This window comes from Pseudobacter ginsenosidimutans, assembly GCF_007970185.1.
GTDB lineage: Bacteria > Bacteroidota > Bacteroidia > Chitinophagales > Chitinophagaceae > Pseudobacter > Pseudobacter ginsenosidimutans.
The window spans coordinates 4,902,077-4,959,747 of record NZ_CP042431.1; the positions used below are offsets into that span (position 1 = coordinate 4,902,077).

At 46.7% G+C, this 57,671-nt stretch carries 47 protein-coding genes and 1 pseudogene (2 of these 48 running past the window's edge); 39 read left to right on the forward strand and 9 right to left on the reverse strand.

Annotated features, from left to right (window positions below; translation table 11 throughout):
* Together FSB84_RS19255 and FSB84_RS19260 are read left to right on the forward strand one after the other, a co-directional pair.
* On the forward strand, nt 1-3,165 hold the 3' portion of the coding sequence (locus FSB84_RS19255; RefSeq protein WP_130539521.1) for a T9SS type A sorting domain-containing protein. The gene continues 2,070 nt to the left of window position 1, outside the view; the window shows 3,165 of its 5,235 coding nt (coding positions 2,071-5,235); the start codon falls outside the window, past its left edge; it ends in the stop codon at nt 3,163-3,165.
* A 139-nt stretch (nt 3,166-3,304) separates the two neighbouring features.
* Nucleotides 3,305-4,078 carry a MerR family transcriptional regulator gene (locus tag FSB84_RS19260; protein WP_130539522.1) on the forward strand — a complete coding sequence of 258 codons (774 nt, stop codon included), beginning with the start codon at nt 3,305-3,307 and terminating at the stop codon, nt 4,076-4,078.
* A gap of 34 nt (nt 4,079-4,112) precedes the next feature.
* Here FSB84_RS19260 and FSB84_RS19265 read toward each other — a convergent pair whose 3' ends face one another.
* Nucleotides 4,113-4,874 carry a LytR/AlgR family response regulator transcription factor gene (locus tag FSB84_RS19265; protein WP_130539523.1) on the reverse strand — a complete coding sequence of 254 codons (762 nt, stop codon included), beginning with the start codon at nt 4,872-4,874 and terminating at the stop codon, nt 4,113-4,115.
* Between the two features lie 161 nt (nt 4,875-5,035).
* Nucleotides 5,036-8,146, reverse strand: coding sequence for a sensor histidine kinase (locus FSB84_RS19270; protein WP_130539524.1), 3,111 nt, complete (start codon nt 8,144-8,146; stop codon nt 5,036-5,038).
* 162 nt (nt 8,147-8,308) lie between these two features.
* Between FSB84_RS19270 and FSB84_RS19275 the strand changes: the two genes are divergently transcribed.
* Genes FSB84_RS19275 through FSB84_RS31150 form a run of 6 tightly spaced genes read left to right on the forward strand, consistent with a single transcriptional unit; the run spans nt 8,309 to nt 12,006 of the window.
* Nucleotides 8,309-9,010 carry a hypothetical protein gene (locus tag FSB84_RS19275; RefSeq protein ID WP_130539525.1) on the forward strand — a complete coding sequence of 234 codons (702 nt, stop codon included), beginning with the start codon at nt 8,309-8,311 and terminating at the stop codon, nt 9,008-9,010.
* Between the two features lie 16 nt (nt 9,011-9,026).
* Nucleotides 9,027-9,782 carry a hypothetical protein gene (locus FSB84_RS19280; RefSeq protein WP_130539526.1) on the forward strand — a complete coding sequence of 252 codons (756 nt, stop codon included), beginning with the start codon at nt 9,027-9,029 and terminating at the stop codon, nt 9,780-9,782.
* A 17-nt stretch (nt 9,783-9,799) separates the two neighbouring features.
* Nucleotides 9,800-10,150: a hypothetical protein gene (locus FSB84_RS19285; RefSeq protein ID WP_130539527.1), complete on the forward strand. Its 351-nt coding sequence runs from the start codon at nt 9,800-9,802 to the stop codon at nt 10,148-10,150.
* Between the two features lie 24 nt (nt 10,151-10,174).
* Entirely contained in the window at nt 10,175-11,194 is a 1,020-nt protein-coding gene (locus FSB84_RS19290; protein WP_130539528.1) for a hypothetical protein, read from the forward strand.
* Nucleotides 11,195-11,232: 38 nt separating this feature from the next.
* On the forward strand, nt 11,233-11,613 hold the full coding sequence (locus tag FSB84_RS19295; protein ID WP_130539529.1) for a hypothetical protein: 381 nt from the start codon (nt 11,233-11,235) through the stop codon (nt 11,611-11,613).
* 15 nt (nt 11,614-11,628) lie between these two features.
* The gene (locus tag FSB84_RS31150) at nt 11,629-12,006 is read left to right on the forward strand and encodes a hypothetical protein (RefSeq protein WP_147122280.1); all 378 of its coding nucleotides are present in this window, start codon (nt 11,629-11,631) and stop codon (nt 12,004-12,006) included.
* An 88-nt stretch (nt 12,007-12,094) separates the two neighbouring features.
* Here the strand turns inward: FSB84_RS31150 and FSB84_RS19305 are convergent, their stop codons facing one another.
* The 3 genes from FSB84_RS19305 to accD form a co-directional block, all read right to left on the reverse strand.
* Complete coding sequence (locus FSB84_RS19305) at nt 12,095-13,345, reverse strand: hypothetical protein (RefSeq protein WP_130539531.1); 1,251 nt, start codon at nt 13,343-13,345, stop codon at nt 12,095-12,097.
* Nucleotides 13,346-13,434: 89 nt separating this feature from the next.
* Nucleotides 13,435-13,923 (reverse strand): SsrA-binding protein SmpB, encoded by a 489-nt coding sequence (gene smpB / locus FSB84_RS19310; protein ID WP_278045132.1) that lies wholly within the window; start codon nt 13,921-13,923, stop codon nt 13,435-13,437.
* Nucleotides 13,924-13,949: 26 nt separating this feature from the next.
* Nucleotides 13,950-14,861 (reverse strand): acetyl-CoA carboxylase, carboxyltransferase subunit beta, encoded by a 912-nt coding sequence (gene accD / locus FSB84_RS19315; RefSeq protein WP_130539533.1) that lies wholly within the window; start codon nt 14,859-14,861, stop codon nt 13,950-13,952.
* An 81-nt stretch (nt 14,862-14,942) separates the two neighbouring features.
* Between accD and FSB84_RS30695 the strand changes: the two genes are divergently transcribed.
* The 10 genes from FSB84_RS30695 to FSB84_RS19360 all read left to right on the forward strand — a co-directional run bounded on the left by FSB84_RS30695 (nt 14,943) and on the right by FSB84_RS19360 (nt 28,732).
* Nucleotides 14,943-15,119 carry a hypothetical protein gene (locus FSB84_RS30695; protein WP_158644010.1) on the forward strand — a complete coding sequence of 59 codons (177 nt, stop codon included), beginning with the start codon at nt 14,943-14,945 and terminating at the stop codon, nt 15,117-15,119.
* An 88-nt stretch (nt 15,120-15,207) separates the two neighbouring features.
* Nucleotides 15,208-15,912, forward strand: a complete 705-nt coding sequence (locus FSB84_RS19320; protein WP_130539534.1) for a succinate dehydrogenase cytochrome b subunit — start codon at nt 15,208-15,210, stop codon at nt 15,910-15,912.
* Nucleotides 15,913-15,963: 51 nt separating this feature from the next.
* Nucleotides 15,964-17,937 (forward strand): fumarate reductase/succinate dehydrogenase flavoprotein subunit, encoded by a 1,974-nt coding sequence (locus tag FSB84_RS19325; RefSeq protein WP_130539535.1) that lies wholly within the window; start codon nt 15,964-15,966, stop codon nt 17,935-17,937.
* 18 nt (nt 17,938-17,955) lie between these two features.
* Nucleotides 17,956-18,717 carry a succinate dehydrogenase/fumarate reductase iron-sulfur subunit gene (locus FSB84_RS19330; protein WP_127124460.1) on the forward strand — a complete coding sequence of 254 codons (762 nt, stop codon included), beginning with the start codon at nt 17,956-17,958 and terminating at the stop codon, nt 18,715-18,717.
* Nucleotides 18,718-18,832: 115 nt separating this feature from the next.
* On the forward strand, nt 18,833-19,324 hold the full coding sequence (locus FSB84_RS19335) for a VOC family protein (RefSeq protein ID WP_130539536.1): 492 nt from the start codon (nt 18,833-18,835) through the stop codon (nt 19,322-19,324).
* A 94-nt stretch (nt 19,325-19,418) separates the two neighbouring features.
* Complete coding sequence (locus tag FSB84_RS19340) at nt 19,419-21,569, forward strand: S9 family peptidase (RefSeq protein ID WP_225979828.1); 2,151 nt, start codon at nt 19,419-19,421, stop codon at nt 21,567-21,569.
* 57 nt (nt 21,570-21,626) lie between these two features.
* Complete coding sequence (locus FSB84_RS19345) at nt 21,627-23,243, forward strand: ABC-F family ATP-binding cassette domain-containing protein (protein WP_130539537.1); 1,617 nt, start codon at nt 21,627-21,629, stop codon at nt 23,241-23,243.
* A 301-nt stretch (nt 23,244-23,544) separates the two neighbouring features.
* Nucleotides 23,545-24,156: an outer membrane beta-barrel protein gene (locus FSB84_RS19350; protein WP_130539538.1), complete on the forward strand. Its 612-nt coding sequence runs from the start codon at nt 23,545-23,547 to the stop codon at nt 24,154-24,156.
* 224 nt (nt 24,157-24,380) lie between these two features.
* A complete protein-coding gene (locus FSB84_RS19355; RefSeq protein ID WP_225979829.1) occupies nt 24,381-27,869 on the forward strand; it encodes a hypothetical protein in 3,489 nt (1,162 codons plus the stop codon).
* A 461-nt stretch (nt 27,870-28,330) separates the two neighbouring features.
* Complete coding sequence (locus FSB84_RS19360) at nt 28,331-28,732, forward strand: hypothetical protein (RefSeq protein ID WP_130539539.1); 402 nt, start codon at nt 28,331-28,333, stop codon at nt 28,730-28,732.
* A 280-nt stretch (nt 28,733-29,012) separates the two neighbouring features.
* Here FSB84_RS19360 and FSB84_RS19365 read toward each other — a convergent pair whose 3' ends face one another.
* The gene (locus FSB84_RS19365; protein ID WP_130539540.1) at nt 29,013-29,990 is read right to left on the reverse strand and encodes a hypothetical protein; all 978 of its coding nucleotides are present in this window, start codon (nt 29,988-29,990) and stop codon (nt 29,013-29,015) included.
* A 228-nt stretch (nt 29,991-30,218) separates the two neighbouring features.
* Between FSB84_RS19365 and holA the strand changes: the two genes are divergently transcribed.
* Nucleotides 30,219-31,217, forward strand: a complete 999-nt coding sequence (gene holA / locus FSB84_RS19370; protein WP_130539541.1) for a DNA polymerase III subunit delta — start codon at nt 30,219-30,221, stop codon at nt 31,215-31,217.
* Here holA and FSB84_RS19375 read toward each other — a convergent pair.
* Nucleotides 31,201-32,139, reverse strand: a complete 939-nt coding sequence (locus tag FSB84_RS19375; RefSeq protein ID WP_130539542.1) for a bifunctional riboflavin kinase/FAD synthetase — start codon at nt 32,137-32,139, stop codon at nt 31,201-31,203. The genes holA and FSB84_RS19375 overlap by 17 nt on opposite strands.
* A 103-nt stretch (nt 32,140-32,242) precedes the next feature.
* On the opposite strand from FSB84_RS19375, the gene FSB84_RS19380 reads away from it, so the two are divergent.
* The 11 genes from FSB84_RS19380 to FSB84_RS19430 all read left to right on the forward strand — a co-directional run bounded on the left by FSB84_RS19380 (nt 32,243) and on the right by FSB84_RS19430 (nt 46,343).
* Entirely contained in the window at nt 32,243-33,427 is a 1,185-nt protein-coding gene (locus FSB84_RS19380; RefSeq protein WP_130539543.1) for an AIR synthase related protein, read from the forward strand.
* A 394-nt stretch (nt 33,428-33,821) separates the two neighbouring features.
* Complete coding sequence (locus FSB84_RS19385; protein ID WP_014217201.1) at nt 33,822-34,679, forward strand: sigma-70 family RNA polymerase sigma factor; 858 nt, start codon at nt 33,822-33,824, stop codon at nt 34,677-34,679.
* A 90-nt stretch (nt 34,680-34,769) separates the two neighbouring features.
* The gene (locus FSB84_RS19390; RefSeq protein WP_130539544.1) at nt 34,770-35,624 is read left to right on the forward strand and encodes an alpha/beta hydrolase; all 855 of its coding nucleotides are present in this window, start codon (nt 34,770-34,772) and stop codon (nt 35,622-35,624) included.
* Nucleotides 35,625-35,632: 8 nt separating this feature from the next.
* Complete coding sequence (locus FSB84_RS19395; protein ID WP_225979830.1) at nt 35,633-36,535, forward strand: DUF4249 domain-containing protein; 903 nt, start codon at nt 35,633-35,635, stop codon at nt 36,533-36,535.
* A 122-nt stretch (nt 36,536-36,657) separates the two neighbouring features.
* Nucleotides 36,658-37,596, forward strand: coding sequence for a thioredoxin-disulfide reductase (gene trxB, locus FSB84_RS19400; RefSeq protein WP_130539545.1), 939 nt, complete (start codon nt 36,658-36,660; stop codon nt 37,594-37,596).
* Between the two features lie 85 nt (nt 37,597-37,681).
* Nucleotides 37,682-38,041, forward strand: a complete 360-nt coding sequence (locus FSB84_RS19405) for a dihydroneopterin aldolase (RefSeq protein WP_130539546.1) — start codon at nt 37,682-37,684, stop codon at nt 38,039-38,041.
* Nucleotides 38,042-38,090: 49 nt separating this feature from the next.
* Entirely contained in the window at nt 38,091-38,699 is a 609-nt protein-coding gene (locus FSB84_RS19410) for an RNA polymerase sigma factor (protein WP_130539547.1), read from the forward strand.
* Nucleotides 38,700-38,790: 91 nt separating this feature from the next.
* Nucleotides 38,791-40,008 carry a FecR family protein gene (locus tag FSB84_RS19415; protein WP_158644011.1) on the forward strand — a complete coding sequence of 406 codons (1,218 nt, stop codon included), beginning with the start codon at nt 38,791-38,793 and terminating at the stop codon, nt 40,006-40,008.
* Nucleotides 40,009-40,219: 211 nt separating this feature from the next.
* Nucleotides 40,220-43,768, forward strand: coding sequence for a SusC/RagA family TonB-linked outer membrane protein (locus FSB84_RS19420; RefSeq protein ID WP_158644012.1), 3,549 nt, complete (start codon nt 40,220-40,222; stop codon nt 43,766-43,768).
* A 29-nt stretch (nt 43,769-43,797) separates the two neighbouring features.
* The gene (locus tag FSB84_RS19425) at nt 43,798-45,168 is read left to right on the forward strand and encodes a RagB/SusD family nutrient uptake outer membrane protein (protein WP_130539550.1); all 1,371 of its coding nucleotides are present in this window, start codon (nt 43,798-43,800) and stop codon (nt 45,166-45,168) included.
* A gap of 20 nt (nt 45,169-45,188) precedes the next feature.
* A complete protein-coding gene (locus FSB84_RS19430; RefSeq protein WP_130539551.1) occupies nt 45,189-46,343 on the forward strand; it encodes a TlpA disulfide reductase family protein in 1,155 nt (384 codons plus the stop codon).
* A 508-nt stretch (nt 46,344-46,851) separates the two neighbouring features.
* Here FSB84_RS19430 and FSB84_RS19435 read toward each other — a convergent pair.
* Together FSB84_RS19435 and FSB84_RS19440 are read right to left on the reverse strand one after the other, a co-directional pair.
* Nucleotides 46,852-47,352, reverse strand: a complete 501-nt coding sequence (locus FSB84_RS19435; protein ID WP_130539552.1) for a hypothetical protein — start codon at nt 47,350-47,352, stop codon at nt 46,852-46,854.
* Between the two features lie 161 nt (nt 47,353-47,513).
* Nucleotides 47,514-48,887 (reverse strand): MATE family efflux transporter, encoded by a 1,374-nt coding sequence (locus FSB84_RS19440; RefSeq protein WP_130539553.1) that lies wholly within the window; start codon nt 48,885-48,887, stop codon nt 47,514-47,516.
* A 605-nt stretch (nt 48,888-49,492) separates the two neighbouring features.
* Between FSB84_RS19440 and FSB84_RS19445 the strand changes: the two genes are divergently transcribed.
* The 9 genes and pseudogenes from FSB84_RS19445 to FSB84_RS19480 form a co-directional block, all read left to right on the forward strand.
* The gene (locus FSB84_RS19445) at nt 49,493-50,341 is read left to right on the forward strand and encodes a DUF3822 family protein (protein WP_130539554.1); all 849 of its coding nucleotides are present in this window, start codon (nt 49,493-49,495) and stop codon (nt 50,339-50,341) included.
* Nucleotides 50,332-50,880 (forward strand): RsmD family RNA methyltransferase, encoded by a 549-nt coding sequence (locus FSB84_RS19450; protein ID WP_127124445.1) that lies wholly within the window; start codon nt 50,332-50,334, stop codon nt 50,878-50,880. Before FSB84_RS19445 ends, FSB84_RS19450 begins: the two co-directional genes overlap by 10 nt.
* A gap of 10 nt (nt 50,881-50,890) precedes the next feature.
* A complete protein-coding gene (gene bioD / locus FSB84_RS19455) occupies nt 50,891-51,517 on the forward strand; it encodes a dethiobiotin synthase (RefSeq protein WP_130539555.1) in 627 nt (208 codons plus the stop codon).
* Nucleotides 51,514-52,083 (forward strand): 5-formyltetrahydrofolate cyclo-ligase, encoded by a 570-nt coding sequence (locus FSB84_RS19460; protein ID WP_130539556.1) that lies wholly within the window; start codon nt 51,514-51,516, stop codon nt 52,081-52,083. The genes bioD and FSB84_RS19460 overlap by 4 nt, the downstream gene beginning before the upstream one ends.
* Complete coding sequence (lpxK, locus tag FSB84_RS19465) at nt 52,073-53,149, forward strand: tetraacyldisaccharide 4'-kinase (protein ID WP_130539557.1); 1,077 nt, start codon at nt 52,073-52,075, stop codon at nt 53,147-53,149. Before FSB84_RS19460 ends, lpxK begins: the two co-directional genes overlap by 11 nt.
* A gap of 69 nt (nt 53,150-53,218) precedes the next feature.
* Nucleotides 53,219-53,392 (forward strand): annotated as a pseudogene (locus FSB84_RS31155) (hypothetical protein); the annotation flags it as partial.
* A gap of 95 nt (nt 53,393-53,487) precedes the next feature.
* Nucleotides 53,488-55,362 carry a ribonuclease R gene (gene rnr / locus FSB84_RS19470; protein ID WP_225979831.1) on the forward strand — a complete coding sequence of 625 codons (1,875 nt, stop codon included), beginning with the start codon at nt 53,488-53,490 and terminating at the stop codon, nt 55,360-55,362.
* Between the two features lie 84 nt (nt 55,363-55,446).
* Nucleotides 55,447-56,412: a polyprenyl synthetase family protein gene (locus FSB84_RS19475; RefSeq protein ID WP_130539559.1), complete on the forward strand. Its 966-nt coding sequence runs from the start codon at nt 55,447-55,449 to the stop codon at nt 56,410-56,412.
* Nucleotides 56,413-56,476: 64 nt separating this feature from the next.
* Nucleotides 56,477-57,671, forward strand: the 5' portion of a protein-coding gene (locus tag FSB84_RS19480) for an amino acid permease (protein ID WP_130539560.1). The gene runs 506 nt beyond the window's last position; 1,195 of the gene's 1,701 nt are visible here — the first part of the coding sequence; the start codon lies at nt 56,477-56,479; its stop codon lies beyond the right edge, outside the window.

Below are 57,671 nucleotides of genomic sequence, written 5' to 3' on the forward strand. Positions count from 1 at the left end.
GGGACGCAGACTGTGTTTCAGTATGCAGGTGGCGGCGCAGTATTATGGAATGTAAGCAATGATGGAAAACTGCAATTCAGGAATTGTAATTTCAATAACAACACCGCAAATGGAGGAGGCGGAGCGATCATCAGTCAAAACGCCAGGGCGGGTTTTCAGCAAGTGAGTTTCTACAACAATATTTCGCGTGAAGATAATGGAGGTGCGATATACAACGCGCAAAGCGCGTCTGAGCTGAAATTCAAGCAATGCCGTTTCGGTTTCAATATTTCCAGGAACAACTATGGTGGGGCCATCTCCAATCATACCAGTGCGGCGGTGGTACTGGAACGGGCATTCTTTCTGGGCAATATGTCGTCGAGAAGCGGCGGCGCTATTTACAATAGTGCGGGCACCCGCGCTGAGGTAACCAATGGTCTTTTTTATCAGAACAGGAGCAATACACTTAACAGTAATTTTGGTGGAGCAGCGGTGTATGTGAACAGTTCAGTATTCATTGGCGTCAATTGTACTTTTGTTGGTCAGAGTTCCGGAAGCAATATGTATGGTTTTCTGTCCGGGGCCGGTGGCGGCAGTGTTACCCTGAGTAATTCCATTGCTACCAATAACCCTTCCGGCGGCGTGGCCGTAGGTAGTGGCACAGCGTACATTCAAAACTTTTCATTGATACAGGATCAGAATTATTCAACTGATCAGAATCTCAATTACAGTACCACTTCTTTAACGGATCTCTATGTGAACATCAATGATCCTGATGGGCCGGATGATATCTGGCTTACTGCTGATGATGGCCTGCGCCCCACCGCCACTTCACCTGTTCGTGAAGAAGGCAATACTGCACTTGCGCCGGGCAATAGCCTCGATATTTCCGGTAGTCCGCGCATCAGGGGATGCAATGTGGATTTGGGCGCCTATGAATCTGATGCAACCAGGATGGTGTTGCATGTGGATGCCGTGAATGGTAACGATATCAACAGCGGCAATTCATGGCAGGCTGCATTCAAAACCATGAAGAAAGCCCTGGATATTGCCAATGCATCCGCCTGTGTGGATTCTATACTTGTTGCCAAAGGAAAATATTACCCTGTGGGAGAACAGCTTTCCGATATGCCAGGTTATTATGAAAGGCATACCACCTTTGCGATCAACAGACCGGGAATCAGGATCTATGGCGGATTTCAGCCCGGCGGCGCAGGCGGATGGCCTGCCAGGGAAATGCCCACCGATGCGGGAACCGGTACAATACTGAGCGGTGATATCGGAGCGAACCACGACAGTACTTTTAACAGCTTTTGGGTAATGGTGATTGCAAATGTGCAATCTGTATCCGACAGTATCGTGATCGATGGTATTGGCGTTACTGAAGGGTTTGCCAGTTTCAACCTGGGTAATTCCGTGAATGGAATACCGGTGGATGGAACAAAGGGAGGAGGAGCCACCATCATCCAAAGTTCTGTTGCCATAGGGATCAGGAATTGTGTGTTCTATCGCAACAGTGCAATAGGCTATGGTGGCGGACTGGCGATAATGGGGGCAAGTCCGCGCTTTACCAATACCAGGGTCACTTCTAATTATACCACCAGGGGAGGAGGTATGTACCTGGTGAATTCTAATGCTGTTTTCTCCAATTGCATTATTGCAGGAAATCAGGCAAGCTCCTTTGTTAGCGGTGGTGTAACTGCCGGAGGTGAAGGCGGCGCGATCTATACCATTGGTGGATCACCTGTTTTTGTGAACTGCAATATTGTAACCAATCTTGCCGCAGTGCGTGGCGGTGTAGTGCATCTTACCACTTCCTCTGCTGTACAATTCCGCAACAGTATTCTCTGGGGAAATAATGCGCCTGCTTCACCCGCAATTTCGGTGCTGAGCGGAACTGCAAATACTTCATACAGCATCGTGGAAGGTGGCTATACAGGAGAAGGCAACCTGAATGCCAACCCGATGTTCAATAATATTTCCACGGGAGATTATACGCTGCAAAACTGCAGCCCTGCTATCAATGCAGGAAACAATTCACTTGTTCCCGCAGAAATGGTATCGGATATCGCAGGAGCAGCCCGTATACAATTAGGAAAAGTGGACATAGGCGTTTATGAAAGCAATGCCAATGAAATTACTGCAGGCATGGCCCTGGGTAATGCCGAAGTGTCGAATATCCAGTCGGCAACCGGCCTGACATCTTATGCCAGCAATTGTAACCTGCTGGTGGCGCAGGTTACAGGCGATAATTCCCCTACTTCCATAAGCGGAAATGTAAAAGTGAAAGTTTGGACTGAATTTTTCCAACCTGCCAATTTCGTAAGACGTCATTATGAAATTACACCGGATAACAATGCTGCCACTGCAACGGGCAGGGTGACGCTGTTCTTCACGCAGCAGGATTTTGTGCAATTCAATAATGTGAATGCTGTAAAGTTACCTGTTACATTCCTGGATGATGCGCTCAAGCCCAACCTGCTGATCGAAAAGTTTGCAGGCACCAGCAGCAATGGTACGGGTCTTCCGGAGTCCTATGCCGGAAGAGGCGTAACCATCGATCCGTCTGATGTGGACATTGTATGGAATTCAAACCGCAGCAGATGGGAAGTTAGTTTCGATATAACAGGATTCAGCGGCTTCTTTGTGAAAACACAAATACAGACCCTGCCGCTGACATTGATTTCGTTCACAGGTATACGTGAGAGTGGCGTCAGCGAGTTAAAATGGGAAACCGCCAACGAAAACCAGGTGGCATATTTTGAACTGGAAAGAAGCGCTGGTGGAAATGTATACTCAGTTGTTACGAGGATCCCTGCAAAAAATGGAACTTCGCAGCATTACAGCTATTATGATAACTACATCTTCACTGGACTGATGAGTTACCGTTTGAAGATGGTGGATATAGATGGAACGGTAACCTACAGCAAGATCGTGCTGTTGTCCGATAAAGGAACTACATTGGTTTCGCTGAATCCGAATCCCGCGAAGAACAGGATCTGGATTGAAACAGGTGATAATTCGCTGAAAGGATCGGAAGTTGTGTTGTTGAATGCAGCAGGGGCAGTGCAGTTGAAGTTCGGATTGCAGGATTCCCGTCAGGAGATTGATATCAGTATGTTGAAAACCGGCATGTATTTTATCAGACTTGCCAATGACAAGACCATCAAATTCGTAAAAGAGTAGTATTCTGAAATAATGTAAACGAAGGGCGCATCTGTTGGTGCGCCCTTTGTTTTGAAACTTTCATAAAAAAAACTTCCCATTTCTCTTGACCCTTCCGTAACGTGAGGCCCTACCTTTGTTTTCAACAACAACAGACCAGATGAAATACACAGTCAAAAAGCTGGCTGAACTGGCCGGTGTAAGCGTGCGCACCTTGCATCATTATGACCAGTTAGGATTACTCACGCCATCCGGGCGTACAGAAGCCGGTTATCGCCTGTATGGCGAACAGGAATTGCTGCGGCTGCAACAGATCCTCTTGTATAAAGAGATGGACCTGCCATTACCTGCTATCGCCAGTATCCTGGATGATCCTGCTTTTGATATGGTTGCTGCTCTCCAACAGCATCGCGCAATGCTGGAGGAGCGCAGGCGCCGCACAGATCTGTTGTTGGAAACCGTCAACAAAACCATTCAAAAATTAACAGGAGGATCTGAAATGATAACGAATGAAGAGCTCTATGCAGGGTTTCCAAAAGAAGCCGCGGAAACATGGCGATCGGAAGCCATGGAAAGATGGGGCAAACAGAAAGTGGAACAGAGTGAACAGGCATTGCGCCAGATGAGCAAAGAGGATCTTGAAAAGCTCAGGGAAGAAGGCAGCGCCATCACGGCGGGATTGATTTCACATATGCATCGCGATATTGGCGATCCGGAAGTACAACAACTGGTCCACCGGCACTATCTGCATATCCTGCAATGGTGGGGAAAGAAAACGGAAGAAGGATCGCTGGATGCCTACAAGGGACTGAGCAATCTCTATCTCATGGATGAACGTTATACCTATGTAGAAGGGAAACCAAACCTGGCATTCACGGCATTCCTGACCAAAGCGATGTTGTTCTATGTAGATTCCCTTTCAGAAAAACGATAAAAAAAAGAGGAAATGCTGCAGCGCTTCCTCTTTTCTAGTATTTATAAAACTGTTTCATCCTGCTCAGGAAAAAATCCTTCTTTCTCCTGCTGACTTCGATCTCTTTTTGATTCGAGAGTATCACCGATCCGCCTTCACCCCGAATATATTCTTTTACGTGAGAGATATTCACCAGATAAGATTTGTGAATGCGTATGAAATGGGAATCCGACAAGATCTCTTCATATTCATGGATCGGTTTTGCCGAACAGATATTCGGTTGACCGGCAAAGTGAAAGTTGGTATAGCTGCCGCTTGCTTCGCAGAACAGAATATCTTTCAGCTCCACCACCCGGAATCCTTTCAGGGAAGGAATGCAGAGTTTCATTTCCTGATGATTGGCGGGCCTTTGCAGGTTGTGCAGGAGTGTGTTGATATTGAGCCCGATATTGCTGCTGGCGATCTTCCTGATGGCCCTGTTCACAGCACCGGTGAGAAGGTCTTCATCGATGGGTTTCATCAGGTAATCTACAGCACAGTACCTGAATGCCTGCATGGCGTACTGGTGATGCGCGGTAACGAAAATGATCTCGAACGCGATGCTGTCGATCTCCTTCAACAGATCGAAACTGGTCTTGCCCGGGAGGGAAATATCCATGAACACAAGATCAGGACTGAGTCTGGCAATTTGCTCTTTGGCATCATCTGCGTCCATACTTTCGGCAACCACATCCAGTTCAGGACAATATTCCTGCAAGAGATTACGCAGGGTGCTCAATCCCCTTTGTTCGTCTTCCACAAGGATAGTTCGTATCATGCAGAATGTTTTTGATTACATGAGTATAAAGTTACACACTGTAATCGTTCAAAAACAGCGCTTTGAGAGCCTTCGGAAATGCCAGCTCCGATTGCTGACCGGGTTCTGCCAACGGCGCACCGTAAACCACCGGATACTCAATCTGGGCATCAAAAAAAATATTAATAGATGTTATGATGCAATATGGTCAGCTCCAATCTTACCAATGTGCCGTTTTCCATTTCACCGGAGATGCTTCTTTTATCGATGATGGAGAGTGAGCTGTGCATCTTATATTTTTCGTTGAGAATATTGAGCCTCTCCCGCACATTGGAAATACCGAAGGATTGGTGATTGGGACGATGCCTCATCTTGTTCTGTCGCGACTGAACGATGCCGATCCCATTGTCTTCCACTTCGCAGATCAGGTTGGGGCCTGAACTGAAGAACCTGATCGATAATTTTTTTTCGCCTTGTTTGGGATGGAGTCCGTGCCAGATGGCATTTTCAACCAGCGGTTGCATCAGCATGGGCGCCATCTGGATATTATCAGTATCCAGCTCGTCTTCTATTTGTATATCATATTCGAATTGATGGAGCCTGATCCTTTCCAGCTCAAGGTATTGTTGCAGTTGATCGATACATTCTCTCACGGTGATGAACGTACGCGTGGATTGTTCCAGGTTGGTCCTGATCAATTGTGCGAATTTGCTGAGATAGCGGCTGGCATTCTGTCTTTCGTTGAGCAATATCATTTCCTTGATACTGTTGAGGCAATTGAAAATGAAATGGGGATTCATTTGTGCGTGAAGCCCTTTCATTTCAAGATCGGCCAGTTGTGCATTGATGGCGGCTTTCTGGCGTATATGCCTGATCCTGGCGCGAAGGCCCAGCCATATTGCTGTGATCAGCAAAGCAGCGCAGAGGAGAATGAACCAGGCATGCTGCCAGAACGGAGGTTTGATCACGATCAGGATCTCCTGCACCTGTTCAGGCCAGTTATTGTTCTTGATATACACTTTCACCTGCAAACGGTGTTTGCCGGGAGGAAGATTATTGAAGATGATACTTCGCTGTGCACTGGTTTCCTGCCATGCCTCATTATTGTTTTGCAATATCCTGTAGGCGAATTGCTGGCGGTGGGCATCCTCAAAATTCACGGCCGCCAAATTCACCACCAGGCTGTTCTGGTTGTAAGGGATCTCTATCTGACCAGAAGGCTGGTGTATTGTATTGGCGCCGTTCACCTGTATATTTTCGATGAAGAATGCGGGAGGCAGGTTGCTCTTCTCCAGACTGTCCGGATTGAATTGAATGATATGATCGAGGATCCCGCCGTACAGTTTTCCATAAACGGAATCATAGAAAAAATGATAGGCTGTGAAAGGCCCTTCAGGCAAACCGTCGGCCATACCAAAAGAGGATACTTTATTGTTTTGGATATCGTAACCTGCCAGTCCGCTTTCTGTGCCCAGCCAGAGTTTGTTGTTGCAAAGCTGCATAGCCCTGATCAGGTTGTCGGGCAGTCCATCGCTGCGTGTAATATGGAGGAATCCTTTGGTGGTGGTATCATAAATGGCAAGCCCGTTCTCTGCTATGGCGAAACAGATCTTTCCATTTTTATCGAATGCGATCCCGTTGATCTCCTTCCTTGCAATCCTGATATGCGGAAATGAATCGATCAGTTTATCGAAACGATGGGTGCTGGTATTGTAGCGGCTGGCGCCATGTCCGCCAAACCAGATATTGCCCTGTTTGTCTTCCTGTATATACATGGGCGACCTGATATTGAAGAGCGGCTCCCTGGTATGATCCGCCAGGTTGAAGCCTTTATCGGTCTTCCTTCGATAGAAGAATATATTGTTCATGTTGGTGGCAATATATAAGGTTGTGTCGCTGCTCTTCAACAGCCAGCTGATCCAGTTATGGTCATTATCCCAGTTCTGCAAACGGACTGCATTGTGTGCATAGTTCTTTGTACTGATGGCGATCAGGGGGCCGAAAGTGCCTGCATAGATACTGTCGTTATTCCAGGCGATGAGCGAGTACACATTGTTGGCGGTGCCGGAAGGCCTGACCTTTGAAAGATCGATATGATGAAGGAATTCCAGAGTGGACCTGTTGAACACATAGATGCCTGCTCCGAATGTACCGACAAACAATTTATTACCGGCTGCTTCGAAACAACTGACAGCAGTCTTTCCTTTGCCGGCGGGCAATGTCAGTTTCACCAGTTGGCTTGCATTCTTCTGTTGTTTGAATAATCCCCTGTCTGTACCGATCCAGATCCGATCCTGTTTATCCTTTAAAATGCCTGAGCAAAGATAATCGGGTAAATACAGTTCGGGATGGATAACATAATTGTCTTCATTGCGATGGTAACGCAGCAGGTAGAACCCTTTCTGGCTGGCGGTAATGGTAAAAGTGGAATCATCCAGGCGGGTGATCTTGCTTCGCCATCCGAATAATTTATCCAGTCCGGTTAAGGATGTTTGAAGTAAATATTTTTTCTTTTTCCTGTTATCGAACCAGGCCATTTCTGTAGCGCCTTCTGCAATCACGCTGAATGATCCTTCGTTGCAATGCATGAAATGTACCCAGCCTTTTCCTGAGCCGATCTGCGCATACAGGGAGCCGTCATGCTTACTCACAGGGCTAAACGTTTTTGAAGCAATATGGTACCTGTATGGCCCTGCGGTGGTGGCCAGTAAGAGAATTCCGGGTTCTGGCATGATCACGCCGTCGCTTCTGCCGAAAGGCACATCCGTTTTGCCGGCATCTTCTTTTTTATAATGATCGTACCTGAATTCCAGTTCATCTTTTTTGTTGAAATGGTAAAAGCCGGTTGAGCTAAGCAGGAAGAGATTACCCTTTTCATCGCCTGCCATTCCCTGGATATTGTTCTCAACATAGGGCTGGCCCAATGGCCCGGGTGGAATGATGATATTCCGTTGTTGTAAAGTGGCGGGTTGAATAATATGGAAGCCTGTGGCAGTGGATGCACCCAATTGCTCCGGGTTGATCCATTTCAGTTTTTTGATGAAGTCGTTGGCCAGACTGTTGCGGCTGGTGTCTGCATAGAAGCGTAAAAAACTATTGCCATCAAAGCGATTGAGGCCTTTCCTGGTAGCGATCCAGATATACCCGGCTTCATCCTGCACGATGCTGTTGACCCGGTTGTCAGACATGCCATCTTTGGATGTATAGACAGTAAAATCCTTTTCGTTGAATATTTGCGCCTGCAAACTCGGAGTAAGCAGCAGTGATAAAAATATGGAAAAGAGAAATCGCAAATGAATGGTAAAGGTTTGTTTAAAGATAATCACTAAATGATTATAGTGGTTGCCGTTGGTAAAAGCAGTACGGCCGTTACTGAGATCACGGTTTTTTCCCGCCTGTATTCAATCTAATTTTCCTTCCGGTTCAATTTATTCTTTAACCTTACAATCAGTGCCGTGAATACAAAACTCTTTTGGATCGTTGTCTGCCTTCTGGCCTTTGCCGCCTGCAGCAAAAGCAAGGATAGCGCTCCTCCCTGCAATATCATCACTGTAAATTCAACGGGCGATGATCCCACCACTTTTACTTACAATAAGGATGGCAAGCCGGTTTCGATCAACTATGGGACCTATAAAACTGAATTCACCTATTCAGGCAATACTATCAATATACTACAAACGAATAACGGAGTATTCCGCACCAGGTGGATAGTGGAGGTCAACAGCAAAGGGCTTGCGGAAAAAATACGCAACGAACATAATGCCGCGGGCACAGATTGGACGGATATGCTGCACACATATAACGGTGATCAGCTGCAGAAGATCGCTACAGTCAATAAGAGCGGAGTGGTCACCAGGATCTCGAGTTTCACCTGGGAGGATGGAAACCCGGTGCTGATCAGCTACAATAACGGTGATCCTGCAATCAGGTATGAGTATTACAAAGACAAGCCCTTCGATCCCAAAGTATTCCTGGTGGAAGGTAATTACTGGGATGTAGCCAGGCCAAAGAATCTCCTGAAGAATATGTACTATGGTGACGACCTGAACTGGCAAAAGACCTACGAGTTTGACAGTAAAGGGAGGGTGATTGCACAAACGGAAAAAACAGGATCAAGCCCTACCACCTATCTGTACACTTATGATTGCGATAGATAAACCCAACCAATCTGTTATGAAACAACTATTCATTCTGCTCATAATTACATTCGCGCTTTCCGTGGCGGGATGTAAAAAAGACAAGGATACGAAACCTGTATGCCTGTTAACAGTTATGACCCCGGGATCGGGAAGCGTTGTCAATCTTTATTACGATGATCAGGAAAGATTAAGCATGATGAGATATGAAAACCAGCAGTTCAAATATGAATACAGGGCTGATTCAGTCATTGCAACTGAAACAAATGGTTCGGCTTTTGTTCAACGAGCGATCTATAAGCTGAATGCGCAGGGCTTGCCTGTTTTGATGAGACTGGAGGTCAATACTTCCGGTACGCAGTGGTTTCAATATGCCTATGAATATAATGGAACTGAAGTGGTGAAGTCAGTGAATACGAATTATGCCAATTCCACTACAGAAACTTATTTGTATACCTGGAGTAATGGCAATCTTGTAAAGGCAGTAGAGGGGCCAAATGAGCGCAAGTTCGAATATTACACAGACAAGCCCCGGTTGCAGGGAGATGGCTTCCTGATCGAAATGTTATCGCTAAGCGGGAGTATTGGCATGTATTCACTGAACGGCGCCGTTGAAATTGTACGCAACAAGAACCTGCTGAAGAAAATGGAGCATACACTGCTGAGCGTTGGTTCTTATTCCATCACGTATGAATATGATTCCGATAAGGAAGGCAGGATAAAAAAGACCAGTATCCTGAACAGCAATACCAATTCCAGAGGCCAGTTGGATTATCAATATCGTTGCAACTAATATCTAAAACTATTACTATGAAAGTTTCCTTACAACAGGATGAAGTTACCATCGATACCTGGGCCATCATGTACCATCCTCCCGGCGGCGGTAAATTCAATGGCAAGCTAACTGTTACCAATAAGCGGTTATTGTACGATGCCAAATATGATGTGTCTGCCAGGGGACTGCTCAGCGAAGCGATGTTTGTGAAGTGGGGGAGTGAAGGCTATCTCGAGATCAGGAAGCAGGAGATCGTGAATGTGGAAGTGGAAAAAGGATTCCTGGCAAAGAAAGCCATCCTTACACTGGCAGATGGTTCAAAGCATGTATTCAATTACGGTATGCTGAACATCGATAAGCTGGTGGCGGCCATCAATAAGAACTGACTTTAACCAACTCAATTTTCAGTCATGAAACCATCATGGATCCTTAAAATATTCATCATCATCATGAGCACAGGTATTTCACCGGAGGATGCCCTGGCCCAGGGGCAAAAAGGGAAAATGTATTTTTCTACACAGCCCTTCAGTAATGGTAACGAAAACAGTAAGAACAGTTTTACTTCTGCCGAATTCATTTACGGCCGTATAGAAACCGGCCAGCTCCCATTGAAAGAGGCGTTCAATATGGCCAGCATCAAAACAAAACCATTGTATCTGCTGACCACTTACCGCATTACGCGTGATGATGGCCGTGAGAAATACATGCAGGGCAGTATCTTCCTGCGAATGGACAATGGCGCTGAAAACAAGACCTTCTTCAATTTCGATATCACGCCCAGGGCGGACCAGGCAAAAACCACAGTGAGCATGGTGGAAGAGTTCAATACCGGATTCAAAGCAGGTTTTTTTCTTCCATATGCAGACAATTCAGATTATTTCTGGAAAAATGGAAAATACAAAGTGGAGCTTTCCATCTACCTGAAATCCTATGATGCCTGGGGAAGGCTGGATGATACAGAAAAATGGCCGGATATAACGGGCATCTTCACACTGCAATTTGATGCTCAGGATGTGGCGGCACAAATGAAGAACAGTGAAGACGGAAGACTGGCCATGAATGAGAACAGGATGAAGATCGATGGGCTGCCTGATTTTTTCAGCAAGCCTGCAAAGATCACTGATCCCAATCTCACATCTGCAAAGATCATGGCCATTCTGAAGCGGGATCTTCCATCTGTGAATATCGTGAAGGCGGTTATTCCTCCCTTCGATGGAACCCTGAAAGATATTGCGAAGAATGATCTCGGCCTGATCCTTTTCCGGTATGTGCGTCCATACGTGAGGGTCATATACAAGGAAGATGGCAAGTGTTATCTCGGTTCTGTAACGCTCAAAGAAGATTACCTGGGTGGCGGGAAGTATGGTCCCCTGAAATACCACAAGTTCTGGGGAGAGGAAGGGCTGCTGGATTGCGCGCTTGTTAAATAAGAACTGACTCCAATCATATATCTTAAATCTCTTCAATCATGAGAACACTCTTTATTGTTTTGCTTATGAGTACAATCATAGCAACAGGATGCAACAGCAGTCCGAAGGATCCGCAGTCTGACCCGAAAGCCCTGGCGGAAGCTATCTTCGCGGCAGCTAAAAGCGGGAATTATTCAACCTTGCCGGCGCTGATTGCCGCCGATGCGGATGGCGACAGTAAGATGATCGCGCAGGCTGCTTCGGACCAGAATATTCAAACGGAATTCAAGAAGCATTTTGAAAAGGGAAAAGTATCAGGTGAGCCTGTGGTGAACGGCGATGCAGCTTCCGTGAATATTCTCTTTGGACCAGATGGCACAAAGGAAGAGACATTTGAAATGGTGAAGAAAGATGGAAAATGGTATTTGCATTCATTCTAGCGCAACGATAGCCTTATGAGTTTCCTGAAAGCATGCATGTACTGCTTATTGTGTTACATCGGTTGTATCGCTGTAATCGATCTTGCGGCAGTTTTGTTGGTAACTTTGCTTCCCGGGCCCGGTGGCAGACGATTAAATGGTCAGGCCGGGTTCGGCAGCAAAATATTGTACTATGCGGTCTGGCTGGTGGCTGGTTGCATCGCCGGTACTGTTTACAGTGCAGGCAGCCTCGCACTGACCGGATCCAACGGGTTGATCCGGAAACAACCGGTATGGATATTCATCCTGGCGCTTGTATTTTCGATCCTGCTGATAGCGTTCTTCTATTCGATGGGGAGATGCTGGTGCCGCAATACAATAATGATTACTATGTACCGGGCCATGCATACATGACCTGGACATTCTTTATTTCCTTCCTCGTTATCTGTTTGCTGAATTGTATGCTTTCGAAAAAAGAAGAACAGGTAATTTAAGGGTTTCTCTATTTCAATTTCAACCGGTGTGGATCATCCTGGCGTTTCTTTCTGACCAATCTTACGGTGGCATTCTGGGAAAGGCTGCTGCTCAGGTACACTTCATATCTTGTGCTGCCATCGGTTACCACCATCAAAGCTGTATTGGGCGGGTATTTACCGAGGTTCTGTGCAAACATGCTGATCTCATTCACCGTTTTCATGCTATCTAATTTCACATAGATATTGGTGCCCCTGTCTGTGATCATCTGGTTGGCAAGTACGGGTGCGCCATTGAGGAATACGGAGATGGTATCTCCATCGATATCGCCGTTATCATAGAACGTGATGCGGATGGAATCGCTTTCCACTTCCAGGTCTTTACTGTATATATTCTTCCTTTTTTTGAAAGCTTCCGTGAGGGATTCTTCCAGCCTGGGGGAGATGGTGATCTTTGTGGCATTGTTCTCGGCAGGGGAGAGCGTTCTGGTAACGGGAACGTCTACCCGCGGAGTGGATACTGAGGGAACAACGGGTTTGCGTTCAGTTATTGTTTCTTTCACTGCAGCTTCCGCTTCTTTTTTGGCGAGCTCGCCATCTTTTACCAGCTCAGCTTGTTTTTGTGCAGCTTCTTCAGCTTTGGTCAATGGTTTCTTTACTTCTGTTCTGGCTGTTTCTTCCGCTTTCTTTGCCACCAGTGTATTCACTGAGTCTTGTTTTTTCTCTGCGGCAGCCATTACAGGTTCTTCCTTTTTCGTTTCCACCACTACATCTTCTTCCTGTGGTTTCCAGAATCGTTGTCCAACGGCCATATTGCGGAGCACGGCGGTGGCAGTGCCTTCTGTACGGTCCATGGTGAAAGTGACTTTCAGTTCCGGACAGGTGTATTTGTATTTATCGCTGGCATAGAAGGAACCGTTCATGGTGCTTCTGGCCTGGCTCACCATCAGTTTGCCCACGAAGCTCATGGGGCATTCGATGCCGTTGCGTGAGGTGGAGGCATAGAGTAGCATGGGAAGATTGGGAATGGTTACTTCACGGGTTTCCTTATTGTATTTGCCGCGCACGAAGAAGCTCTGGTAAGTGTCTTTGAAATAATAACCGAATACGCCTTCCACTTCATTTCCTTTCTGCTGGAGTACCAGTTCTGTGAGGTAGTTGCTGTAAGAGCCCTGTGCCGCCACATCGGCCTTACCGTACCAGGAGCCGGATGCAGACTGCGCCTGTGATTGATGGGTGAGGATCAACGCGCTTGTCCAGAAGAATAGTTTTTTGAACATACGTGAAGATAGGCAGAAAAAATCAAGCCAAACTACCCAATGGCCTGTTTTAATGCACAGTATGTGCGTATGTTGTGAGAGGGGAGGCGCTATTTCATATGACGTTTCATCTCGCGTTCTGTGTCGCGTTGTTTGATGGTCTCGCGTTTGTCGTACAGTTTTTTACCCTTGCCAAGACCTATCTCCATTTTTGCGATGCTTTTTTCATTGAAGTAAATGCGGAGTGGAACGATGGTGTATCCTTTCTCTTTGATCTTTGCTTCGAGCTTGCGCAATTCTTTTTTATGGAGCAGGAGTTTGCGTTCCTGCGTGGGTACGTGATTGTTGTAGGTACCGTGACTGTATTCGGTGATGTGAAGGCTTTTGATCCAGAGCTCTCCTTTATGGAAGAAGCAATAGGCATCATTGAAGGAGGCGCGGCCTTCGCGGAGTGATTTCACTTCAGTTCCGGCCAGTACGATGCCGGCATCGTAGCGGTCTTCGATGAAATAGTCGTGATAAGCTGATCTGTTGCGGATCTCTGTCATTTGTTCTTTATAACACAATACGAAATGCGAAGTTCGGAAATCCTTGTTCACATTTCGTATTGCGGTGTATGGCGCTGTTAGTTCCTGAAAAGATTCAGTACTGTAGCCAGTTTGTCTTTCAATTCTTTACGCGGCACAATGAAATCGAGGAAGCCATGTTCGAGGAGGAATTCACTGCGCTGGAATCCTTCGGGCAGGTCTTTCTTGATGGTTTCCTTGATCACGCGTGGTCCGGCAAAACCGATGAGGGCTCCGGGTTCGGCAATATTGAGGTCGCCCAGCATACCGAAGGAAGCTGAGATACCGCCGAAGGAAGGATCTGTCAGGAATGATATATATGGTACCTGTGCATCGGTGAGCTGTGATAATTTACCTGATACCTTGGCCAGCTGCATGAGAGAGAAAGCGGATTCCATCATACGTGCGCCACCTGATTTACAGATGATCATGAGGGGTATCTTCTTTTCTATGCAGATGTCTGCGGCCCTGGCGATCCTTTCACCCATTACACTTCCCAGAGAGCCTCCGATGAATTCGAAATCCATACAGGCTATCATGAAGTCGAGTGATTTGATCTTACCCTGAGCAACACGGATAGAATCGGTAAGGTCCGTTTTGCCCCAGGTTTCCTGAAGTCTTTTACCGTAGGGTTTAAGGTCAGTGAAATGAAGAAAGTCTTTCGAGCGGATATTTTCAAACAATACATCGTATTGGTTGTCGTCAAACAGGATCTCAAAATACTCTGCGCTTCCGATGCGGTGATGGTAGGCGCATTTAGGGCAAACGAAAAGATTTTCCCTCAGTTCGGTTACGGTACAGATATATCCGCATTCGGGACATTTGCTCCAGAGACCTTCAGGGGTTTCTTTCTTTTCAGCTGTACTGGTCAGAATACCTTTCTTAATCCTCTTGAACCAACTGCTCTTTGACTCTTCGCTCCGGCCATCTTCGCCTGCCAGGTTGGCGTCAAAGTCCTCTTCTTGTTTCATTCGGTTGGTTTTAGGCGGCTAAGATATGCATTTTAATAAATTAATAATTTCAAGAGTCAGGCAGAAAATTTTTACAATAATATGATATTTGGCCTCGCTGCGTTACTTTTGCACCTGAGCGGCAAAACGCAACCCTATCTCATGACTGCTTTCTATAGTGTTGACCATGAGACGGTGATAAAGACAGGCAAGGCTTTTGGCCGGATGAGCATCATCGGGAAATTGATACATATCACTTATTCCACATTCAGAGCTTAACGCTCATCCTTCCAGGCTGGAACCTTCTCAGACGCCAGGTTGTGCACTCATTCAGTTCAGTGCGCTTTTATAACAAAATCTTTTTCAGATGAAATGGTCTGAACTTTTTACGTCTTCCATCGGTAAGAAACTCGTCATGGGCTTCACCGGAATTTTCCTGATTCTTTTTCTCATTATTCACGTCAGTATCAATGCCTGCATCTTTGCCGATCTTTTCGATCCCACAGATAATGGTGAAATTTTCAACAGGGCTGCCCACTTCATGGGAGCGATGATCCTGATCCGAATTGCAGAAGTGGGCCTCTTTGCCGGTATCATACTCCATATCGTACAGGGGTATATGCTTACTGCGCAGAACAATTCAAAACGCGGTGTTGCGTATGCAGTACCCATGGGTAACAAAGGTTCCAAATGGTACAGCCGCAGCATGGGCCTTCTCGGCACCCTGCTCCTGATGTTCCTGGTGCTGCACGTATCACAGTTCTGGTGGGATTCCCGTATCTCACACAACCTGCCGCCTGCAGCATATGATGCAGAGCAGCATGATCTCTTCGCCCGTATGATCGAAGTATTCCAGAACCCGGTGATGGTTGTATTATATATTATCGCCTGTATCTCCCTGGCATATCACCTGATGCACGGTTTCCAGAGTGCATTCAGAACAATCGGGGTACATAATAATAAATACCTGAAGATGGTGAAGAGTATCGGGATCGGTTTCTCTATCATCGTTCCCATCGTATTCGCCCTGATGCCCATCGCCTGCTATTTCGGATGGGTGCGTATCGACTAATATTCATCTTGTATCAGTGACTTCATAAACTGCAAACCATAAATTGGTTATATGTTAGATGCAAAAATTCCTGCCGGCCCCTTAGACCAGAAATGGACATGGTATAAAGGCCATTGCAATCTGGTGAATCCGGCAAACAAGCGCAAACTGGAGGTGATCGTTATTGGAACTGGTCTTGCCGGAGCTTCGGCTGCGGCTGCACTGGGTGAGCTCGGTTATAAAGTGAAAGCTTTCTGTTTCCAGGACTCTCCACGCCGTGCACACAGTATCGCAGCACAAGGTGGTATCAATGCCGCCAAGAATTATCAGAATGACGGGGACTCGGTCTTCCGTCTTTTTTATGATACTATCAAAGGTGGTGACTACCGCGCACGCGAAGGCAATGTGCATCGTCTGGCCGAAGTGAGTGGTAATATCATCGACCAGTGTGTGGCGCAGGGTGTTCCTTTTGCCCGCGAATACGGCGGCCTGCTCAGCAACCGCTCATTCGGTGGTACACAGGTTCAAAGAACTTTTTATGCTGCAGGTCAGACCGGGCAGCAGCTTCTCATAGGCGCTTACCAGAGCCTGGAACGCCAGATCGCTCTCGGTAACGTGAAAATGTATAACCGTCATGAGATGCTGGAGATCGTTATGATCGATGGCAAAGCACGCGGCATCATCGCCCGTGATCTCGTTAATGGTAAACTCGAGCGTCATTTCGGTCATGCCGTACTGTTATGCTCCGGTGGTTATGGCAACGTATTCTATCTTTCCACCAACGCCATGGGCAGCAATGTTACCGCAGCCTGGAAAGCGCACAGGAAAGGTGCATACTTCGCCAATCCCTGCTTCACGCAGATCCACCCCACCTGTATCCCTGTGAGCGGCGACCATCAGAGTAAGCTCACCCTCATGTCTGAAAGCTTGCGTAACGACGGCCGGATCTGGGTTCCAAAGAAACAGAACGACGATCGCAAAGCCGCAGACATCCCTGAAGATGAAAGGGATTATTACCTGGAAAGAAGATACCCCGCATTCGGTAACCTCGTTCCCCGGGACGTGGCCAGCCGCGCCGCCAAGGAACGTTGCGATGCCGGTTACGGAGTAGGTACTTCCAAACAGGCCGTGTACCTGGATTACGCCAATGCCATCCAGCGTTACGGAGAGATCGAAGTTGGTAAACATGGACTGTCCAATGTTTCTCCCGAAGAGATCACCAAATTGGGTAAAGCAGTAGTAAAAGAGAAATACGGTAACCTTTTCGATATGTACGAAAAGATCACCGGCGAGAACCCATACGAAACCCCGATGCGTATCTATCCCGCGGTGCACTACACCATGGGCGGCCTCTGGGTGGATTATGAACTGATGACCACGGTGCCCGGACTGTATTGTCTTGGTGAAGCCAATTTCAGCGATCACGGCGCCAACCGTCTCGGAGCTTCTGCACTGATGCAGGGCCTGGCAGATGGTTATTTCGTGATCCCTTATACAATCGGTAACTATCTCGCAAAAGATATCGCCACCAAGAGCATTCCTACCAATCACCCCGCATTTGATGCGGCTGAAAAGGAAGTGGCTGACAGGATCAACCAGCTGATGAATATCAAGGGCTCCAAAACAGTGGAAAGCTTCCACAAACGCCTTGGTAAGATCATGTGGGATAAATGTGGTATGGCCCGCAATGCGAAAGGATTGCAGGAAGCCATCACAGAGATCCGGCAACTGAAAAAAGAATTCTGGAGCGATCTGCGCATTCCCGGAGCCATCAATGAAATGAACCCTGAGCTGGATAAAGCCAACCGCGTGGCTGACTTCCTGGAACTGGGTGAACTGATGTGCATCGATGCCCTCAACCGCAATGAAAGCTGCGGCGGTCACTTCCGTGAAGAGTCACAAACTGAGGAAGGCGAAGCAAAACGCGACGATGCCAACTTCGCTTATGTGGCAGCGTGGGAATACCAGGGTGATCACAAATGGAATATGCACAGGGAAGACCTAAACTTTGAAGTAGCTAAACCAACTCAGCGTAGCTATAAATAACAACTACATCTATCGTCTATGGAACATTATAATATGAATCTTACACTGAAAGTGTGGAGACAGAAAAGCAGGAACGATGCAGGCGGTTTTGAAACCTATGATGTGAAAGATGTTTCTTCGGAAATGTCGTTCCTGGAAATGATCGACGTATTGAATGAGCGGCTGATAGCTGAAGGTAAGGACCCCATTGCCTTCGATCATGATTGCCGTGAAGGTATCTGCGGTATGTGCTCCATGTATATCGATGGCCGTCCGCACGGTCCATGGCATGCCAATACCACCTGCCAGCTGCACATGCGTGCCTACAAGGATGGAGACACCATCACTGTAGAACCCTGGCGCGCCAAGGCTTTCCCCGTGGTGAAAGACCTGGTGGTGGACCGTACTGCTTTCGACCGCATTGTTCAGGCGGGTGGATATATCTCCGTAAATACCGGAAACGCACAAGACGCCAATAATATACTGATCCCGAAAGACAAGGCTGATCTGAGCTTCGCCAATGCTGCCTGCATCGGTTGCGGCGCCTGCGTTGCCGCTTGTAAGAACAGCTCTGCCATGCTCTTCCTCAGCGCGAAAGTGAGCCACCTGGCATTGCTGCCACAAGGTGATCCTGAGCGCAAGAGCCGTGCACTGAATATGGTGGCGCAAATGGACAAAGAAGGTTTCGGAGCCTGTACCAATACAGGAGCCTGCGAAGCAGTTTGTCCCAAAGAGATCTCTATCACCAATATCGCGCGCCTCAATTTCGAGTACCAGCGCGCAGGTTACTCTGCCGAGTAATCCACCGGTGAACAAAAATATGTCCAGGGCCAGCCAGCAAAGGTTGGCCCTTTTACTTTTGGAGTAGCCAGCGGCTCCGCCTTTTGTTGTACATTCAATTATCAAAAATCACATTATGAGCGAGTATACCGTTCCCGCACAAACGAGAATCGGACATGTACACCTGAAAGTTTCCGACCTTGATAAAGCACTCGGTTTTTACCAGGGATTGCTGGGCTTTGAGATCATGCAGCGATACGGCAATCAGGCGGTATTCATCTCTGCCGGCGGGTACCATCATCATATCGGACTCAATACCTGGTACAGTAAAGACCAGCCACCGGCATCACGCAAATCGCCCGGGCTTTTTCATACTGCTATTCTCTATCCAACGAGACGGGATCTGGCCGTGATCCTGAAACGATTGATTGATGCGCGTTATCCGCTCACCGGCGCCTCCGATCATGGCGTTTCCGAAGCGCTCTACCTGGATGATCCCGATGGCAATGGGGTAGAGCTGTACTGGGATAAACCACGTGATCAATGGCCGCTGGATGCTGATGGAATGCTGCTAATGGTGACTGAACCGCTGGACCTGCCTGCATTACTGGCCACCATCGATCAGTAATACCCAGTCCCCACGAATTTTGTTAACCAGTGATGAATGGATGGTTTCAACAGAAGGGATGTTGTAATTTTCCCACTGTTTCAAACCAACGAACATGATTAAAAATCTGCACAAATTCCTGTTGATTGCCCCGCTTATTGCCGGCTGTAATCAAAATCCTTCAAAGATGAACCAACCATACCAATGGCCTGAGAACATTTCCACTCCAACAGTAGAAAAGAAAGCGAAAGAATTCCTGATGCATGGAGATAAGCGGGTGGACGAATATTACTGGCTCAATGAAAGAGAGAATCCCAAAGTAATAGATTATCTCAAAGCAGAGAATGCTTATGTAGACACGATGATGTCAGGCACCAAAGAGCTCCAGGAAAAACTCTTCCAGGAAATGAAAGGCCGCATCAAAGAGAAAGATGAATCCGTTCCCGTAATGACCAACGGTTACTTCTATTACAACAAATATGACGAAGGCAAACAGTATCCCATCTTTTGCCGCAAGAAAGAAAGCCTGGATGCTCCCGAAGAGATCATGTTCGATCAGAACAAGATGGCGGAAGGGCACAAGTACTACAGCATCGGTATCATCCGCATCAGCGACAACAATGAGCTGGCCGCCTTCACCACAGATCATGTAAGCCGCCGCCTGTACAACCTGCAGATAAAGAACCTTACTACCGGTGAGGTATATCCTGAAACCATTCCCAATGTGGAAGGAGGTTCAGTAGTTTGGGCCGCTGACAATAAGACCATGTTCTATATCCTGCAGGATACCACTACGCTTCTCGGCTACCAGGTCTATCGTCATACACTCGGCACCGATCCGGGGAACGATGTGCTGATGTATGAAGAGAAAGATGACCGTTACTACCTTGACATCGAGCGTACCCGCTCCAGGAAGTATGTAACCATCGTTTCCAATATGAACGAGGCGAGCACTGAATACCGCCTGCTTGATGCATCCAATCCAACAGGCGCATTCAAAGTATTCGAGCCGCGCAAAATGGATTTCCAGTATCATATCGATCATGCGGCAGATGGCAAATTCTATATCCTCACAGACTGGGATGCGCCCAATTTCCGTGTAATGACTTCAGAAGATGGAAAAACAGGAAAAGAGAACTGGAAAGAACTGATACCTGCACGCAAGGATGTATACATCGCAGATTTCAATACATTCAAAAACCACCTGGTGCTCACTGAAGTGAAAGACGCCATGCGCCAGATCCGTGTGATCAACCAGACATCGAAGAAAGATGAGTACATCGCTTTTGATGAAAAAGTGTACACTGCCGGACAGAGCAGCAATCCCGAGTCCAACACAGATATCCTTCGTATCGTATATACTTCCATGACCACGCCCTATACCGTGATCGATTACAATATGGATACGAAAGAGAAAACAGTGAAGAAGCAAACAGAAGTGATCGGTTATAAAAAAGAGGAATACGAAACAGACCGCATTTGGGCCACTGCCCGTGATGGTGTAAAAGTTCCTGTAACACTGCTGTACAAAAAAGGAATGAAGAAAGATGGGGCCAATCCATTATTGCTGATGGCTTACGGTTCTTATGGCAACAGCATTTTTCCCGGCTTCAACAGCACCGTGATCTCGCTGGTAGACAGGGGCTTCATCTATGCCATTGCGCATGTGCGTGGTGGTCAGGAAATGGGCAGGACCTGGTACGATAACGGTCACCTTCTGAAAAAGAAGAATACTTTCTATGATTTCATCGATTGCGGTGAATTCCTGGTGAAAGAAAATTATACGAACAGCAAACATCTTTATGCCAATGGGGGCAGCGCCGGCGGATTGCTGATGGGCGCTGTGCTGAACCTGGCGCCTGAATTGTGGAATGGGGTAGTGGCCGAAGTGCCTTTTGTGGATGTGATCACCACTATGAGCGATGCCAGCATTCCCCTCACCACCGGCGAGTACAAGGAATGGGGAAATCCTGCCGACAGCTCGGAATACTTCTACATGAAGTCCTATTCCCCCTACGATAATGTGGAGGCGAAGAATTACCCCAATATTCTGGTAACCACAGGCCTCCACGATTCCCAGGTGCAATATTTCGAGCCTGCCAAATGGGTGGCCAAACTGCGGGAATTCAATAAGAGCAAGAACATTATTCTATTCAAAACCAATATGGATGCGGGACATGGTGGCGCTTCCGGCCGTTTCGAAAGCCTCCGCGAGGATGCCCTGATCTATGCATTTCTGCTGGCTTTGGAGGGTCGTGCGAATTAATAGTCTGTAAGGGAAATATTGCATAACTTTGCGGCCTCAAAAAACCAGGAAGTCAGTATGATCTCAGTGAATAATGTGACCCTCTCGTTCGGCAAACGTGTATTGTTCGATGAAGTGAATATCTCCTTCAGCAAAGGCAATTGCTATGGTGTGATCGGTGCCAATGGCGCCGGCAAATCTACATTTCTGAAAATACTCTCCGGAGAGATCGAGCCCAATAAAGGCACCATCGATATCACTCCCGGCGAACGGATGGCCGTATTAAAACAGAACCATTTCGAGTTCGACGAAATTACCGTACTCAACACCGTTATGATGGGCCATAAAAAATTATGGTCTGTGATGCATGAACGGGATGCGATCTATGCCAAAGCAGATTTCACCGAAGAAGACGGTATCCGCGCAGGCGAGCTCGAAGGTGAGTTCGGCGAAATGGGTGGCTACACCGCAGAAAGCGATGCAGGCAGCCTGCTCAGCGAACTGGGTGTTCCCGAAGACGTTCACCAGAGCCTGATGAAAGATATCAACGGCGCCATGAAAGTGCGTGTGCTCCTGGCACAGGCCCTCTTCGGCAACCCCGATATCCTCATCCTCGATGAGCCTACCAACAACCTTGATGTGGTAACCATCTCCTGGCTGGAAAACTTCCTGGGCGGTTACGAGAACATCGTGATCGTGGTGAGCCACGACCGTCACTTCCTCGATGCCGTATGTACGCATGTGGCCGACGTAGACCGTCAGAAGATCAAGGTCTACACCGGTAACTATACCTTCTGGTACGAGAGCAGCCAGCTTGCTGCCCGTCAGGCCACCGATAAGAACAAGAAAACTGAAGAGAAGCGTAAGGACCTGATGGACTTCATCGCCCGGTTCAGCGCCAACGCCTCCAAATCCAAACAGGCTACTTCCCGTAAGAAAGCCCTGGAGAAACTGGTGATCGAAGACATTGCTCCTTCCAACAGAAAATATCCTGGTATCATCTTCAAGCAGCTGCGTGAAGTGGGTAACCAGATCCTCAACGTGGAGAAGCTCAGCAAATCCATCGATGGCAGGCCCCTGTTCAGCAATGTAAGCTTCACCGTGAACAAAGGCGATAAGATTGCCGTGGTTGCCGACGATCAGATGGCTATCACCGCTTTCTTCGAGATCATCAACGAACAACAGAAAGCAGACAGCGGAAACTTCGAATGGGGAACCACTGTATCCAAAGCTTATCTGCCCAACGATAACTCTGAGTACTTCACCACAGACCTGAACCTGATGGACTGGCTGCGTCAGTACGTGCCTTCGCATGTAACAGATGTGGACGAGCCCTTCCTCCGCGGATTCCTCGGAAAGATGTTGTTCAGCGGAGACGAAGTGCTGAAGAAGACTTCCGTACTCAGCGGTGGAGAGAAAGTTCGTTGCATGCTCAGCCGCATGATGCTGCAGGACCCTAACGTGGTATTGCTGGATGAGCCTACCAACCACCTCGATCTGGAATCTATCCAAAGCTTCAACGAAAGCATGGAGAACTTCAAAGGGATCGTGATGCTCAGCTCACATGACCATACTTTCCTCCAGACCGTGGCGAACCGTATTATCGAGCTCACGCCAAATGGCGCTATCGATAAGCTGATGAGCTTTGATGAATACCTGGAAGATAAGAAAGCAAAGAAAATGCAGCTCGCATAAGCATAAAATGTACTTGTCGTGGTCCGGCAGCTATCCCTGCCCGGTACCCGGAAACCCTGAGAAGCAATGCTTTTCGGGGTTTCTTTTTGGAGAAATACCTGAAAATGCCTTATTTTTAACTTATATATTTTAATTTCGTAATCAATTTACGTATCCCGCTCTGACCGTAGCTTCAGTCCAGCTCACCTTAATCGAACGTCCCCCATCAAATCCCCGGCTTAAACGCGTAGACGGGCATCAGCGGTTATTACTCCCTGATCCGGTCCGGAAGTCTTTTTGCTAACCAATTAAATTTAATGTTATGAAGAAAGCTTACGCGGTGCTGATTTGTGGTCTCTCGTTTATGGTACTGGCTACAAATCAGGCCCATGCTCAATTACAGAAGGGGAATATCCTGATAGGCGCAGACCTGATGGGGATGTCTGCAGATTTCCAAAGTGGTAATACCACTTTCAATCTGGCTATTCATCCCAAGGTGGCCTGGTTCATCCAGGATAATATCGCCATTGGTGGTATGGTTAACCTGGGGCTCTCCACACGCAAGGGGTATACAGCCATTTCATATGGAGTGAGTGCGCTGGGCCGTTATTACATTGCAGACAAACAAGTGCAGTTATTGAAGCAAAGCCGTTTTTTCCTGGAAGGAAATGTGGGCATCAGTGGACAAAACACCAAGGTTGACGGATCTGATAATGTAAGCACCAATGGCCTGGGTATTGGTTTTGGTCCTGGTGTTGCTTATTTCATCACACCTAATATCAGCCTGGAAGGATTGCTGAAATACAATCTCACTGTAGGTTTTGGTAATTCAACAACCAATAACCAGATTGCATTCGGGCTGGGGTTCCAGATCTACCTGCCTACGAAGAAGGCAAGGGAAGTTTACAACGATGTAAAATCACAGATGAAATAAGTCCAACAACGGCATTCAGTGTTATACAGTTAATAATATCCGGAAAGGCCGGCAGGAGAAAAGGAGGCATGGGCATCATCGCTTTCTTTCTGCTGCCGGTCTTTCTGGTTTTTCCTTCTCATCACAAACAATAAATGCTGATTTTCTACGCTTTTTACTTACTCCGCGGGATTTTACGCTAATATTGCGGGGGTCAAATGCAGACATTGTTAACCGGGAGAATATTGATACTGATTATGTTGCTGGCTTGCTGCCATCTGCATGGATATGCACAGCAGAAGCCGGCACCCAGGCCGCTTTCCAATCTCCGGTTTAAAAAGGTCAGTACAAGGCAGCCGCTTATTCAGCTCGATTCCCTCAGTCTTATTCCCAATACCATCCAGATCCCCGGCGTTCCTGATACTGCCTACACCATCGATTTTATCAATGGCACATTGCGCTGGAAGAGCCGCTTCATTCTTGATAGTCTATATATCCGCTACCGCGTTTTCCCCACACGCATGAATGCAGTGGTGAACAGGATGGAATACGATTCTGTAATGAACCGTTTTATCGGTCAGGCCTATACGCCGAATTTCATGGGCGTTCAGCAGACCGATAATTTCTTCAACTTCGGGAATATCACGTACAACGGTAGTTTCGGAAGAGCCATCTCCTTCGGCAACAGCCAGGATGCAGTGATCACCAGCAATCTCAACCTGCAGCTCAGCGGTTACCTGGCAGACAGTATCGAGATCGCCGCCGCTATCACAGACAATAATATCCCGATACAGCCAGATGGCACAACGCAACAACTCAATGAATTCGACCGCATCTTCCTGCAATTCCGTAAGCCAAACTGGGCGCTCAGTCTCGGCGATATCGATATCAGGCAACAACAAAACTATTTCCTCAGTTTCTACAAACGCTTACAGGGGCTTGCATTTGAAGCCACCACGCAGATCGCGCCGGGCGTTACCAATAAAGCCATGGTGAGTGGCTCCATCGCCAAGGGTAAGTTCACGCGCGATATCCTGGAGCCGCTGGAAGGTAACCAGGGACCTTACAGGCTCAAAGGCGCCAACAACGAATTCTTCTTTGTGGTGCTTGCCAATACCGAGCGTGTGTTCATAGACGGGGAGCTGCTGCAGCGCGGCGAAGACCAGGACTATGTGATCAACTACAATACGGCTGAAATTACGTTTACCCCACGCCGTATGATCACGAAGGACAAAAGGATACAAGTGGAATTCGAATATGCAGACAGGAATTATCTCAACTCCAATATCTACCTGTCTGATGAAGTTAACATCAAAGACAAAGTGAAAGTGCGCGTAGGTTTTTTCAACAATGCCGATGCAAAAAGCTCACCCATCAACCAAACCCTCGATCCCGCACAGAAACAATTTCTCAATAATCTTGGAGACAGCATCCAGCATGCTTTCTATCCGAATGCTGCGCTGGATACTTTTGCCGCCGGCAAGATCCTTTACAAGAAAGTGGACACTGTTTACAACGGCGGACAGAACCAGGATACCATCTATATCTATTCCAACAATCCCGATAGCGCCCGCTATTCACTATCCTTTATCGATGTAGGCCAGGGCAACGGTAACTATATGCCCGATCTCAATGGCGCCAATGGAAAAGTGTACAAATGGATACAGCCTGTGAACGGACAAAGACAGGGACGATATGAGCCCGCCGTATTCCTGGTAACGCCCAAGAAACAACAGGTGGTAACGCTGGGCGTAGATTATCTCATGAACAAGAACACCGAAGTGAATACCGAAGTGGCGATGAGCAATTACAATGTGAATGCATTTTCGGATAAGGACAAGGAGGATGATAAAGGCTATGCCGCCAAAGCGTCCGTCAGGAATACACTGCCTTTCAAAGGGAAAAAAGGACTGGCGCTTACTTCCAATGCCGGCTTCGAATACGTGGAGAGCCGCTTCAAACCACTGGAGCGGCTGCGTAATATTGAATTTGCCCGCGACTGGGGCCTGCCACTGCAATCGACGCCCGCCAATGAATCCATAATTACAGCTGGACTGTCTCTCACCGATGCAAAAATGAACTCTTTGAAATACCTGTTCACCAATTACAACAGGGGCGGGGATTTCACTGGTATCCGTAACAGTATCCTGCAAACGCAGGACATCAAAGGCTGGCGCTTCAACAATGTGTTCACCATTTCCAATGTGAGCGCCACAGACGCCAAAGGCATTTTCCTCCGGCCTACATTAGATGTTACACGCGTATTCAAGAAACTCAAACATTATTCACTCAACCTGAACTATTCTGTTGAGCATACTTCCATCAAAGACAGGAATACCGATTCACTCACCGCGCTCAGTTTTTCATTCACCAATTTCCAGGCCACCATCAAATCCGATGAAGGCAAACAGAATCACTGGGGCTTCGTGTATTCCACCCGCACCAACCAGTATCCTGTAGGCAAGGAATTGCAGAAGGCCGATCGCGCCCAGAACTTCAATCTCTTTGCCGAATTACTGAAAAATGAAAAACACCAGTTCCGCTTTAACGGTACTTACCGCGTACTGGAGATCCTTGACCAGAAGATCACTACCCAGGAGGCAGACAAGAGCCTGCTCGGCCGCGCTGAATATCTTTTCAACGAATGGCGTGGAATGCTTACCGGTAGTGTGCTCTATGAAGTTGGTTCCGGCCAGGAGCAGAAGCGCGATTTCGCCTTCCTGGAGGTGCCCGCCGGTCAGGGTGAATATACCTGGATAGATTATAATGAAGACGGTATCCAGCAACTCAATGAATTTGAACTGGCCAAATTCCAGGACCAGGCCAAATACATCCGGATTTTCACGCCCACCAATGAATTCATCAAAGCCAATTACAATACTTTCAACTATACCGTAGGACTGAACCCGCGCTCCGTTATCGATATGACAAAAGCCAAAGACTTTTCCAAACTCTTGTCTAAACTGAACCTGCAATCCTCCCTGCAGCTCAACAAGAAGGAGATCGCGCGTGGTGTGGTACAGCTGGATCCTTTCCGTTCTCCACTGAACGATACTTCCCTGATCACCCTGAACTCCGTGCTGGTGAACACATTCTCGTTTAACCGTTACAGTTCCTCCTGGGGCATTGATCTGAATAATTCAAGAAACAACAACAAATCCTTGCTTACCTACGGCTACGAGACCCGCAGCCTGGATGAGTGGAGCCTTCGCGGCCGGGTGAACATCACCAAACAATTGCTCTTTGAACTTACAGGCAGAACAGGCATCAACCAGCTTACCACCACCAGCGCCAAATTCGATAACCGGAATTACAAGATCCTGCAGCGCTCTATGGAGCCTGCTGTGAACTTCATCAACGGCTCCAATTTCCGCTGGCTGGTCGGTTATAAATTCATGACCCGCAACAACGAGCAGGGAGCAGGAGAGAAGACTACCTCCAATTCCATCAATACAGACATCAAGTACAATATCCTGCAAAGCACCAGCATCAACGGTAAATTCACCTACAACAATATCAACTTCAAATCCACTGAAGATAATCCAAATGTCAATTCGCCTGCGGCTTACATCCTCCTTGACGGACTGCTACCAGGCAAGAACTTCCTCTGGAATCTCGATCTCACAAAGCGCCTCAGCAATAACCTGGAGCTGAATATTCAATACGAAGGGCGTAAGCCCGGAACGGCAAGGGTTGTACATGTTGGGCGCGCGGCGATCAGGGCATTGTTATGATCATTGAAAATTATTGTGTAGTTTTCTATTCTAAACACTGCTTTACTGCTATGATTCGTGGAATGACCTATTCTTGTTTTGTTATTCTTTTGACAAGCTTTATATCTCCTCAACAGATACACTATAAAAAGCTTGTAAACAATTATCGGTTCTATTCTTTGCAGGAGGAGGCAAAGCCTGGTGATTACTTTGTGATCAGGGATTCCATTCACCAGGAGTACTCAGCTGGGAAATTGTTCACTATCTCAAAAGTGAATTGGTTGTCCGAAAATCGTATTGATGCCATGCTCAGGTATGTTACCGTCGATTTGAAAGACGGGTTTTATTCACCTGGGGATACGCTGAAGATCGAGTGTCTTTCTTTCCGGAACGATACATTGACATTACGAGTGAACTTTAAGGATTATGGTTATAGTCCTGAATTGAAATACTTGCGTAAACCGCTCTAATTATCGGCACTAATGATACGTACTCTTTACGTTAGTATTGCCGGGATCTTTCTTTCCGGCTTCTTAGTATTCTACCAGCTATCACCAAAGGCAGTATTGAATCATTACAGATTTACCTCGTTAAGGGAAGGTGTGAGACCAGGCAATTATTTTGTGATCAACGACTCTATTCACCGGCAGTATATCGATGACCAATTATTTGCAATCTCGAAAGTAGACTGGCTGCCAGGAAATAGTTATAACGCCATTCTCCGATGGATAACAATTGATGTTAGAGACGGTGCTATTTCTCCGGGAGATACAATGAAAATGGAAATGCTATCTTTTAAGAACGATACCTTAACGCTTCGTGTGGAATTCAAGGACGGACGCTCCTTTTCAGTCAACTATCTCCGCAGTCTACCAGAAAAATAGCTCATTGAATTCTGAATGCTTCATTATTACGCGAGTTAACTTTAAACCTGCTGCACATTCAGGTTATACGGGCGAGGGATTGAAGAAATACCGGCCTCTGAAACGTAAGCAAAGAAGTTTGGCCCTGTACTAATGTTATATCTCTCCAATTACAGCTCAGAAAAAATCCAAAAGCGCTGGTTCGTTTCAGCAGCCGGTATTTCTTCATCCCGAGCCCGCGCCATAAAAAAGAGTGTCCCGGCCAAAGCCAGGACACTCTTCAATAATTTATTCTCAGGATTTAGCTGAACAGTCCACCTTTCTTCAGGGTAGATACACCTTCGCCGATCTTGAAACCATTGTGGTATACTTCGATCTTGTAGGCGCCGGTTTTGAAAGCGCTGTTTTGTTTCCAGGGGAATTCTACGTGTTTCTTTTTGCCGGTCTCGATATCAACAGGCATTTTGAAAGTGTAGAATTTGTCGCCTTCTTCACGGGTAGTGAAGGTGCCGGAGCCAAGGGCTTCAACAGTTACAGGCTTTCCTTCAGGATCGGTAACGCTTACATAAACTTCAGTGCTTCCTGCCTGAGCAATGCGGTTGTCAACATCGAAAGCGATAACCAGTTTGTCTACGCGTTTAGCGGTAGTGGTTACTTTTTCACGGCCACCGCTCTTCTCATTGATCGGAGTGATGGAGATGTTGCTTGCATTCAGCGTGCTGGCGATATCTACTTTCTTGGCCAGTTCGTCTTTAACTGTAGTGGTAGTTGCCAGGTCTGTAGTCAGCTTTTCTTTGTCAGCTGTCAGCGCTGTTTTTTCAGTAGTCAGTACCTGATTTTCTTGTGTCAGGCGGGCTACTTCAGCTTCCAGGTTATTGATCTTGTCGTTCAGTTCCTGGATCTGGCTTTTCAGCTCAGTTTTTTCTCTTTCTGTAAGTCTTTCTTTCTTCAGTTTGGAAGCGATAGCGCCTTTCAGTTTGGAGATCTCGCTGTTGCGCTCGCTGAGTTTGCCTTCCAGTTCATTGTTATGACCAGTGAGGCTGTCCAAGCGGATAACAGCAGCATCGAAACTTTTTTGCAGCTCATTCTTTGAAGAGTCAACTGCTACGTATTGGGTTTTCAGTTGAGTGATCTGCTGATCTGATTTGTTTTTGTCCCACAGAAAATATCCCCAGGTACCGAGGATGCCTACTGCCAATAAACCGATGATCAGGTTCTTGGAGTCTTTCTTAGGAGGCTGACTTTGCGGGCTTGCTGATGGATAATTGGTTGTACTCATAAATGTGTATGGTTTTCAAAATTTTAAAATATTCGGTTTGCGCCGTATTCGGGACTTCGATCTCATTTAGTCCAAAACCATGCCAGAAATGTTAAAACAGGGCGGCCGGAAGATGGGAAAAACTGCCGGAATGCAGTATGGGTGTGGTTTTTCATTGTGAATAATTCCATTCGGGTACGGGTTAATTTTGGTGTAATATTGCGATAATTTTTTAAATTTCATAGCCTCATGTCTGCGGAGAAAATAATTGGAGACTGGAAAAAGAAGAAATTCAAACCTGTTTACTGGCTGGAGGGGGAGGAAGACTATTTCATTGATCAGGTAATACAATATGCCGAACATGAGATCCTTACCGAAGCTGAATCAGGTTTCAATCTCATGGTATTTTATGGAAAAGACGCCAGCTGGATAGACATTGTGAATGCCTGTAAAAGGTATCCCATGTTCTCGGAAAGGCAGGTAGTGATCCTGAAAGAGGCACAACAAATGCGCGATATAGATAAACTCGAATCTTATATCGAACACCCGCTTTCGTCAACCATCTTTGTTGTTTCCTATAAAGAAAAGAAAGTGGACGGAAGAAGTAAGCTTGCCAAAACCCTCAAGGAAAAAGGTGAGATGCTCACCACGAAAAAAATGTACGATAACCAGTTGCCCGACTGGACTAACGAGCTCATACAATCGAAGGGACGTTCCATTTCACAAAAAGCGCTGATGCTGCTGGTAGATCATATCGGTAATGATCTCAGCCGTATCAACAATGAAATTGATAAAGTACTGGTGAACCTCGGCGAACGCACCAATATCACTGAAGATGATATCGAGAAATATGTTGGTGTGAGCAAGGAGTACAATCCTTTCGAATTACAAAGCGCCATGGCGGCAAAAGACCTGGCAAAAGCGATGAAGATCATCCAGTATTTTGAAGCAAATCCCAAAGCAGCTCCCATTCAGCTGATACTCCCAACCCTGTACAATCTTTTCAGCAAGACCTATATGATCTTTGGCCAGCAGGCCAAGGACGACAGAACCGTTGCTACCAATATTGGAGTGAATCCATTTTTCGTGAAAGATTATATGGCCACTGCACGCAACTACGGCTATCCGGGAGTTGAATCTGCATTGCTTTTGTTGCACCAGTACAATCTGAAGAGTGTAGGGGTGAACGATAGCGGCACATCAGACGGATCGCTGCTGAAAGAAATGGTGGCTAAGATGATGGTGTAAAGAACCGGAGCACATTTTCCTTGTCGATGGCCAATTGTTGTTTCAATGCATCGAGGCCATTGAACTTCTGTTCTCCCCGTAGATATTTCTGTACGTACACACGCAGCACAGAACCATAGATGTCCTGGTTGAAATCAAAGATATTCACTTCGATCATCCGCTTTGTGCCATCAACAGTTGGCCTGACACCGATATTCATCATGCCCTGTTTTGTTTCTCCTGATGGCAGTACTACCGTTACGGCATATACGCCGTTGCCCGGCACCAGTTTTTCTTCTGTTGTGAGTTGCAGGTTGGCGGTGGGATAGCCAAGGGTTCGTCCCAGTTTATTTCCTTCCACCACTTTTCCTTCGAAGAAGAAATCATAACCGAGAAGTGATCTCGCCAGTCCGATATCGCCGCCGAGTACGGCTTCGCGGATGCGCGTGGAGCTCACGGTGCTTTCATTGATCACATGCGCAGGGATCTCTTTCAGTTCAAAGCCCAGGCGGGCGCTGTAATCTTCCAGGAGTTTGTAATCGCCCTTACGGCCTTTGCCAAAGCGATGATCATAGCCGATGATCACAGTATGTGGATGGAATTTCTCGATGAGAAAATGTTCGCAATATTCCTCAGGCGTTTGTTGGGAAAAACTTTCCGTGAAGGGAACGATCACCAGGTTATCGATACCATTCCTTTCCAGCAATTCTATTTTTTCTTCGATAGTATTGATGAGATATACAGGCGCCTGGCCGGCAGCAACCACCTTGCGGGGGTGGGGGTGGAAAGTGATGATCACGGTCTCACCCTGGATGCGTTCCGCTTCCTGTTTCAACTGGGTCAGGATCTGCTGGTGTCCGATATGCACCCCGTCAAAGGTTCCGATGGTGACTACTGCATTCCGGAATACCGGCATCTGTTCTGTGGAATGGTAAACTTTCATATTGCGCTGCGAATTTACAGAGGGCCGGCTAAATAGAAGTGAGTTTAAGCCGATAGTTCTGTTTTTGTAGTTTTTATTCCCCCAACTTTGTAGCTTTGCGGCCATGAGTTTATATTCAAAACGTGGTGTTTCCGCTCAAAAGGAAGAAGTACATAAGGCAACGGAAAAATTAGACAAAGGACTGTATCCATTCGCTTTTTGCAAGATCTACCCTGATTTTCTCACCGGCGACAGCCAGTGGGTGAACCTCATGCACGCCGACGGGGCCGGAACAAAGAGTATCCTGGCCTATCTCTACTGGAAAGAGACCGGCGACCTCTCCGTCTGGAAAGGCATTGCACAGGACGCCATCGTAATGAACCTGGACGACCTCCTCTGTGTGGGCATCCATGATAATCTCCTCTTTTCTTCCACTATCGACCGTAACAAGAAACTGGTGCCCGGCGAGATCCTGGAAACCGTGATCAACGGCTCGCAGGAGATCTTCGATGAGCTGAAAAAGTTCGGCGTGAATATCCAGTACCTGGGAGGTGAGACCGCAGACGTAGGCGATGTGGTGCGCACCATTGCTGTGAACGGCACGATGGCTGCCCGCTGGCCCAAAGACAAACTGGTGACCAACGAAAAAATCCAGGCTGGCGACGTTATCGTAGGTTTTGCCAGTTACGGCCAGACCAGGTATGAAGACGCCTATAATAGTGGTATCGGGAGCAACGGCCTTACCAGCGCCCGCCACGATATGCTGAACAAGTTCTACGCAAAACAATACCCTGAATCATTCGAGCCCGGCCTCAGCGATGAGGTGGTGTACATCGGTCCATATAAAATGACCGATCCTGTGCCTGGTAATCAGCCCGGACTGCCTGCAGACCTGAATATCGGCAAACTGCTGCTCAGTCCTACGCGTACCTATGCACCTTTGCTGAAAGCGCTGATCGGGGAGCATTTCGATGCTATCCACGGCCTGATCCACTGCAGTGGCGGCGGTCAGACCAAGTGCATGAAATACCTGCCCGGGGATTTCCGCATTATCAAGGACAATCTCTTTGAGGCTCCGGTGATCTTCCAGCTGATCCAGAAAGCATCCGGGAGCGATCTCCGCGAAATGTACCAGGTTTTCAACATGGGCCACCGCCTGGAGGTATTTACCACCCCGGAAAAGGCAGAAGCTATGATAGAGGTCGGCAGACAACTCGGAATCGAAGGAAAAATTGTGGGAAGGGTGGAAAAAGCACCTGCGAAAGAGCTGATTCTCGATGTGAACGGGGAGAAAATCTATTTCAAATAGTATATTTAAGCAATTCATCCTGAACGTGCTGACACTTTAGATATTGCTGTTAAATTGATTTTAACATTTTTTTAATGTGTTTCCGGTAGGTACAATGTCTTTCACGCGCGTCTTAAGGATAGTCAATGCGGGTGCAGGTTACAGAGTTTGGACACGTGGAATATTATTTGTATTTTCTGTTTTGATAGCAATATCCATTTTTGTTTTGCCCCGGAATTATCCACAGGGCTATGACATATCGGTTTTGCTTTTTATTTTTGCAGACGGTACTGGACGGGATCAGGCATCTTAACAGCCTGTTTGCAGGAGTTTTGCAACTTCCCCTAAACAATCGTAGTCTAATTCATGTTGATACTGTACCCGATTACAGACCAGTAATACTTTATACACAGATATGAGACAGCTCAAAATTGCTACCCAGATAACAAATCGCGATTCGCAGGCAGTAGAAAAGTATCTTCAGGAAATCTCCAAGATCCCTATGATCACTCCTGAAGAGGAAACTGTGCTTGCACAGCGTATTAAAATGGGTGACCAAAAAGCGCTCGACAAATTGGTGCAGGCCAACTTGCGTTTCGTGGTATCTGTTGCTAAGCAGTACCAGCACCAGGGCCTTTCACTTAGCGATCTGATCAACGAGGGCAACCTCGGTTTGATAAAAGCCGCCCAGCGTTTCGATGAAACCAAGGGTTTTAAATTCATTTCATACGCCGTATGGTGGATTCGCCAGTCTATCTTACAAGCGTTGGCAGAGCAGGGCAGATTGGTCCGCTTGCCTCAAAACAAAATTGGCACTTACAACAAGGCTAACAAAGCGTACATGGCATTCGAGCAGGAACACGAGCGCGAACCAAGTACTGAAGAGTTGGCTGAACTGCTCGAAATGAGCGAAACTGAGATCAACAACATTTTCCAAAGCAATACCCGTCACACTTCACTGGATGCACCTGTGCACGAAGCTGAAGATGTAGCCATGGGCGACCTCCTGGAAGGTGGTGATGATACAGATGACGATGTAATGAAAGATTCTCTCCGCAACGAGATCCGCCGCGTGCTCAAATCCCTGAGCCCACGCGAAGCTGAGATCGTGAACGCTTACTTCGGCCTCGACGGCGAAAACGGCGTTACCATCGAACAGATCGGACAGAAATATGATCTTACCAAAGAACGTATCCGTCAGATCAAAGAGAGAGCGATCAAGCGTTTACAAAAAGCGCGTTATTCCAACGCTCTGAAAGCATATTTAGGTTAGTAAGAAAATTAGGATTTGTGTAAAAGAGGTCGTCTTGAAAAAGGTGACCTCTTTTTATTTCGGTACATTCATCTTCCCAAGTTTTTATCTATGAAATATTCCCTGTTGTTGTTTTGTATGCTTCTTGCAGTTGCTGGCTTTACGCAATCGCCGAAACCCATTGCCATCGGGCACTCTATCGAATTGGATTCGAAAGAGCTGAAAGAGAAAAGAACGATCAATATTTATCTTCCGGAGGGTTATAACGCTGAGGATTCAGCGCTTTATCCCGTGATCTATATCATCGATGGAGGGATGGAAGAAGATTTCTTTCATATTACCGGTATCGTTCGTTTCAATACACAGCCCTGGATCAATCGCTTTCCACGCTCGATTGTAGTGGGGATCGAGAATACCAATCGGAGAAGGGATTGTACTTTTCCGGTGGCCAATCTGGATTTTGTAGAGAAGATGGGTTTCAAAAAAGAGCAGTTCACTTCTTATGGCGGCTCTGGAGCCTATATCGCTTTCCTGCAAAAGGAATTACAACCGTATATCGGCAGTCATTACAAGACCAGTGGCAGCAATACTTTGATCGGCGAATCTCTGGCAGGTCTGCTGGCTGCCGAGATCCTGCTGAAACACCGTTCACTCTTCAATACCTACATCATCATGAGCCCAAGTCTGTGGTGGGGCGACGGCTCGTTGCTGGCGCAGGCTCCATCGCTTTTGAAAAAAGAGAACAATGGAAAACTGAACGTGTATGTAGGCGCCTGCAGCAAGGAGGAAGATAAACGGATGTACGATGATGCCATTGCGCTCGCCAATATCCTTCAGAAGGAGGGAGGCGCAGGGATGAAAGTATTCTACGATTATCTTCCCAATGAAATACACAGCACCATGATGCACCAGGCTGTTTACAATGCCTTCAAACTGATCTACCCGGGTACCGAATACCAGAAATAAGGCTACATTTGAGCTCCATTTGCGCGTATGCCATGCGTTTAGCGGCCGTCATATCGTTGTACATTTTTCTTGTTTCCTGCGAAAAGAATATCGATTTCATTCCGCGCGATTCAACGCCTGCCGTTGTGATAGATGCAGCTATCGAGAGTGGCCGGCCACCTGAAGTAAGGCTCTCCCGCAGTATGAACTATTTCTCCAGGCTCACGCCTGAACTGCTGGCCAGTACCTTCATACACGGCGCGAAAGTGGTGATGAGCAATGGTGAGAAAACGCATGTGTTGCGTGAATATAAACGCGAGCTGATCACCGGTTACAGTATCTACTATTATTCCATCGATTCAGCCAGTCTGCATACCGCTTTCCGCGGCGAATCCGGAAAAGGGTACAGTCTAACGGTTACGGTAGATGGAAAAGAGTACAGCGGCACAACCACTATCCCCAAACTGAATAAGAAAGTGGACTCGCTCTGGTGGAAACCAGCGCCGGGCAATAACGATCCGGAAAAAGTGGCCGTGATGGCCCGCCTCACCGATCCACCAGGTTACGGAAATTATATCCGGTACTATGTGCAGGTGGATAACGGTCCCTTCTACCCGCCATTGACCTCGGTCTTTGACGATCAGATCGTGGATGGCAAAACCTACGATGTGCAGCTGGAAAGCGGCGTAAACCGCGCAGATGACATAGACCTGGAGGAATATGGCTTCTTCTTCCATGGCGAAACAATTACAGTCAAACTTTGTAATATAGATAAGGCCACTTTTGATTTCTGGCGAACGATGGAATTCAATTACTCGAGCATTGGTAATCCATTCTCTTCACCTACCAAAGTACTGGGAAACATCAAAGGCGGAGCCCTGGGGTATTTCGGGGGCTATGCGGTGCAATACAGCACCATCGTGATTCCATGACGGAATTCATCCTTTATTAAACAGGTTATGCACAGTAAATTAAGGTGTTAATCCGATTGGCGAATTATTAACGGATTTGCCTTTATTTTTGGCGAATTATAAGCAAATTTTCAAGACTCAATATGGAAAGTGAAAAAGTACATTGTCTGATCATAGGTTCCGGTCCGGCAGGCTATACAGCAGCTATCTATGCAGCAAGAGCAAATATGAAACCCGTTCTGTACCAGGGCATCCAGCCCGGCGGGCAACTGACCATTACAACTGAAGTAGAGAACTATCCAGGCTATCCCGAAGGGATCCAGGGCCCGGAAATGATGGTGGATTTTGAAAAACAGGCTACCCGAATGGGCGCCGATATCAGATATGGTCTGGCTACCAAAGTGGATTTCTCCCAGCAACCCTTCAAGGTTTGGATCGATGAAGAGAAACTCGTGGAGGCTGATGCAGTGATCATCGCAACAGGCGCATCCGCCAAATGGCTCGGACTACCCAGCGAAGAGCGCCTCAACGGCTTCGGCGTAAGCGCCTGCGCTGTGTGCGACGGCTTCTTCTTCCGCGGAAAAGATGTGGCCATCGTTGGCGCAGGAGACACTGCCGCCGAAGAAGCCCTCTATCTTTCCAAACTCACCAACAAAGTGAGCATGCTGGTGCGTAAAGACCAGATGCGCGCTTCCAAAGTGATGCAGGACAGAGTGCTGGCCACTCCCAACATCCAGGTATACTGGGAAACAGAAACCGATGAGATCATCGGAGAGAATAAAGTGGAAAGCGTTCGCGTAAAGAACGTGAAAACCGGCGCTACAGAAACCATCCCCGTTCAGGGATTCTTTGTGGCCATCGGTCATACACCCAACTCAGACATCTTCAAGGATTATCTCGAAATGGATGAAGCGGGATATATCAAAACCATTCCAGGTACTTCCAAAACGAATGTTGAAGGAGTGTTTGCTGCCGGAGACGTGCAGGACAAGATCTATCGCCAGGCTGTAACAGCCGCCGGTAGCGGTTGTATGGCTGCACTGGATGCCGAGCGTTACCTCTCCGCAAAAGGACTGGTATAGCACAGGTAGCAAAAAAATAACATATAGTTTCTCAACTAATAGCTAATTTGGCCGCGTCCCTCATAAGACGAGGCCAAATTTTTTTATGGTATCTATAGAACTGCACAACCTCAGACTGCATGCGTATCATGGGCTCTATCCCGGAGAAGAGAAAACCGGCAGCGCATACGAAGTGAACCTCAAAGTAAGTTATGATGAAGGCGCCGTTCAGTTCGATGATATCAGGAACACCATCAACTACGTGGATGTATTCGAGATAGTAAAGAGCAGGATGGCAGTTCCCACGCCACTGCTGGAAAAAGTTGCCGAAGGCATTCTCAGAAGGATCAAACACCAGTACCCGTTTGCAACGGAAGCGATCATTTCTATTTATAAGCTGGAGCCTCCGATAGAGAATATCCAGGGGAAGATCGGGATCACGATGAGGAAGGAGTGGGAGAGGTAATCCACTAAATTAATAGCATGTTGGTCTCTATTGGAATTTTTGTAATAGTTTGCGAAAAATCCGTAAGAACCGACAATTGCCAGAGGACCCGTCATATCATGAAATAGAGCTGCTGCAAAAGATCGCGGAAGGAAACAGGGAAGCATTTCATGCGCTTTACCACCATTACCGCAATAAGATCTACTATATAGCTTCCAGGATGCTTCAATCCGATGCAGCTGCGGAAGATGTTTTACAGGAGATCTTTATCAAGATTTGGGTGAACCGGGAAAAACTCCGGAATATGGATTATTTCAGCACCTACTTGAATACGATTGTCCGCAATCATCTGTATAATCAATTTCGCAAAAAAGCAAACGAGGAAACTTATCTGCTCCGTCTACTGCCTGATCCTGCTGAACCTTCTCAGCCTTTCGATGAAACTGCTATCAAAGAATTGAAACAACTGCTTGCCAATGCTGTTGCAGCCCTGCCTCCCCGGCAACAGAAAGTTTTTCAGCTTAGCCGTGAACAGGGTCTCACACATGCTGCCATTGCTGCAAAACTTGGAATTTCTCCTGAAACAGTGAAGAAGCATATCATGGAAGCATTGCGTTTTATCAAATCATATCTTATTGCGCATGGAGCTGCGCTCACTGTCTGGCTGCTGCTTTCATAACTTGTCTGATTATTTTTTTGTTGCACTACCCCTCACGGGACAGTTGTGTGTTAGCTTATTGGGAGTCCAGGTTAAAACTTCCAGGAAAGCTATGAACTTACATGAAAGACTGCAATACCTGTATGATCGTTATGAAACTGGTGCCTGCACCCATCGTGAAAGACTGGAATTGATGGAACTGGCGGCTATGCCGGAACATGAAGCATTCTTCAAGGAACGGATAGATGCTGCAATGATCAATGTAGCTTATGATGAAGCAACGATATTGTCGCTATTACCCAACAAAAGGGCGGAGGAGATTTTTGAAGAGATCCTGAGGCAGCCTGTATTGGTACGTCGCAAAGCTCTCACACTCCGTTATTGGGCAGCCGCTGCGGCCATTCTCCTCGTCCTTGCGGCAGGTGCTTATCTCTGGTTCTCATCAACTGCATCGAAAATGGGACCGCAATCTTCACTTGCTATGGAGATCATGCCGGGTAAGGACGGTGCTATCCTTACGCTCGCCGATGGCAAACAGATTGTTCTGGATAGCATTGCCAGTGGTATCATTGGCAGCCAGAATGGTGCTCAGTTGACGCTGACTAACGGGCAACTGGCTTACGGCTCTTCAGGTCAGATCAATCATACAATGGAATACAATACTATCAGCACTCCGAAAGGACGGCAATTCAGATTATTGCTTTCTGATGGGACAATGGTATGGCTGAATGCAGCCAGTTCGCTTAAATATCCAACCATATTTACCGGAAAGGAACGACAGGTAACGGTGAGCGGGGAAGTCTATTTTGAAGTGGCAAAGAATACGAAAATGCCATTCCGTGTATCAGTAAACGAAAAAGCAACAATCGATGTATTGGGAACCAGCTTTAACGTTGAAGCTTACTCTAATGAAGGAGCTATTAACACTACTTTGCTTGAAGGAAGCATACGTGCTGCTGTAGTGCCCGCAGGTGTTGGGGGGAATGCTGCAAATAAGGTTCTCAAACCAGGTCAGCAGGCGCAGATATCAAATACGCCAACCGATCCTGGAGCGGTTCCCGGCATTACTGTTATCGACAATATCGATATCGAAAAAGTAATGGCATGGAAAAATGGGTTCTTCAATTTCGAAGGCGCTTCACTCGCCGAAGTGATGAAACAACTCGAACGCTGGTATGATATTGAAGTAATATATGAAAAAGGAATCCCGGATAAAAAGCTGATGGGGAAAATGACCAGGGATATTACATTGAATGGATTGCTGGCAGGTCTGGAAGAATTGGGGATTCATGGCAGGCTGGAAGGCAGGAAGCTGACCATATTGCCATAGTTGATTAAAACAATACCGGATATGATTTAAAACATAAAGTACAGTTGAAACAAAAACCGGAAGTGGTTCGAAGCACTTCCGGCGATTAGTTCAGTTGCTACAAATCGAGGTCTGAATCTCTATTTTTTTACAACCAAACACTTGCGAATCTATGCAAAAAACTGCTAATGGTTCAAGGTTTTCCCTGCCCATTACCCAAACTCTGTTAGTGATGAAGTTGACTGTATTGTTGTTGACCATTGCTGTATTTTCTGCTCACGGAAACAGTATGGCGCAAAATCTTACTATTTCAGGCAAAGGCCTCACGTTGAAGGAAGTTTTTACCACCATTGAAAAACAATCCGGGTACGTGATCATTGCCAACGAGGGGATATTCAACGGTACCAGAACTGTTTCTCTTGACGTAACCAATATGCCATTGAGGGAAGTATTGGACCTGGTGTTGAAAGCGCAATTGCTGCATTATTCAATTCATGGGAAAACGATCTTCCTTTCCCGTAAAGCAGCATATCCACCGGCTTTGCCAACTGATGGCGGTTTGAAAATAGCTTCCCTGATCATACAGCCAGATCCGCAGCCTGTCACAGGAACGATTGTGGATTCACTCGGCAGGCCGCTTCAGGGCGTGTCTGTTCAGCTGGATCCTGGTAACAGGGGAGGCACTACCAATAAGGAAGGTGTATTCTCCATTGGCAAAGTGCCCCCCGGGAACTATACGATCGAAATCACTTTCGTGAACCATCTTCCCATTGTCAGAAAAATAACTGTAGGAAACAGTCCACTGGAATTGGGGAACCTGGTGATGAAGATAAATCCTGGCGACATGAAGGAGATTGTAGTTATCAATACCGGTTATCAAAAGTTGAAGCCTAATGAGCTGGCAGGCGCTGCCGATGTGATCACCAAAAAGATGTTGATGGAGCAAACCGGCACCAATATCCTGGAAAGATTGAATGGCATGACCGGCTCTCTAAATTTCAACAATAAAGTATTGCCGGGAAATGCTACAGGGAATCCAAACAGTGTGCTGAACATGACTATCCGCGGATACAGTACTATCAACGGAACTACAGATCCGCTCATCATTTTGAACAATTTCCCGTATACCGGCGATATAAACAATATTGATCCTAACGATGTAGAAAGTATCGTTATCCTGAAAGATGCGGCAGCAACCGCCATGTGGGGTATCCGGGCTGCGAACGGGGTGATTGTTATTACAACTTCAGGATCAAAGTTTGGACAGAAAACACGTGTTAACTACCGTTATACAATAAGCGCTACTCCCGAACCGGACCTTTCGAAAGTGGATGTTGCTGACGGCCCGGAAGTGTACGACTTCATTGCTGAACACATGGGTAAGTCCCTTCCCTCTATATTGCAGGATTACCAGGCCATACCAGAACTGGATTTTACCGGGTGGCAATACTATAAGGGGCATATCTCCGAAGCCGAATTCAATGAAAAAATGGAACGCCTGAAAGCGATCCATCCCCGGCAACAATGGGCTGACCTGCTTTACAAGACGGGGATCTCTCAAACACATTCCCTGAATGTTTCAGGCGGCAGCGAAACCCTTACCTGGGTGCTGGCAGTGAACCGCGAAGACCGTTCCGGTACTTTGCAGGAAAAATCCAACCGGAATAATATCCGCATGACCACTGGTTTTAAGATGAGTGATAAGTTGAGGCTGGAACTGGGGATCGCTTATACGAAAAGTTATAACAAAACTGGTGCGCCGGCTTATAATTCATTGAAAGATGGGAATAATTATATGAGCACACGGGGATTGCAAAATCCTGACGGTACTCCTTATGGTTTTTATATCAATTACAGTCCAGTTCGAATGGATACTGTGGGCGCAGGTTTATTGGGTGATCTGAAATTCTATCCGCTTACAGACTGGAAACAAAATTACACCACCACCACGCTGGAGAATTATACAAAGAATTTCCGGCTCGTCTATACGCCTTTGAAAGACCTGGAACTAGCCGTTAGTTTGCAGTCCGTCAATCAAACCTCCGCTGCCCTTAACCGTGCAGAAAAAGAATCTTATTATGCACGGTACAATGTGGCTTATTTCGCCAATATCGATTATGCCCGTAGGATAGTCAATTATCAACTCCCCAAAGGAGAGATACATCGCATAAGGAATAATTATTCCAATAGCTTCAATGGAAGGGTAGACCTGAACTATAAGAAGAAGATCGGCAAAGGCCTACTGGTTTTCAACGGAGCATTCGATATCTCCGAATCAGTCAATAAAGCCGATGGAGAATTCCTGGTAGGTTATGAAGACAATCCCCGTAAATATACCTATCCTCATCAGCAACCTGTATATTCCTCTCTCGTGGGGGGGACTGTGTATCCGATCTATTCAACGGATATACTGACCCCGAAGGAAGTAACACAAAGGAATATATCCACTACTGCAAGCCTGGCATATATCTACGACGAGAGGCTTGTGTTCAATGTCAATGGCCGCCGGGATGGTGCGAATATTTTGGGCGTAAATGTGAATGAACGATGGAAGCCCAATTTTTCGGCTGGATTGAACTGGCGCCTGCACAAAGAGAAGTTCTTCAATATCGATGCGGTCAGCAATCTCACAGTGGGTATATCATCAGGCTTTGTTGGAAATGTAGATGTTTCCAAAAGCAGCCGCCTTGTGGCAACCTCGTTTGGATATCATTCCACATTTACCGAGCTGCCTGGATATTACCAAACTGCCATTCCACCTAATCCGGAATTGCGCTGGGAGAAAACCAGCCATACCAATTTCAAGCTGGATATAGGCCTGTTCAATGATCGTATCCAGTTATTCTCCAATATTTTCCTGAAGAACGTGCGCGACCTCTATCTCTCTACCACGGTAGATCCCATTCAGGCATTGGCAACACAGTATATTGCCAATGCCGGTAAGATGAATGTAAGAGGATATGAGCTCAGTCTGATGGCTAAAATAATAGATAGCAAGTCTTTCGGATATGATATTACTTTCAGTACTGCTCGTACAAAGGAAAGTGTGAAGTATTATCCCAATACCTATACACATGGGGAGAATCTTCGCATGATGTTACAGAATGATGGTGTTGCACTAACCTCGCTTCCTGCACTGTTTTCAAATATGCCGCTTTTCTCCATTATCAGCTTCGATGGAAAAATGGGCGTGAACAATAAGGGCGAATATGAAGTGGAATATGATGGACAGGTATTCAATAACGGGATCGAATTATTGAGCTATGTCGTCAAGAATGGAAAAGACTTTACCGGTATCAAAAATTATGGAACTGGCACTCCCACTTTTACAGGCGCTTTCCATAACCGTTTCCGTTACAGGAATTGGTCGCTCCTGGTTTCTCTGCAGGCAGAGCTTGGTCATTATTTCAAATATCCAACGGATAATGTGAATTTCCTGACGTTGTCAAATGCATTCTACAGACGCTGGCAAAAACCAGGGGATGAAGCGCATACTGAATTACCTGAGTACACAATTCCTGAAAACAAGAGCTGGTTCAGCTACAGGATGTATTCCCGTGAAAATATTATGAAAGGAGGAGTGATCCGGATCAACAACATTCAACTTAACTATACCATCCCAACACGAAAGCTGAAGGTCTTGAACCTGGCCTTCAATGCGCAAAACCTGGGAAAGATCTGGACTGCTAACGGTAAAGGATATGACTACCGTAATCTCAACTTCATGAGCTGGAACAGTGAAGAAAAGTACTATGCATTTACCGTAAATGTCGGCTTTTAACAAAGAATAGTAATCTCCAAATCAAAAAGATGAAATATTATTTGCTATTGATAATGATCTGCTGCTCACTATTGGGAGCCTGCAATAAATTCCTGGATAAGAATCCTGATCCCACTCAGCGTGTACCAACTACTTTGGAAGAAATTGGTCTGCTTTCGAATGCTGCCCGGAATAATACGGAAGCAAGTTATCATCAGGGAGCCGACGAATATTTTATCCCGGTTTTCAAGACCACTTTCAGAGCGGAAGCACAATATTTTTATAAGCATTGGAATTATGAAGTAGTGAGCCCCTGGGCGCTCACCGCTGAACCCGTTACGCCCAATTATAAATCCATTCAAACCGCAAACGCTTCTCTGGAACTACTGGGAAAGATAAAGCAAACGGAGGCCAACCGGATAGAGTACAATAAGATCAAAGGGAAATGTCATTATCTCCGCGCCAGCAATTATATGTTCCTTGCCTGGACGTATTGCAAAGCTTACCAGGCAGCAACAGCGGCAAAGGACCTGGGAATGCCCATCGATGAAGACAGCTATTTTGGAAATAAACTGAAAAGATCTACACTGAAAGAATTGTATGACTATATTCTTAAGGAAGCTCATATAGCTTACCGGGCCCTGGAAATACGCTATCCGCTAAGGGATGAGATAAACAGGATAAATGTAATGGGATTATTGGCCAGGGTACATTTGTCCATGGGTGCATATGATTCAGCAATGGTGTACAGCAATGAATTGTTAAGCCATGAATCAGGTTTGATGAATTATAATGATCCCGGAGAAGTGAATATCGGGTCTGCTACTCCTTTCAAGAACTTCAATAAAGAAATGCTGGAGATCATTCTGTCTGGCAGCAGGGGATTCTTCGATCCTGTAATTACCGGAAACGTCTGTTACATCGATACGAATTTGATAGCGAGCTATGCTCCGGATGATCTCAGGCCCAAAGCGCATTTCAAAAAAGCGGGTGAGTATTATCAGCATTACAGTTCCATTTATGGTTCGGGGAATCCTGTGGCCAACAATATCATGATGGTGGATGAATTCTATCTGGTAAGGGCAGAGTGTTATGCCCGGAAAGGAGAAAAGGAGAAAGCACTCAAAGACCTGAACGATTTGTTGGTTACGCGGTTCGCTGCAGGAAAATTTGTTCCCTATACAACTGCTACAGCAGCAGAAGCGCTGGACCTCATCCTGGAGGAAAGAAAGAAGTCGCTTGTATTCCGGGGGCTGAGATGGATCGATATTAAAAGACAAAACCTGGAAGGAAGAAATATAGCTGTTGTGAGAAAAGTGGATGGAGTTACTTATGTGCTTCCTCCCAATGACCCCAGGTTCTCATGCCCGCTGCATAGCGTGCTGGTTGGAGAATATGATTATGAACAAAATCCGTATTAATAATAATAAAGCCAATTTATATGAAAAGAATTTTTGCCCTGATTGTGTTTGTGTTTGTCTCTAAAATGGCTGTATTGAGCCAGACGATCACCGGGAAATTTGAAGGACCTGTGAGTTATGACAAAGTTTATCTATACCAATATTCCTTCCTGGATCATAAGCTTGTTTCAATTGACTCGGCTTCGGTGATAGATGGAAAATATAAGTTCGACTTTGTATATGGTAAGGAACCCACTTCGTCTTTCCTTCGACTAAAAAATGAGAAGGATGAAATTTTGTGGAAGCATCAAATTGAGCTGTACCTCTCCAAAGATTCCATTTTGGTGTTAACTACAGACTCATTCAATAATGCTCGTGTGCTGAATTCGGTCACCAATTATGAATACGCTCTCTTTAACGAAATGATCGAACCTGCATTGAAGTATCAGTATAGTATTGGAGATAAGATTGTCAGGAGTCATAAAACCATCCCTAAGGAAATTGCAGCTTCCAAAGAGTACGAACAGTTTGCTATGAAACGGAGAAATGATTCCAGGAAGGAACTATTCAGAAGGTATGAAGACTTCATAAAGGATAATCCTGGTTCCTGGATCAGTCTCTATGCTTTGCGTAGGAGAATGCTGGATATGGATATGCTGGTGGGGCCTGGACGTGAATTGTTTTCATTATTGGATGAGCATTTAAAGCAATCTCCTACAGGTAAGAAGATTGCATCCCGCCTGGATAATCAACACAAACTTCAGATCGGATTAGCAGCGCCTGCGATCAGGCTGCCCAATACAAAAGGACAAATGATCGATTTGAAGGATTACAGAAAGAAGTACGTATTGTTGGAATTCTGGAGTTCTGGCTGCGGGGGCTGCAGGATGGAATCGCCACATTTAAGGTCGGCCTTTGAAAAATATAAAAGCAAAGGATTTGACATTCTCAGTATATCGCTGGACGAGGACAGGTTTGATGGCCGGAATCGTTGGTTGAAGGCAATTGAAAAAGATGGTACTGATTTATGGCAACAGGTTAGTGATTTGAAGGGAAGTAAATCACCGGCAATTATCAGCTACGATATTCAGGTCATTCCGCAAAACTACCTGGTAGATCCGGATGGAATAATCATAGCGAGAAACCTGCGCGGAGCAGCACTGCATAAAAAGCTGAGAGAATTATTCGGCTTTTAAAGTTGAAGCAGGATATATAATTAAAAAGTTTTTCAACTAATGCTAAGTGGCCGCGTCCCTCAAAAGGCGTGGCCAAATTCTTATTCGGATAAGTGATATATTTAGGTGTCCGGCGAATTACACACTAGTCTTGATAACAATGAAAAAAGCTATTCTAAATGCATTAAGAGGATTGTTTTTCTATTATAGCAGTGGAGGAACAGCCGGCATACCTTATTTTAGTACCATCTGTGTTCTCACGCTTGCTATAATAATTCACTTCGTACAGTTTACACTTGCATTATACCGCTTTGCTCATATAGACGTTCCCTTTTTTGCGATGCCGGAGGGAATTCATAAAGGGTATAAATACTTGCTGATGGCGGTATACCTGGCACCCATTTTTTTCATTTTGACAAGAATATTTCCTGAAAGGAAAATTAAATTTAAAAGGCATGAATTGGAAGAACTGCGGAGCTACAGGTATTATTTCTTTGTTTATCTGGCGGTGAACGTTCTGATCATTGTTTTACTGGTTGCGGACAGGATGGTTATTAGAAAATAGTTGCCAAAATATATTGGGAGTAGTGTCCATAGTTTCCCTTAATGTTAGCCGTGGTAAGGTCTGCTTTACTTCAAAATATTGCCAGTCCGATTGGATGAACCATCGCTTATCAGTGAGCTTGGCCACAAAAACTGCACGGATTCTATAGGAACCTTTATTGTAGTGCCGGCCGAAAGTCAATGCATAATCCAGTTTCAGGGTATCCTGTTTGTTCAATGGTAAGAAAGCAGTTGGTCTTGCTATCTTAATAGAATCCAGTAATTCTTCCGCTGATCTGAAATCAGTAATCAAATAATCTCTAAACGAATGGTCCCGGTAGCCCACATAACTATCGCCTTCTTTTCTTTCAACAGCAAATGAGAGATTGTTCAAAGGTGTTGGTTCATCATGATAAACCTCGTCAAAGATCTGATCCAGGATGAACACGGGGTTCCCGTTATTGGTTAGCCGAAGTTTGATTTGCATATTTGTACTATCGCTCCAGCCTGGAGTATGCAACTTTAATTGTAATATCAAATCATGCTGATCATAAGCAGTCAAGGAAACCAGTAAGGCTATTATGGTTGCGATTATTTTTCCAAAATTGAGCTTTTCAGTTGTTAATGCCCATATGCCGGTTTACGAGATCAAATCACCTTCTTCTTCCACCTGCCACTCCTGATATACAAAAAACTCATTGTGAACATCGAGATCCAGTAGATCCACTCACTCATCCAACCCACAGCCAACGGCAGCTTCAGCCATTCCATCATAATAAAGCAATAAATACAGTAAATAACAATGGTGATGGCTTCAATTCCCAGATTCACTGTTGTATTACCCGTACCAGTAACCGCATTCAGCCAGATGGTAGAAAAGCTCATCAATACCATCGCAATGGATACCACACGTACCACCGGAATAGCAGACTCCACAAAGCCGGGATCTTGTCCGTAGATCAGCAGGAATACTCCGGGAAATATATTCAGTAAAATAGCAATACAAACTGCAAAGGAGGAACTAACCCGCACTATCTTATGTATCACTTCTATCACTCTTTCCTTTTTTCCCTGCCCGATAATATTACTCACCATTGTATTGCTTGTGGCGGCAAATGCCCAGGTGAACACACCGAACAAGCCAAACAGGTTGCGCATGGTATTGGAAATCGCCAGATCACGGTTCGCATAACCGGAATGAAAGCCGTGTCGTTCTACTAAGATGTAAAAGAATACCCAGGCCATGATACTAATGGCATGCTGGAATATAAGCGGAGAGGATTGAACGAAGATCAGCTTGCTCACTTCCTTGTTATATCCAAAATGTTTGTACAATGAAAAGCGTTTACTGATGCCCTTTATATGGATAACGAGAAACACAACGAACATTCCCATCGCTTCAGCGATCACAGAAGCAATTGCAGCGCCGTTAAATCCGATCTGCGGGAATCCAAGTTTCCCATAGATCAGTGTATAATCGAAGAATACATTAGCCAGTGTTTCCGCCAGTGTACCAATCACCAAATACTTGCTTTGATTAGTACCTACCAGCAAGGCGTTCCGCATCTGATAAACATAAAGAAAGGGGAGGCCCCAGATTCGGATGCGCAAAAAGCTCACACTTTGTTCCACCACAGTTTCATCCGATAAAGACATCCGTAATACAAACGGCGCCACAAACCAGGTGAGCAAAATTCCGATAACAGCTATCACCATCGCCATCCGTACTCCCTGCGAGAACAGTTTCCCGATCTCTGCCACCCGGTTCTCGCCGGCACGGCGACTGATCAGCGCCTGCAATCCGTTATTCAATCCAAAACCGATAGCGGCAAAGATGAGATAATACACTCCCGTCAGACCGGCTGTGCCGAGCTCTCTTTCGCCCAATCCACCCAGGAAAATATTGTTGGTAATGAAATTGATCTGCGGTACCAATAAGGCAAAGCTGATAGGTAAGGCAATTTTAAGGATCTGCTTGTAGGAAATCTCCAATTGTAACGCTGGCGCTGTTCTCACTGACATAATGGTGACAAAATTAATGAGAAAGATGCAGACCCAAAACTGGCTGGCCGCAGTGGTAGATCAGACAACACCCGCGTGATAGTAGTAAGATAGTACAGAGATAGTAGAGAGATAGTGGCTTTTTAAACGGGGAGAGTACTGAGATTGTACTGAGACGGTAGTATGAAAGTACTGAAACTGTTGTCAGCAAACGCACCAAAACCTAAAACCTTATTTTTAAATAAAGTCGACATTAAATTGATAATCAATTAAATAGTGACAAGTGAATTTTTTTATTTACTCTATTTGATTGATTGTCAATTAAATACGGCAGGCTAATTGCCACTTAGTTGCCTGTTAATGGCTGCCGAATGCACGCTTAGTTGCTGTCGGAGGTATCAAAGGGCTATGCCGGACTGCTCCCAGAGGCATGAAAGGGCCTGGTCAGGGTGCTGGCAGTCGCTCGCCTCCGGCGAACACCGCGTCGCCAGAGGCGACTAAATAAAAGTCACTCGCCGGAGGCGAACGACTGCCAGCTCTCCGTCCTTTCCAGTCAGCCTCGCACCCTCCCAAAACTCACCTTGCCCCTTCTCCCAAAATTATGTAACATTGCAAGTTCTATTATTATGTTGAAAGCAACTTTTGATATCATTCCCGATAGTATTGCCGATGGAAATCTGCAGAACAACATGCTGCTGATGGAAGTAAGTGATCAGATTTTCTGCTATGTGTTATACAACCGCGAAAGCCAGCGCTTTCTCGGGTTCCGTCAATACAACCTCGACTTTATCCCCGGCAAAACGCCGCTCGAAGCCCTGTCTGAAATTCTTTCCGGTGATGAGCACCTCCAGCGTCAATTCGCGGAAGCTTACCTGGTTTATCATTACACAGACAGTAACCTGATCCCCGAAAAATTCTTCGCTATCGATCTCAACAAGCCCATTACGGAGATCGTATACGGCAATGCCCAAAAGGGGCTTTTGCTGAACGATAAGGTACAGGGCTGGGACCTTTACAATATCTACCGTATTCCCCGCGAAGTGCACAGCCTGCTGCAGCAGAAATTTTCTGCCGGTAATTACTGGCATTACAATACCCTGCTGCTTTCCGGCGTAAATAGGGAAAGCCTGGAAGGCGATACCATCAAAGTGGTGATTGCGGCCGATAAGTTTGCCGTGGTGGCTTTCAAAGGCCAGCAACTGCAACTGGCGCAGAGCTATCATTACCAGACCCCCGAAGATGTGAGCTTCCAGCTGCTGGCACTCGCGCTGCAATTCGGGATCGATCAGGAATCCGTGAACCTGAAAGTATCCGGACTGATGGATGAACAAAGCATCCTCTACCAGGAGCTCCTGAAATACTTCAATCAGCTGGAATGGGAAAGGCTGCCAGGAGAAACTTCCACAGAAGAAGGGTTTGAGAACTTCCCTTCCCACTATTTTTCACCGTTGCTGAAAATGGCTTTATGCGTATAATAAGTGGAGAGCATGGTGGCAGGAGGATCAACCCGCCTGCAAAAATGCCTTACACAAGACCTACTACCGATGTGGCCAAAGAAGGCCTCTTCAATATCATCCAGAACAACCTGGAGATCGAAGGGATGAAAACCCTCGACCTCTTTGGCGGAACCGGCAGTATCAGTTATGAGCTGGCTTCCCGCGGCGCCACGGATCTTACCATCGTGGAGAAAGATACCGCGATGTTCGAATTCATCCGCAAAACTTCCACGGACCTGAAGCTGGAAAACTTCAAGGTGATCAAAATGGAAGTGTTCAAATTCATGGAGAACTGCGCGGAGCAGTTCGATTTTATCTTCGCCGGCCCTCCCTATGCCCTGAACACCATCGATGAGCTTCCGAAAAAAGTGGTGGAAAAACAACTCCTCAAACCCAATGGCTGGTTTGTACTGGAACATACCCCACGTAATAACTATGAGGGATACCCGCTTTTTGTTACTTCGCGGAATTATGGTACTACCATCTTCAGCATTTTTGTAAATAAACAGACTACTTAAATCTGTTACGATGAACATTTTTGTAACTGGCATCGGTACCGGAGTAGGAAAGACCCTGGTATCGGCCATCCTTACGCGCGCGTTGGAAGCCGACTACTGGAAACCTGTACAGGCGGGCTTTGACGACGGTACAGACAGTGAATTCATCCAGCAGGCCGTCAAAGGGACCAGTTCAGTCATCCATCCTGAAACCTATAAATTCTGGTTGCCTGCATCTCCGCATATTGCTGCCCGAAAGGAGGGTATCAATATCTCAATAGAAAAAATTTGTGCGTCTATTCCAGTAATAAATCGTAATTTGATCATCGAGGGCGCAGGCGGCCTCATGGTGCCGTTGAATGAAAAGGCATTTGTAGCAGACCTGATAAAAGCGCTGAATGCAAAAGTGATACTGGTAAGCAGAAATTATCTCGGGAGTATCAATCACTCCCTTCTCACAGCAAAGGTATGCAGGGACCTGGACCTGCCCGTGATCGGATGGATCTTCAACGACCAGTTCCTGGATTATGAAGAAGAGATTGTTCGCTGGAGCAATATTCCAAAGATAGCAACAGTTCCATATTCAGAAACGACTGACGGGGCGTTTATCAATTCACAGGCCGCCATTGTTCGAGAGGCCCTGAAAGCATTACTATGATAAAAAGTACCGTAAGAAAAGAGTATTTGCAACGCAGACTGGATTTACAGGAAGAAGAACTGCAGCAACAGATCGCACTCATGGCTTTCAATTTCAAAAAACTGGAATTGCCTGCCGTGAAATTCTTATTGTCCTATTTCCCACTTGCCAACAGAAGGGAATTCGATATCTCCGTTTGTGAAGATATTCTCAAGAAACAATATCCCACCATGCAGGTGGCATGGCCACGCCTGGAAGTGGACAGCTCCGATATGGAAGCCTGCCTCGTTGAAAAAGGAGGGCTCTTCCTCAAGAACAAATTCAATATACTCGAACCCATCAGCGGCGTGGTGATCCCGCCTGAACAGATCGATATGGTGTTTGTTCCGCTCGTTGCCTTCGAAGCACGCGGTTACCGCGTGGGGTATGGCAAAGGATATTACGACCGCTACCTGGCGCGTTGCAGACCGGATGCCCTCAAGATCGGCTTCTCCTTCTTCGGGCCGGTAGATGCCATCGAGGACATCAATGAATTTGATGTACCTTTAAACTTTTGTATCACACCGTTTCGCATCTATGAATTTTAACGCTCCGCTCTTAAGGCCGATACGCATATTACTGGTGCCCTTCTCCATACTCTATGGCGCCATCGTTTGGCTGAGGAACCGGTTGTACGACAAACAGGTGCTGAAATCGACTCCTTTCAATATCCCCCTGATCTGTGTTGGGAATCTCTCCGCAGGCGGGACCGGCAAATCCCCCATGGTGGAATTCCTGCTCAAAAAACTGCACAACAGTTACAAAATGGCTGTGCTCAGCAGGGGATACAAAAGGAAAACAAAAGGCTATGCCCTCGCCAAACCCGGCACCAATGCACTGGAGATCGGGGACGAGCCCATGCAGTTCCATATCAAGTTCCCGGATGTAAGCATCGCAGTAGGAGAGGAAAGGATCGTGGCCATCCCGCAACTCCTGCACGATAAACCGGAAACACAGGTGATCATCCTGGACGATGCCTTCCAGCACCGCGCCGTGAAAGCCGGAATGAACATCGTTCTCACTGATTACAACAATCTTTTCACCCGCGACTGGTACCTGCCCACCGGTGACCTCCGCGATGAAAAGGCCAGCTACAAAAGAGCAGATGTGCTCATCGTTACCAAATGCCCGCCCGGACTCAGTTCTGAAGAAAGGCAACAACTGGAAATGGAGATAAAACCACTCGCGCACCAGCGGCTGTTCTTCTCTTCCATCAGGTACGGACAACCGTATCATATCATCACCAAAGAATCAATACAACTGGCCCCGGAGCTGGAAGTATTGCTCGTTTCAGGGATCGCCAACCCTGAACCACTAAAGAAATACCTGCACGAAGTTGCGGATACGTATTACGAATTGCTGTACAGCGACCACCATATCTTCAGCATCGACGACCTGAATGAGATCAGGAAAAAGTTCAGCCAGATCCAGGCTTCACAAAAGCTTATCATCACCACTGAAAAAGATGCTGTACGTTTGATCAAGTTTGAGCAACAATTACAAGACCTGCCCCTGTATGTACTCCCCATTGAAGTGCAGTTCCTGTTCAGTGAAGAACCGGTTTTCACTGAATTAATGACTAAATTCATCACAGGATTCAAACTGCCGGCATAAAGGCAAACCTTTTGCATTACAGGCATTACAGCCTGCCTTTATGATCCTTTAAAGTTTAACACAGAAAGAATGAGTAAGAAACACTCAAGAAAAGACAACAAGAAAAGAAAATCCTCCGCTTCCTCCCAGGCAGTGTTGAAGGGTACCCTCGATATTACCCGGTCTGGAATCGGGTATGTAATTGTGGAAGGTCAGCCAAACGATGTGCTCGTCCGCCCCAATGATTTCAATACCGCCCTTCACGGCGATACCGTGAAAGTGCAGCTCACTGGTGGACGCCAGGGAGCCGCCAGCAGGGTAAAGTGGTCCAGGTGCTCCATCGCAAACAAAGCGAGTTCATGGGCAAGATCGAAATGGGTAAGAACTTCGCCTTCTTTGTGGCAGATACAGACAAACCCATGCCTGATATTTTCATCCCCGTCGAGAACCTCAAAGACGCCAAAGACAAAGACCGCGCCATCGTGCGTATCCTCGAATGGCAGCCCAATAAGAAACCACTCGGTGAAGTAGTACAGGTACTCGATGCTGTGAACGAAGGTGATCTCGCCATGAAAGAGATCCTCATGGAGAACGGCTTCGGCCTCTTCTTTCACGATGATGTGATCGAAGAAACAGAACGCATCCCCGATACCATCTCTCTCGCGGAGATCAATAAGCGAAAAGATTGTCGCGATATCCTCACCTTCACCATCGACCCCGTTGATGCGAAGGATTTTGATGATGCCCTCTCTTTCCGCGTACTGAAAAATGGCATGTACGAAGTGGGTATCCATATCGCAGACGTAAGCTATTACGTGGAGCCCGGAACCGAACTGGATAAAGAAGCGTACACACGCGCCACATCCGTTTACCTCCCGGACCGTGTAGCGCCTATGCTTCCGGAGCGGATTTCCAATGAGCTCTGCTCGCTTCGTCCGAATGAAGACAAGCTCACTTTCTCCGTGATCGTGCAGATGACGCCCAGGGGCGAGATCAAGCAACACTGGATCGGCAGAACAGTGATCCATTCCAATCGCCGCTTCACCTACGAGGAAGTGCAGGAAACACTGGAAAAAGGAGAAGGCGATTACCAGGCCGAGATCCTTATCCTCAACAATTTTGCACAACGCATGCGCAAGCAGCGTTTCAAACACGGAGCTATCAATTTCTCCTCCGTTGAAGTAAGATTCAAACTGGATGAAACAGGAAAGCCCATTGGTATCGTAGTGAAAGAAAGTAAGGAAGCACACCAGCTGATCGAAGAGTTCATGCTGCTCGCCAACAGGCTGGTGGCCGAACGCGCCAGCAAGGAAAAAGTGAACAAGGACCCACTGCCATTCCCTTACCGTGTGCACGATCAGCCCGACGAGCTGAAACTCCTGCCGTTTGCAGCATTCGCAAAGAAATACGGACATCATTTCGATACATCATCTCCTGACGCTATCGCAGCCAGCTTCAACCAGATGCTGAAAGATGTACAGGGAAAACCTGAACAGCATGTGCTGGAACAACTCGGTATCCGCACTATGGCAAAGGCCGCTTATACTGCTGAGAATATTGGTCACTATGGACTGGGATTCGAGAATTATTGTCACTTCACTTCACCCATCCGTCGCTATCCCGATGTGATGGTGCACCGGATCCTCCAGGATATCCTGAATGGAAAACCGGAAGTGGACAAGAAGATGGAAGTGAAATGCAAGCACTGCAGTGAACGCGAACGCGCCGCCATGGAAGCAGAACGCGCTTCCAATAAATACAAACAGGTTGAGTTCATGCAGCAATACCTGGGCGATGAATTCGATGGCGTGATCAGCGGTGTATCTGCATTCGGATTCTGGGTGGAAACCATCGATCATAAATGCGAAGGGTTGGTAAGCATTGCTTCACTGCTGGACTATGATGATTTCAGACTGATCGAAGGCGATTACAGCATTGCGGGAATGCGCAGCGGCCGCAAATTCAGAATGGGCGATAAAGTGCGCATCAAGGTAGTGGCCGCCAATCTCACCAAACGTCAGCTCGATTACGAATGGGTATTCGGATCCGGTAACAATGCCGAACCTGCACCCAGGCCGGAAGGAGAGGGAAGAAGACGTAAATCCGAAACTCCTGCTGAAAATGATCCATTCGGCAAATTCAGGAATTCAGGAAAAGGAGGAAAAAAGATAAAGGATAGCAAGCCCGCGAAAGCAGGCGGCGCAAAACCGAAGAAAAAGCCGACTAAAAAATAAAACCATACAACCGGCCAACAATAATACTGTTGGCCGGTTTTTTCATATACCGTAGTTTTACCCCGGTCTCACAAAAAGAATTTTATGCAGCGTTTTGAAGATTTAGCCCAGCAGTTTGCCACCCATTTCAATAACAGGCATTTCCCCGAACAGCCTGCCACCTTATACGATGCCGGTGAATATTTTCTCGGGATCGGTGGAAAGCGTATCAGGCCTGTATTGTGTTTGATGGGAAATGAATTGTTTGCTGAGATCGTACCCGATGCCTTCCAGGTAGCCACTGCCATCGAGCTCTTCCACAATTTTACGCTCATCCACGATGATATCATGGACAATGCGCCGCTTCGCCGCAACCAGCCGACCGTGCACGAAAAATATGGCTCCTCCACCGCTCTCCTCGCAGGAGATGTGATGCTGGTAGTAGCTTACGATTATCTTCTCAAGATCAAACCTGAATACATCCGCAAGATCACCAACCTGTTCAGCAGAACCGCCCGCGAAGTATGCGAAGGCCAGCAGCTCGACATGGATTTCGAAAAAAGGGAACAGGTAGGAATGGATGAATATATCCATATGATCGAACTGAAAACTTCCGTGCTGGTAGCTGCAAGCCTCAGGATGGGAGGTTTACTCGGAGGCGCCGGAGAACGCAACCTGCATCATCTCTATGAGTTCGGCCGCAATCTCGGTATCGCTTTCCAGGTGCAGGATGATTATCTCGACTGCTACGGCGATCCCGCCAAATTCGGCAAACAGGTGGGCGGCGATATCGTTGCCAATAAAAAGACCTTTCTCCTGATCAAGGCCCTGGAATCAGCCGACAAAGAAAGGCTGGCCTCGCTGAAAGCCTTGCTGGCAGGCAATGCTGCTGATAAAGTGCAGCAGGTGCTGGGGATTTTCCACGACCTCAAGGTAGACCAGTGGGCCTTTAACCTGAAGGAACATTATCTCAATGAAGCATATCGCCACCTCGATGAAATAGCGGTGGTAGCTGTACGTAAGGAACCCCTGCAAAAGCTGGCGCAGTTCCTGGTGCAAAGGGAATATTAAGCCTCCCACTTTACTGGTACTGAATTTTTCCATAATTTAACCGCTTAATCAAAACAACCACCATATGGCGGGTTCGCTATTCCGTAAGAAATCGATCGATAAGATCCTTAAGGACGCCCAAAGCTCAACTGAAGAAAACGGCCAGCATGGCCTCAAAAAAATCCTTAGCGTAAAGGACCTTACTTTTCTTGGAATAGCAGCCGTAGTAGGGGCCGGGGTGTTCTCCACCATCGGTACAGCCGCCGCAGATGGCGGTCCTGGTATCTCCCTGCTTTTCGTGATCACCGCCGTTACCTGTGGTTTCTCTGCCCTCTGCTATGCGGAATTTGCATCGCGTGTGCCCATCTCCGGTAGCGCTTACACTTATGCATATGTGACCTTTGGTGAGCTGATCGCCTGGATCATCGGCTGGGCCCTGATCCTTGAATATGCCATTGGTAATATAGTAGTGGCCATATCCTGGAGCAGTTATTTCAATAACCTCCTGATGGATATTGGCATTCACCTGCCTGGCTGGCTGACGGTGGATCCCGCAACGGCTGAAAAAGCATTCAGGGAAGTATCAGCCCTGCAGGCCACTGGTGTTACATTGGACAGAGGCCAGCAGTATGTACTGGATGCTTACAACACTGCCCCGATCCTGTTCGGCGGTAAGTTTTTTGTGAATATTCCTGCCTTCGTGATCGTGGGATTGATCACCTGCCTTACCTATGTAGGGATCAGGGAGAGTAAGCGCAGCGCCAATTTGATGGTGATCTTCAAGATAGCAGTAGTGCTCTTCGTGATCATTCTCGGTGCTTTCTATGTGAAGCCCGGCCACTGGAGCCCCTTCATGCCGAATGGTTTTGAAGGCGTACTGAAAGGAGTGTCTGCCGTGTTCTACGCCTATATCGGTTTCGATGCCATCTCCACTACAGCAGAAGAAGCGAAGAACCCTCAACGCGATCTGCCCCGCGGTATGATCTATTCTCTTGTTATTTGTACTGTATTGTACATTTTGATAGCCCTGGTGCTCACCGGAATGGTGCCCTTCGATCAGTTGCGCGTGAACGACCCGCTGGCATTCGTGTTCGAGAAAGTAGGAGCAGAATGGATCAGCAAGATCGTAAGCATCAGCGCCGTGGTTGCTACCACATCCGTATTGCTCGTATTCCAGCTGGGACAGCCGCGTATCTGGATGAGCATGAGCCGCGACGGTCTCTTACCTAAAGCATTCGGTAAAGTGCATAAAAAATATCATACACCTTATTTCTCTACCA

What these genes read in the sequence shown, in the direction of transcription:
- FSB84_RS19380 (WP_130539543.1), top strand. Translation starts at nt 32,243, where the DNA reads ATGAGTTTATATTCAAAACGTGGTGTTTCCGCTCAAAAGGAAGAAGTA.
- accD (WP_130539533.1), bottom strand. Translation starts at nt 14,861, where the DNA reads ATGAAACAAGAAGAGGACTTTGACGCCAACCTGGCAGGCGAAGATGGC.
- FSB84_RS19420 (WP_158644012.1), top strand. Translation starts at nt 40,220, where the DNA reads ATGAAGTTGACTGTATTGTTGTTGACCATTGCTGTATTTTCTGCTCAC.
- FSB84_RS19385 (WP_014217201.1), top strand. Translation starts at nt 33,822, where the DNA reads ATGAGACAGCTCAAAATTGCTACCCAGATAACAAATCGCGATTCGCAG.
- FSB84_RS19350 (WP_130539538.1), top strand. Translation starts at nt 23,545, where the DNA reads ATGAAGAAAGCTTACGCGGTGCTGATTTGTGGTCTCTCGTTTATGGTA.
- FSB84_RS19345 (WP_130539537.1), top strand. Translation starts at nt 21,627, where the DNA reads ATGATCTCAGTGAATAATGTGACCCTCTCGTTCGGCAAACGTGTATTG.
- rnr (WP_225979831.1), top strand. Translation starts at nt 53,488, where the DNA reads ATGGGCAAGATCGAAATGGGTAAGAACTTCGCCTTCTTTGTGGCAGAT.
- FSB84_RS30695 (WP_158644010.1), top strand. Translation starts at nt 14,943, where the DNA reads ATGATATTTGGCCTCGCTGCGTTACTTTTGCACCTGAGCGGCAAAACG.
- bioD (WP_130539555.1), top strand. Translation starts at nt 50,891, where the DNA reads ATGAACATTTTTGTAACTGGCATCGGTACCGGAGTAGGAAAGACCCTG.
- FSB84_RS19320 (WP_130539534.1), top strand. Translation starts at nt 15,208, where the DNA reads ATGAAATGGTCTGAACTTTTTACGTCTTCCATCGGTAAGAAACTCGTC.
- FSB84_RS19260 (WP_130539522.1), top strand. Translation starts at nt 3,305, where the DNA reads ATGAAATACACAGTCAAAAAGCTGGCTGAACTGGCCGGTGTAAGCGTG.
- FSB84_RS19390 (WP_130539544.1), top strand. Translation starts at nt 34,770, where the DNA reads ATGAAATATTCCCTGTTGTTGTTTTGTATGCTTCTTGCAGTTGCTGGC.
- FSB84_RS19460 (WP_130539556.1), top strand. Translation starts at nt 51,514, where the DNA reads ATGATAAAAAGTACCGTAAGAAAAGAGTATTTGCAACGCAGACTGGAT.
- FSB84_RS19330 (WP_127124460.1), top strand. Translation starts at nt 17,956, where the DNA reads ATGGAACATTATAATATGAATCTTACACTGAAAGTGTGGAGACAGAAA.
- lpxK (WP_130539557.1), top strand. Translation starts at nt 52,073, where the DNA reads ATGAATTTTAACGCTCCGCTCTTAAGGCCGATACGCATATTACTGGTG.
- holA (WP_130539541.1), top strand. Translation starts at nt 30,219, where the DNA reads ATGTCTGCGGAGAAAATAATTGGAGACTGGAAAAAGAAGAAATTCAAA.
- FSB84_RS19305 (WP_130539531.1), bottom strand. Translation starts at nt 13,345, where the DNA reads ATGTTCAAAAAACTATTCTTCTGGACAAGCGCGTTGATCCTCACCCAT.
- FSB84_RS19440 (WP_130539553.1), bottom strand. Translation starts at nt 48,887, where the DNA reads ATGTCAGTGAGAACAGCGCCAGCGTTACAATTGGAGATTTCCTACAAG.
- FSB84_RS19365 (WP_130539540.1), bottom strand. Translation starts at nt 29,990, where the DNA reads ATGAGTACAACCAATTATCCATCAGCAAGCCCGCAAAGTCAGCCTCCT.
- FSB84_RS19415 (WP_158644011.1), top strand. Translation starts at nt 38,791, where the DNA reads ATGAACTTACATGAAAGACTGCAATACCTGTATGATCGTTATGAAACT.
- FSB84_RS19450 (WP_127124445.1), top strand. Translation starts at nt 50,332, where the DNA reads ATGCGTATAATAAGTGGAGAGCATGGTGGCAGGAGGATCAACCCGCCT.
- FSB84_RS19325 (WP_130539535.1), top strand. Translation starts at nt 15,964, where the DNA reads ATGTTAGATGCAAAAATTCCTGCCGGCCCCTTAGACCAGAAATGGACA.
- FSB84_RS19445 (WP_130539554.1), top strand. Translation starts at nt 49,493, where the DNA reads ATGTTGAAAGCAACTTTTGATATCATTCCCGATAGTATTGCCGATGGA.
- trxB (WP_130539545.1), top strand. Translation starts at nt 36,658, where the DNA reads ATGGAAAGTGAAAAAGTACATTGTCTGATCATAGGTTCCGGTCCGGCA.
- FSB84_RS19295 (WP_130539529.1), top strand. Translation starts at nt 11,233, where the DNA reads ATGAGAACACTCTTTATTGTTTTGCTTATGAGTACAATCATAGCAACA.
- FSB84_RS19285 (WP_130539527.1), top strand. Translation starts at nt 9,800, where the DNA reads ATGAAAGTTTCCTTACAACAGGATGAAGTTACCATCGATACCTGGGCC.
- FSB84_RS19475 (WP_130539559.1), top strand. Translation starts at nt 55,447, where the DNA reads ATGCAGCGTTTTGAAGATTTAGCCCAGCAGTTTGCCACCCATTTCAAT.
- FSB84_RS31150 (WP_147122280.1), top strand. Translation starts at nt 11,629, where the DNA reads ATGAGTTTCCTGAAAGCATGCATGTACTGCTTATTGTGTTACATCGGT.
- FSB84_RS19435 (WP_130539552.1), bottom strand. Translation starts at nt 47,352, where the DNA reads ATGCAAATCAAACTTCGGCTAACCAATAACGGGAACCCCGTGTTCATC.
- FSB84_RS19430 (WP_130539551.1), top strand. Translation starts at nt 45,189, where the DNA reads ATGAAAAGAATTTTTGCCCTGATTGTGTTTGTGTTTGTCTCTAAAATG.
- FSB84_RS19360 (WP_130539539.1), top strand. Translation starts at nt 28,331, where the DNA reads ATGATACGTACTCTTTACGTTAGTATTGCCGGGATCTTTCTTTCCGGC.
- FSB84_RS19340 (WP_225979828.1), top strand. Translation starts at nt 19,419, where the DNA reads ATGATTAAAAATCTGCACAAATTCCTGTTGATTGCCCCGCTTATTGCC.
- FSB84_RS19265 (WP_130539523.1), bottom strand. Translation starts at nt 4,874, where the DNA reads ATGATACGAACTATCCTTGTGGAAGACGAACAAAGGGGATTGAGCACC.
- FSB84_RS19290 (WP_130539528.1), top strand. Translation starts at nt 10,175, where the DNA reads ATGAAACCATCATGGATCCTTAAAATATTCATCATCATCATGAGCACA.
- FSB84_RS19425 (WP_130539550.1), top strand. Translation starts at nt 43,798, where the DNA reads ATGAAATATTATTTGCTATTGATAATGATCTGCTGCTCACTATTGGGA.
- FSB84_RS19280 (WP_130539526.1), top strand. Translation starts at nt 9,027, where the DNA reads ATGAAACAACTATTCATTCTGCTCATAATTACATTCGCGCTTTCCGTG.
- FSB84_RS19335 (WP_130539536.1), top strand. Translation starts at nt 18,833, where the DNA reads ATGAGCGAGTATACCGTTCCCGCACAAACGAGAATCGGACATGTACAC.
- FSB84_RS19375 (WP_130539542.1), bottom strand. Translation starts at nt 32,139, where the DNA reads ATGAAAGTTTACCATTCCACAGAACAGATGCCGGTATTCCGGAATGCA.
- FSB84_RS19405 (WP_130539546.1), top strand. Translation starts at nt 37,682, where the DNA reads ATGGTATCTATAGAACTGCACAACCTCAGACTGCATGCGTATCATGGG.